Source organism: Belnapia mucosa, from assembly GCF_016775475.1.
Lineage (GTDB): Bacteria > Pseudomonadota > Alphaproteobacteria > Acetobacterales > Acetobacteraceae > Belnapia > Belnapia mucosa.
Genome location: NZ_JAEUXJ010000004.1, coordinates 1 through 54,673 on the forward strand (window position 1 = coordinate 1; position 54,673 = coordinate 54,673).

The 54,673-nt window shown below is 71.0% G+C and carries 54 protein-coding genes and 1 tRNA gene (1 of these 55 cut by a window edge); 26 read left to right on the plus strand and 29 right to left on the minus strand.

The features are described from left to right. Positions 1-73: 73 nt before the first annotated feature. The 6 genes from JMJ55_RS10825 to JMJ55_RS10850 all read right to left on the minus strand — a co-directional run bounded on the left by JMJ55_RS10825 (position 74) and on the right by JMJ55_RS10850 (position 6,926). Complete coding sequence (locus JMJ55_RS10825; protein ID WP_202825568.1) at positions 74-1,369, minus strand: erythromycin esterase family protein; 1,296 nt, start codon at positions 1,367-1,369, stop codon at positions 74-76. Between the two features lie 60 nt (positions 1,370-1,429). Then, complete coding sequence (locus JMJ55_RS10830; protein WP_202825569.1) at positions 1,430-2,350, minus strand: glycosyltransferase family 9 protein; 921 nt, start codon at positions 2,348-2,350, stop codon at positions 1,430-1,432. Beyond that, positions 2,347-3,462, minus strand: a complete 1,116-nt coding sequence (locus JMJ55_RS10835) for a glycosyltransferase family 4 protein (protein WP_202825570.1) — start codon at positions 3,460-3,462, stop codon at positions 2,347-2,349. Before JMJ55_RS10835 ends, JMJ55_RS10830 begins: the two co-directional genes overlap by 4 nt. Then, the gene (locus JMJ55_RS10840; protein ID WP_202825571.1) at positions 3,459-4,508 is read right to left on the minus strand and encodes an Ldh family oxidoreductase; all 1,050 of its coding nucleotides are present in this window, start codon (positions 4,506-4,508) and stop codon (positions 3,459-3,461) included. The genes JMJ55_RS10835 and JMJ55_RS10840 overlap by 4 nt, the downstream gene beginning before the upstream one ends. A gap of 224 nt (positions 4,509-4,732) precedes the next feature. Beyond that, entirely contained in the window at positions 4,733-6,196 is a 1,464-nt protein-coding gene (locus tag JMJ55_RS10845) for an amidase (protein ID WP_236033635.1), read from the minus strand. 82 nt (positions 6,197-6,278) lie between these two features. Then, positions 6,279-6,926 (minus strand): cation transporter, encoded by a 648-nt coding sequence (locus tag JMJ55_RS10850; RefSeq protein WP_202825573.1) that lies wholly within the window; start codon positions 6,924-6,926, stop codon positions 6,279-6,281. A 68-nt stretch (positions 6,927-6,994) separates the two neighbouring features. Between JMJ55_RS10850 and JMJ55_RS10855 the strand changes: the two genes are divergently transcribed. After that, on the plus strand, positions 6,995-7,399 hold the full coding sequence (locus JMJ55_RS10855) for a MerR family transcriptional regulator (protein WP_202825574.1): 405 nt from the start codon (positions 6,995-6,997) through the stop codon (positions 7,397-7,399). Between the two features lie 6 nt (positions 7,400-7,405). Here the strand turns inward: JMJ55_RS10855 and JMJ55_RS10860 are convergent, their stop codons facing one another. Together JMJ55_RS10860 and JMJ55_RS10865 are read right to left on the minus strand one after the other, a co-directional pair. Then, positions 7,406-8,671 (minus strand): hypothetical protein, encoded by a 1,266-nt coding sequence (locus JMJ55_RS10860; RefSeq protein ID WP_202825575.1) that lies wholly within the window; start codon positions 8,669-8,671, stop codon positions 7,406-7,408. Positions 8,672-8,739: 68 nt separating this feature from the next. Then, positions 8,740-9,453, minus strand: coding sequence for a DUF2243 domain-containing protein (locus JMJ55_RS10865; RefSeq protein ID WP_202825576.1), 714 nt, complete (start codon positions 9,451-9,453; stop codon positions 8,740-8,742). A gap of 129 nt (positions 9,454-9,582) precedes the next feature. Between JMJ55_RS10865 and JMJ55_RS10870 the strand changes: the two genes are divergently transcribed. Both JMJ55_RS10870 and JMJ55_RS10875 read left to right on the plus strand, forming a co-directional pair. Beyond that, positions 9,583-10,752, plus strand: a complete 1,170-nt coding sequence (locus JMJ55_RS10870; protein WP_456237074.1) for a fumarylacetoacetate hydrolase family protein — start codon at positions 9,583-9,585, stop codon at positions 10,750-10,752. Then, positions 10,749-11,510, plus strand: a complete 762-nt coding sequence (locus JMJ55_RS10875; protein WP_202825577.1) for an alpha/beta hydrolase — start codon at positions 10,749-10,751, stop codon at positions 11,508-11,510. The genes JMJ55_RS10870 and JMJ55_RS10875 overlap by 4 nt, the downstream gene beginning before the upstream one ends. Before the next feature lie 51 nt (positions 11,511-11,561). Here the strand turns inward: JMJ55_RS10875 and hmpA are convergent, their stop codons facing one another. Then, positions 11,562-12,776 (minus strand): NO-inducible flavohemoprotein, encoded by a 1,215-nt coding sequence (gene hmpA / locus JMJ55_RS10880; RefSeq protein WP_202825578.1) that lies wholly within the window; start codon positions 12,774-12,776, stop codon positions 11,562-11,564. A gap of 77 nt (positions 12,777-12,853) precedes the next feature. On the opposite strand from hmpA, the gene JMJ55_RS10885 reads away from it, so the two are divergent. Both JMJ55_RS10885 and JMJ55_RS10890 read left to right on the plus strand, forming a co-directional pair. Further along, entirely contained in the window at positions 12,854-13,348 is a 495-nt protein-coding gene (locus JMJ55_RS10885) for an RrF2 family transcriptional regulator (RefSeq protein WP_202825579.1), read from the plus strand. Next, a complete protein-coding gene (locus JMJ55_RS10890; RefSeq protein ID WP_202825580.1) occupies positions 13,345-14,529 on the plus strand; it encodes an HPP family protein in 1,185 nt (394 codons plus the stop codon). Before JMJ55_RS10885 ends, JMJ55_RS10890 begins: the two co-directional genes overlap by 4 nt. A gap of 96 nt (positions 14,530-14,625) precedes the next feature. On the opposite strand, the gene JMJ55_RS10895 is transcribed toward JMJ55_RS10890, so the two are convergent. Continuing rightward, positions 14,626-15,486, minus strand: coding sequence for an SDR family oxidoreductase (locus JMJ55_RS10895; RefSeq protein WP_202825581.1), 861 nt, complete (start codon positions 15,484-15,486; stop codon positions 14,626-14,628). Positions 15,487-15,532: 46 nt separating this feature from the next. Here JMJ55_RS10895 and JMJ55_RS10900 point away from each other — a divergent pair, with 46 nt between their 5' ends. Further along, the gene (locus JMJ55_RS10900; protein ID WP_328702610.1) at positions 15,533-16,363 is read left to right on the plus strand and encodes a tetratricopeptide repeat protein; all 831 of its coding nucleotides are present in this window, start codon (positions 15,533-15,535) and stop codon (positions 16,361-16,363) included. An 82-nt stretch (positions 16,364-16,445) separates the two neighbouring features. On the opposite strand, the gene fzlA is transcribed toward JMJ55_RS10900, so the two are convergent. Next, entirely contained in the window at positions 16,446-17,114 is a 669-nt protein-coding gene (fzlA, locus tag JMJ55_RS10905) for an FtsZ-binding protein FzlA (RefSeq protein WP_202825583.1), read from the minus strand. Positions 17,115-17,125: 11 nt separating this feature from the next. Between fzlA and JMJ55_RS10910 the strand changes: the two genes are divergently transcribed. Then, positions 17,126-17,899, plus strand: a complete 774-nt coding sequence (locus JMJ55_RS10910; RefSeq protein ID WP_202825584.1) for a hypothetical protein — start codon at positions 17,126-17,128, stop codon at positions 17,897-17,899. Between the two features lie 18 nt (positions 17,900-17,917). Here JMJ55_RS10910 and gltB read toward each other — a convergent pair whose 3' ends face one another. The 3 genes from gltB to JMJ55_RS10925 all read right to left on the minus strand — a co-directional run bounded on the left by gltB (position 17,918) and on the right by JMJ55_RS10925 (position 25,071). After that, a complete protein-coding gene (gltB, locus tag JMJ55_RS10915) occupies positions 17,918-22,450 on the minus strand; it encodes a glutamate synthase large subunit (RefSeq protein ID WP_202825585.1) in 4,533 nt (1,510 codons plus the stop codon). 5 nt (positions 22,451-22,455) lie between these two features. Then, positions 22,456-23,895 (minus strand): NAD(P)-dependent oxidoreductase, encoded by a 1,440-nt coding sequence (locus JMJ55_RS10920; RefSeq protein ID WP_202825586.1) that lies wholly within the window; start codon positions 23,893-23,895, stop codon positions 22,456-22,458. Positions 23,896-24,108: 213 nt separating this feature from the next. After that, entirely contained in the window at positions 24,109-25,071 is a 963-nt protein-coding gene (locus tag JMJ55_RS10925; RefSeq protein WP_202825587.1) for a complex I NDUFA9 subunit family protein, read from the minus strand. 150 nt (positions 25,072-25,221) lie between these two features. Between JMJ55_RS10925 and JMJ55_RS10930 the strand changes: the two genes are divergently transcribed. The 7 genes from JMJ55_RS10930 (at position 25,222) to hpf (ending at position 30,784) form a co-directional block, all read left to right on the plus strand. After that, positions 25,222-25,308: transfer RNA gene (locus tag JMJ55_RS10930), tRNA-Leu, on the plus strand. 137 nt (positions 25,309-25,445) lie between these two features. Then, entirely contained in the window at positions 25,446-26,018 is a 573-nt protein-coding gene (locus tag JMJ55_RS10935) for a ribonuclease D (RefSeq protein ID WP_202826057.1), read from the plus strand. A gap of 171 nt (positions 26,019-26,189) precedes the next feature. After that, entirely contained in the window at positions 26,190-26,834 is a 645-nt protein-coding gene (lptC, locus tag JMJ55_RS10940) for an LPS export ABC transporter periplasmic protein LptC (protein ID WP_236033636.1), read from the plus strand. Beyond that, complete coding sequence (locus tag JMJ55_RS10945) at positions 26,831-27,811, plus strand: LptA/OstA family protein (RefSeq protein WP_202825588.1); 981 nt, start codon at positions 26,831-26,833, stop codon at positions 27,809-27,811. The genes lptC and JMJ55_RS10945 overlap by 4 nt, the downstream gene beginning before the upstream one ends. Then, positions 27,808-28,584, plus strand: a complete 777-nt coding sequence (gene lptB / locus JMJ55_RS10950) for an LPS export ABC transporter ATP-binding protein (protein WP_202825589.1) — start codon at positions 27,808-27,810, stop codon at positions 28,582-28,584. Before JMJ55_RS10945 ends, lptB begins: the two co-directional genes overlap by 4 nt. 37 nt (positions 28,585-28,621) lie before the next feature. Further along, the gene (gene rpoN, locus JMJ55_RS10955) at positions 28,622-30,106 is read left to right on the plus strand and encodes an RNA polymerase factor sigma-54 (protein ID WP_202825590.1); all 1,485 of its coding nucleotides are present in this window, start codon (positions 28,622-28,624) and stop codon (positions 30,104-30,106) included. Positions 30,107-30,181: 75 nt separating this feature from the next. Continuing rightward, positions 30,182-30,784, plus strand: coding sequence for a ribosome hibernation-promoting factor, HPF/YfiA family (gene hpf / locus JMJ55_RS10960; protein ID WP_202825591.1), 603 nt, complete (start codon positions 30,182-30,184; stop codon positions 30,782-30,784). A 50-nt stretch (positions 30,785-30,834) separates the two neighbouring features. Here the strand turns inward: hpf and JMJ55_RS10965 are convergent, their stop codons facing one another. Both JMJ55_RS10965 and JMJ55_RS10970 read right to left on the minus strand, forming a co-directional pair. Continuing rightward, a complete protein-coding gene (locus JMJ55_RS10965) occupies positions 30,835-31,089 on the minus strand; it encodes a hypothetical protein (protein WP_202825592.1) in 255 nt (84 codons plus the stop codon). A 64-nt stretch (positions 31,090-31,153) separates the two neighbouring features. After that, a complete protein-coding gene (locus tag JMJ55_RS10970) occupies positions 31,154-31,627 on the minus strand; it encodes an Hsp20 family protein (protein ID WP_236033664.1) in 474 nt (157 codons plus the stop codon). A 202-nt stretch (positions 31,628-31,829) separates the two neighbouring features. Between JMJ55_RS10970 and def the strand changes: the two genes are divergently transcribed. Genes def through truA form a run of 3 tightly spaced genes read left to right on the plus strand, consistent with a single transcriptional unit; the run spans position 31,830 to position 34,020 of the window. Continuing rightward, positions 31,830-32,357 (plus strand): peptide deformylase, encoded by a 528-nt coding sequence (def, locus tag JMJ55_RS10975; RefSeq protein WP_202825594.1) that lies wholly within the window; start codon positions 31,830-31,832, stop codon positions 32,355-32,357. Continuing rightward, the gene (gene fmt, locus JMJ55_RS10980; protein ID WP_202825595.1) at positions 32,354-33,259 is read left to right on the plus strand and encodes a methionyl-tRNA formyltransferase; all 906 of its coding nucleotides are present in this window, start codon (positions 32,354-32,356) and stop codon (positions 33,257-33,259) included. The genes def and fmt overlap by 4 nt, the downstream gene beginning before the upstream one ends. Further along, positions 33,259-34,020, plus strand: a complete 762-nt coding sequence (gene truA / locus JMJ55_RS10985) for a tRNA pseudouridine(38-40) synthase TruA (protein WP_202825596.1) — start codon at positions 33,259-33,261, stop codon at positions 34,018-34,020. Before fmt ends, truA begins: the two co-directional genes overlap by 1 nt. Here the strand turns inward: truA and JMJ55_RS10990 are convergent. The 3 genes from JMJ55_RS10990 to dapD are packed head-to-tail and all read right to left on the minus strand — an operon-like array spanning position 33,993 to position 36,581. Next, a complete protein-coding gene (locus JMJ55_RS10990) occupies positions 33,993-34,613 on the minus strand; it encodes a hypothetical protein (protein ID WP_202825597.1) in 621 nt (206 codons plus the stop codon). The genes truA and JMJ55_RS10990 overlap by 28 nt on opposite strands. Continuing rightward, positions 34,601-35,734: a succinyl-diaminopimelate desuccinylase gene (dapE, locus tag JMJ55_RS10995; protein WP_202825598.1), complete on the minus strand. Its 1,134-nt coding sequence runs from the start codon at positions 35,732-35,734 to the stop codon at positions 34,601-34,603. The genes JMJ55_RS10990 and dapE overlap by 13 nt, the downstream gene beginning before the upstream one ends. Before the next feature lie 10 nt (positions 35,735-35,744). After that, positions 35,745-36,581, minus strand: a complete 837-nt coding sequence (gene dapD, locus JMJ55_RS11000; RefSeq protein ID WP_202825599.1) for a 2,3,4,5-tetrahydropyridine-2,6-dicarboxylate N-succinyltransferase — start codon at positions 36,579-36,581, stop codon at positions 35,745-35,747. Between the two features lie 116 nt (positions 36,582-36,697). On the opposite strand from dapD, the gene JMJ55_RS11005 reads away from it, so the two are divergent. Both JMJ55_RS11005 and JMJ55_RS11010 read left to right on the plus strand, forming a co-directional pair. After that, positions 36,698-38,071, plus strand: a complete 1,374-nt coding sequence (locus JMJ55_RS11005; RefSeq protein WP_202825600.1) for a sensor domain-containing diguanylate cyclase — start codon at positions 36,698-36,700, stop codon at positions 38,069-38,071. Beyond that, positions 38,071-39,243 (plus strand): DUF2336 domain-containing protein, encoded by a 1,173-nt coding sequence (locus tag JMJ55_RS11010; protein WP_202825601.1) that lies wholly within the window; start codon positions 38,071-38,073, stop codon positions 39,241-39,243. Before JMJ55_RS11005 ends, JMJ55_RS11010 begins: the two co-directional genes overlap by 1 nt. Here the strand turns inward: JMJ55_RS11010 and argB are convergent. The 6 genes from argB to rpmH are packed head-to-tail and all read right to left on the minus strand — an operon-like array spanning position 39,233 to position 43,405. Beyond that, positions 39,233-40,117: an acetylglutamate kinase gene (gene argB, locus JMJ55_RS11015; RefSeq protein WP_202825602.1), complete on the minus strand. Its 885-nt coding sequence runs from the start codon at positions 40,115-40,117 to the stop codon at positions 39,233-39,235. The two genes, JMJ55_RS11010 and argB, sit on opposite strands and share 11 nt — an antisense overlap. Positions 40,118-40,172: 55 nt before the next feature. Next, on the minus strand, positions 40,173-40,874 hold the full coding sequence (gene yihA / locus JMJ55_RS11020; protein ID WP_202825603.1) for a ribosome biogenesis GTP-binding protein YihA/YsxC: 702 nt from the start codon (positions 40,872-40,874) through the stop codon (positions 40,173-40,175). After that, on the minus strand, positions 40,874-42,658 hold the full coding sequence (yidC, locus tag JMJ55_RS11025) for a membrane protein insertase YidC (RefSeq protein WP_202825604.1): 1,785 nt from the start codon (positions 42,656-42,658) through the stop codon (positions 40,874-40,876). Before yidC ends, yihA begins: the two co-directional genes overlap by 1 nt. 9 nt (positions 42,659-42,667) lie before the next feature. Beyond that, entirely contained in the window at positions 42,668-42,907 is a 240-nt protein-coding gene (yidD, locus tag JMJ55_RS11030) for a membrane protein insertion efficiency factor YidD (protein WP_202825605.1), read from the minus strand. Next, positions 42,904-43,248, minus strand: a complete 345-nt coding sequence (rnpA, locus tag JMJ55_RS11035; protein WP_202825606.1) for a ribonuclease P protein component — start codon at positions 43,246-43,248, stop codon at positions 42,904-42,906. Before rnpA ends, yidD begins: the two co-directional genes overlap by 4 nt. Positions 43,249-43,270: 22 nt before the next feature. Next, the gene (gene rpmH / locus JMJ55_RS11040) at positions 43,271-43,405 is read right to left on the minus strand and encodes a 50S ribosomal protein L34 (protein WP_202825607.1); all 135 of its coding nucleotides are present in this window, start codon (positions 43,403-43,405) and stop codon (positions 43,271-43,273) included. Positions 43,406-43,600: 195 nt separating this feature from the next. On the opposite strand from rpmH, the gene JMJ55_RS11045 reads away from it, so the two are divergent. From JMJ55_RS11045 to JMJ55_RS11055, 3 genes are read left to right on the plus strand one after another with little or no spacing between them, the layout of a single operon-like run. Then, entirely contained in the window at positions 43,601-45,055 is a 1,455-nt protein-coding gene (locus tag JMJ55_RS11045) for a dihydrolipoyl dehydrogenase family protein (protein ID WP_202825608.1), read from the plus strand. A gap of 39 nt (positions 45,056-45,094) precedes the next feature. Continuing rightward, complete coding sequence (locus tag JMJ55_RS11050) at positions 45,095-45,889, plus strand: 3-hydroxybutyrate dehydrogenase (protein ID WP_202825609.1); 795 nt, start codon at positions 45,095-45,097, stop codon at positions 45,887-45,889. Next, positions 45,889-46,956: a patatin-like phospholipase family protein gene (locus JMJ55_RS11055; RefSeq protein ID WP_202825610.1), complete on the plus strand. Its 1,068-nt coding sequence runs from the start codon at positions 45,889-45,891 to the stop codon at positions 46,954-46,956. The genes JMJ55_RS11050 and JMJ55_RS11055 overlap by 1 nt, the downstream gene beginning before the upstream one ends. Here the strand turns inward: JMJ55_RS11055 and JMJ55_RS11060 are convergent. Together JMJ55_RS11060 and JMJ55_RS11065 are read right to left on the minus strand one after the other, a co-directional pair. Continuing rightward, positions 46,947-47,339 carry a DUF3293 domain-containing protein gene (locus tag JMJ55_RS11060; protein WP_202825611.1) on the minus strand — a complete coding sequence of 131 codons (393 nt, stop codon included), beginning with the start codon at positions 47,337-47,339 and terminating at the stop codon, positions 46,947-46,949. The two genes, JMJ55_RS11055 and JMJ55_RS11060, sit on opposite strands and share 10 nt — an antisense overlap. Beyond that, positions 47,336-48,532, minus strand: coding sequence for a class I SAM-dependent rRNA methyltransferase (locus tag JMJ55_RS11065; protein WP_202825612.1), 1,197 nt, complete (start codon positions 48,530-48,532; stop codon positions 47,336-47,338). Before JMJ55_RS11065 ends, JMJ55_RS11060 begins: the two co-directional genes overlap by 4 nt. A 65-nt stretch (positions 48,533-48,597) precedes the next feature. Between JMJ55_RS11065 and panC the strand changes: the two genes are divergently transcribed. Further along, positions 48,598-49,428, plus strand: coding sequence for a pantoate--beta-alanine ligase (gene panC / locus JMJ55_RS11070; protein WP_202825613.1), 831 nt, complete (start codon positions 48,598-48,600; stop codon positions 49,426-49,428). A 43-nt stretch (positions 49,429-49,471) separates the two neighbouring features. Here panC and JMJ55_RS11075 read toward each other — a convergent pair whose 3' ends face one another. Together JMJ55_RS11075 and JMJ55_RS11080 are read right to left on the minus strand one after the other, a co-directional pair. Further along, on the minus strand, positions 49,472-50,563 hold the full coding sequence (locus tag JMJ55_RS11075) for a DUF4336 domain-containing protein (protein WP_202825614.1): 1,092 nt from the start codon (positions 50,561-50,563) through the stop codon (positions 49,472-49,474). 4 nt (positions 50,564-50,567) lie between these two features. Beyond that, entirely contained in the window at positions 50,568-51,683 is a 1,116-nt protein-coding gene (locus tag JMJ55_RS11080) for a family 16 glycosylhydrolase (RefSeq protein WP_202825615.1), read from the minus strand. A gap of 185 nt (positions 51,684-51,868) precedes the next feature. On the opposite strand from JMJ55_RS11080, the gene JMJ55_RS11085 reads away from it, so the two are divergent. The 3 genes in view from JMJ55_RS11085 to JMJ55_RS11095 are tightly spaced (at most 28 nt apart) and all read left to right on the plus strand, a layout consistent with a single transcriptional unit that may run on beyond the window. Further along, complete coding sequence (locus JMJ55_RS11085; RefSeq protein WP_202825616.1) at positions 51,869-53,182, plus strand: NtaA/DmoA family FMN-dependent monooxygenase; 1,314 nt, start codon at positions 51,869-51,871, stop codon at positions 53,180-53,182. A gap of 28 nt (positions 53,183-53,210) precedes the next feature. Next, entirely contained in the window at positions 53,211-54,302 is a 1,092-nt protein-coding gene (locus JMJ55_RS11090; protein WP_202825617.1) for an ABC transporter substrate-binding protein, read from the plus strand. Beyond that, a protein-coding gene (locus JMJ55_RS11095; protein ID WP_202825618.1) for an ABC transporter ATP-binding protein crosses the window boundary here: on the plus strand, positions 54,302-54,673 show its 5' end (the start). The gene runs 708 nt beyond the window's last position; only the first 372 of its 1,080 coding nucleotides appear in the window; its start codon is at positions 54,302-54,304; the stop codon falls past the right edge of the window. The genes JMJ55_RS11090 and JMJ55_RS11095 overlap by 1 nt, the downstream gene beginning before the upstream one ends.

The window sequence follows — 54,673 nt, forward strand, 5'->3', positions numbered from 1 at the left end:
CCCAGCCAGCAGGGTGAATCAAATTTCGAGGCCGAGAGGAATCCCCAATGACTCCGATCGGTCAGATTTTGCTCTAGATACCGAAAGGGAAGGTATCCGGCTCGCCACCCGGCTGCGGGCCGGGCAGCGGGGTGACGGCGCCGGTCTGCTCGAACCAGACATAGGCGTCGAACTGCTCGGGCAGCACCGCCTCGAAGTAATGGCTCTCGAACTCCGTCTCGGGCCGGTAGATCACGCCGATGGCGCGTTCCAGCCGCGGCTCGGCCAGGGTCTTCCGACATTCCGCCTCGCGGAGGCGCGTCAGGCTGCGCCCCAGGCCGGCCTCGCGGAACAGGGCTTCGTGGCTGTCGCCGCGGGCGGGGCGCACGGCCTTGAACTCCATCGGGCCATCCCAGTCGCTCGCCGCCGCAACCTGGCCGCGATCGGTGCCGAAGCCGACCAGCACCGCATCCTCGCTGAAGGCCGCGCGGCAGAGCTCGCCGATATTGAACTGCCCGCGCCAGCCCATATCGGTCGCGGCGGCGTGGCCGATATGCGAGTTATGCGCCCAGACCACTGCCCGCGCGCCCGGCCGGTTCGCCAGCAGGGCCTGCAGCGTCTCGAACATGTGCCGGTCGCGGAGATTCCAGGACTCGGTCGAGCCGAGATACATCGCGCGGTAATACTGCTCGGCGGCGCGGACCACGCGCGCATTCTGCACCGCGTCGAAATCGCGGTCTGGATGCCCGGACAGCCGCGCCCCCAGCAGGCGGCCGAGCTGTTCGACGACCTTGTCCTCACAGGGATGTTTGCCGAACATGACGGCACGGCCGTAGCGCTGCGGTTCGGCCTGCCAGGGCGAGAGACAGCCATAACGCTCCCGTGCCGCCTTGGCCTCGGCCGGGTCGGTCTCCTCCAGGCTCTGCAGCACGGCAGCGATCGAGGCGCCGAGGCTGTAGATGTCGAGGCCGCGGAACTCCACCCGCTCGCGCTCCGGCAGGCTGGCATTGTGCGCCCGCAGCCAGGCGATGAAGGCCGCCATCTCGGCATTGCGCCACATCCAGCTCGGGAAGCGGGCGAAGGGCGGCTCGGGCAGCGGGGCGGCGGGCCGGCCGCGGATATGGGCGTCGATCTGCGCCGCATCTGGCCAGTCGGCCTCGACGGCGACGATGGAGAAGCCGTGCCGCTCGATCAGGTGGCGGGTGATGGCGGCGCGGGCCTGGTAGAACTCCGCCGTGCCATGCGTCGCCTCGCCGAGCAGCACCACCCGGGCGCCGCCGAAGTCGCCGAAGGGGTCGGCGAAGTTGCGCGCCTCGGGCGGGGGCAGCGGCTCGGACCAGCGACGCAGCGCCGCGACCAGATCCCGCTCCGCATCCGATCCGCCTGCCATGGCCTTCCCCGCCGCGCTCGCAGCGGAGCAACAGGGCGGCCACGGGCCGGTTCCTTCCACTCACGCAGCCACCAGCCCGGCCAGCACCGCCCGCACCTCCGCCACCTCCAGCGCGGCGAGATTTGGGTGGCGCAGCACCGCCACGGCGCGGCCGCGCGGGGCGCAGAGGGCGGGGTCGCTCTCCGGCCCGAACAGCGCCAGCGTCGGGCAGCCGGCGGCGGCGGCCAGATGGGTCGGGCCAGTATCATTGCCGATGGCGAAGGCGGCGCGCCGCGCCACGGCGGCGAGCGCCGCGAGGCTGGTGCGGCCGGTGAGGTCCGTCACCGTCCCCGGGCGGGCCGCGGCGATGGCGGCGGCGAGCGGCGCCTCGGCCGGGCCGCCGGCCACCGCGACCGGAAGATCGAGCCCGGCCGCCAGGGCGGCGAAGCACTCGACCGGCCAGCGCTTGCCGGGACGGTGTGGCGAGGCGCCGGGGACCAGCAGGGCGAAGCGCGCCGGCAGGCCGAGGCCGGAGACATCCTCATCCAGCCAGTCCAGCGCGGGGGCCGGGAAATCGGCGATGCCGGCCATCTCCAGCTGCTCGCGCTGGCGCTCCGCGGTGTGCATCAGGTCGCGGCCGGGATTGGCATGCGGGTGGCTGGCGCCGGGCGCGATGCCCGACCACTCCGCGCCGCGCCCGACCATCCAGCGGTAGCGGGAGGAGCGGGTGGAGGTCTGCAGGTCGTAGACCCGCTCGAAGCGCGCGGCCCGCAGGCGCCGGGCCAGGCGCCAGACCGCCGGCAGGTCGGTCCAGGCGGGGCGGCCATCCGCCCAGATCTGGTCGAACCAGGGGCTCCGGGCCAGCAGCCCGGCATAGGGCGGCGTAGTCAGCAGGGTGATCTCGGCCCCCGGATGATGGGCGCGGATGGCCGCGAAGGGGCCGAAGGCCTGCACCACATCGCCGAGCGCGGCGAGCTTGATGACGAGGATCCGGCCGCTCACGCCAGCTCCCCATAGACCGCCAAGGTCGCGGCCTGCATGGCGGCGGTGGTGTTGCCGCGCAGCACCGCGGCACGGGCGGCGGCGCCGATGGCGGCGCGGCGCTCAGCCGGCAGGGCGAGGGCCGCGGTGATGGCGGCGGCCAGCGCCGCCGGGTCGCCGGGCGGGACGCGCCAGCCGGTCACCCCCTCCTCCACCGTCTCGCGCGGGCCGCCGAGATCGGCGGCGATGACCGGGCGCTCCATCGCCTGGGCCTCGATCACGGTGCGGCCGAAGGCCTCGGGCTCGATCGAGCAATGCAGGACGAGGTCGGCCAGCAGGAGGGCGGCCGGCATATCCTCGACATGGCCGACCAGGCGCAGCCGCGGGCCGAGGCCGAGCCGCGCCGCCTCCGCCTCCAGCACCGGGCGGTAGCGGGGGCCGTCGCCGACCAGGACGCCGACCGGGCCGGGCGGCAGGCGGGCCAGCGCCTCGAGGAAGACCCCCTGCCCTTTCCAGCGGGTCAGCCGGGCGGGCAGCATCACCACGGGCGCCCCCGCCGGCAGACGCCATTCGGCGCGCAGCGCGGCAAGGCGTTCGGGTGGCACCAGGGCCGGGTCGAAGCGGCGGGGATCGACGCCGCGGGGGATGACGCGGATGCGGGCCGGGTCGGTGCCGTGGCGGGCCTGGATGTGGTCCGCGATGAAGCGGCTGATGGCGATGACCCGCTCCCCGCGCGCCATGACCGAGTTGTAGAGCCGCTTGCCCGGCAGGCCCTCGTTATAGGTGCCGTGATAGGTGGTGACGAAATGCGCCCCCGTCCGCCGCGCCGCCAGCAGCGCCGACCAGGCCGGGGCCCGTGAGCGGGCATGGAGGATGCCGACCCGCTCCCGCTCCACCAGCCGCGCCAGGGCGCCGGCGTTGCGCAGGATGCCGAGCGGCGACTTGGTCCGCAGCGGCAGGGTGACATGGGTGGCGCCCAGCCGCTCGAGCGGCCCGACCAGCGGCCCGCCCGCCGAGGCGACCAGGGCGCGGCCGCCGGCGGCGATGATGGCCTCGGCGATTTCCAGCGTGCCCCGCTCCACCCCGCCGGCGACGAGGCTCGGCAGGACCTGGAGGATGGGCGGCAGGCTCACGCGGCCAGCGGCGCCGGCATCGCCAGGCCGGCAGCAGCGGCGCGGGCGGCGAGCGCGGGCGGGATGGAGGAATGCAGCGCGACGCCCGCCGCCAGCGCCTCCGCCCGGCGCTGCCAGGCGCGCTCGCCGGGCAGGCGGGGGGCGGGGTTGCCGGGGATGGGCGGGTTGGTGCGGACGGCCTCGGCGATCCAGCCGGATTCGCGCAGGAACCCCTCCGTGCCGCCGAAGCGGGCGGGGTCGAGCACCAGCACCATCACATTGGCGCCCCAGCCGCCCGGCGCCTCCACCCGGCCGGCGCCGGCGAGGCCCGAGGTCAGCGCCTCCACCAGCAGGCCGAGGCCGAAGCCCTTATGGCCGGCGGCCATGCCGCCGAGAGGCAGCAGCGTGCCGTCCTGGAAGAAGGCCTCCGGGTCGGCGGTCGGCTGGCCCTCCGCGGTCAGCAGGGCGTCGAAAGGGAAGCGGGTGCCCTCGGCGCGGCGGCGGGCGGTCATGCCGTTGGTGGTGATGGACATGGAGATGTCGATCATCACCGGACCATCCGGACCCGGCCAGCCGGCGGCGAGCGGGTTCGGGGTGATGATCCGCCGGGTGCCGCCCCAGGGCGCGACCGAGGCGGTGGCCGGGTCCGAGGACCAGATCTGCGCCACCAGCCCGCGCTGCACGAGGCGCGGCAGATAGGCGGCGAGGCAGGCGATATGGTGGGCGCGGCGGATGGCGACCGCGGCGAGGCCGAATTGGGCGGCACGCTCCGCTGCCAGGTCGCCGGCGCGGCGGACCAGCCAGGGGCCGGGCAGCTTGCCGCCATCCCAGGTCTCGACCACCGGCGTGCCGGAAAGGACCTTGGGCTCCCCCCTGCCCTGCATGTCGCCGCTGGCGAGGCCGTCGAGATAGGGCGGCAGCAGGGCGAGGCCATGGGTGTCGTGACCCATCAGGTCGCCCTCGACCAGGACCTCCGCCACCACGACGGCCTTCTCGGTCTCCATGCCCCCGGCCTCGAAGAGCGCGGCGGCGAGGCGGGTGAGGTCGGCGGCGGCGTAACGGGTCATCGGGGGCCTCGGCGCGGCAGGGGGTGGTGTCTGTCGGGCCGGGCGGGGGGGTTCGTCAAGGCGGGGACGGCGCAAGGCCGATCCTGCAGCTTTCGGACAAAATGGTCCGAGGGGGTGCCGCGGCGGGGGTCGGGTGGGAGGGGGAGAGACCGGGGCATGGAGAGAAGGCTAACAGGATCAAGGAGATAGATCAAGGAATTTGATCCTATCCCCTTCTCGCCTCCTCAACCCGTGGCGACATGCACGCTCGGCCGCCGCCCGCCATTCCACTGCCCGCCGATCGCGCGTTCGACCTGCGCCGCCAGTTGCAGCAGCAGCCCGTCATCGGCCTGCTTCGCCTGGGCCTGGATGCCGAGCGGCAGCCCGTTCTCCTGCACCCCGAGCGGCATCGACAGCCCCGGGATGCCGCAGAGATTGGCCAGCGGCGTATAGGCGAAATTGCGCCAGAGATTGCCGAACCAATCGAGCACGTCCGGATTCTCGCTGATCGTCAGGTATTCGATGGTGCCGAGGCGCGGCGTCGGCAGGGCGGTGATCGGGGTCAGGATCACGTCCCACTCCTCGAAGAAGGCACCGAAGGCGCGGGAGGTGGTGTTGAACACCGCCTGCATCCGCGCCCGCTCCGAATAGGAGGTATGGAGCCCCGCCTCCCAGATGCGGATATTCATCGGCTCGACCAGATCCTCCGGCGGCCGGTCGAAGCCGCGGGCGGCGATAAGGTTGGCCACCGTCTGGGCGAAGTTGCTGATGTAGCAGGTGGTCTGGGCGGCGAAGGCGGCGCGGAAATCGACCGCGGGCAGCGCCCAGTCCACATGGTGGCCGAGGCTTTCCAGCAGGCGGCCGGCGCGCTCCAGCTCGGCCACGAAATGCGGCGTGGCGCGGTAGTCGCCCCATTCGTGGGAGAGGGCGATGCGCAAGGGCTTCGGGTCGCGCTGGATGAGCGTGGTGTAGGGTTCGGGCGCGGTCCAGTAGGGCATGAACTCGCCCGGGGCGCCGCCGCGGCAATGGTCGAGGAAGGCCGCGGTGTCGCGGACCGTCCGGCTCTGGCAGCCCTGGGTCGAGACCAGGCTGGTGATGTCCGAGGCATAGGGCGCGGTCGAGAAGACGCCGCGCGATGGCTTCAGGCCGAGATTGCCGCAGGCGCCGGCCGGGATGCGGATGGACCCGCCGCCATCCGTCGCGTGGCTCAGCGGCAGCACGCCCGCCGCCAGCATGGCGCCGCAGCCGGCCGAGGACCCGTTGGTGGTGTAGTCGGGGTTCCAGGGGTTGCGGGTGACATAGACCGCCGGGTTCTCGGCCGAGGAGCAGCAGCCGAATTCCGGCGTCGTCGTGCGGCCGATGATGTTGAGGCCGGCCTCGCGGATGCGAGTGGTGAGATAGGCGTCCGAGCTTGCGCGATTCCCGCGCATGAGGCGGGAGCCCATCTCCTGCAGCCGGCCGGCGATGGTGGGGCCGAGATCCTTCATCAGCCAGGGCACGCCGGCGAAGGGGCCGGCAAGGTCGGTGCCGCCCGTGGCGGGGTCGGCGACGGCATCCTCGAAGACCTCGACCACGGCCGAGAGGCTGGGGTTGAGGCGGGCGATGCCGGCAGCGGCCTGGGCGGCGAGTTCGGCGGCGGTCAGCTCGCCCTGCCGGACCAGGGCGGCGAGGCCCATGGCATCCTGCTTCGCCCAGTCGTCCCAGCTCATGCTCAGTGTCATCGGTGGTGCCTTACCCTCGTAGCCCAGCGGGACAAGGCTAAGGCAAAGCACGGGCCAGGGCGATGCGGGGTTACTCGGCCGCCACCAGCCCGGGCGCCGGCCGGCGGAGCTCGGCACGAGCCTGCCGGACGATCTGCCAGCCCCCTTGCAGGCCGAGGCCGCCCATGATCGCGGCCACGATCACATCGGGCCAACCGGTGCCCGTGCCGAACACCCCGGCCGCGGCCAGCATCACGGCCAGGTTGCCGATGGCATCGTTCCTCGAGCAGATCCAGACCGAGCGCATATTCGCGTCGCCTTCACGGAATCGGTAGAGCATCAGGGCGACGCCGCCATTGGCGATCAGCGCGGCCATCCCGACGATGCCCATCACCTCCGCCCGTGGCAGCGTCCCCGTGACGGCGTGCCAGGCCGTGCTGCCCAGCACCCAGGCCGCGAAGACGAGGAGCGTCCAGCCCTTCACGAGGGCCGCGCGCGACCGCCAGGTGAGGGCCAGGCCGGCGACGCCGAGGCTGATCGCGTAATTCGCCGCATCCCCGAAGAAGTCGAGCGCATCGGCCATGAGCGCGGCCGATCCCGCCGCGGCACCCGCCACGATCTCGGCGAGGAAGAAGCCGGCATTGACCGCGAGGGCGATCCAGAGTGCCCGGCGCCAGGCCGGGCTGTTCAGCGGCTGGCTGGATCGGCTGGAGCAGTGGTCATCGTGGCAGCAGGCCATGGCATTCCCCTCGATGGCTTGGGCATGGCGCCCCAGATGAGGCCTGTAGCGGCTACAGGGTCAAGGGCATGGATGGCGGCAGCCTCAGCATCGGCGAACTCGCCCGGGCAACGAGCACGAAGGTGGAGACCATCCGCTATTACGAGCGGAGCGGGATCCTGCCCTCCCCGCCCCGGACCTCCGGCGGCTACCGGGCCTATGGGCCGGGGCATCTCGCGCGGCTCAGCTTCGTCCGGCGCGGCCGCGACCTCGGCTTCTCGATCGAGCAGATCCGCGCCCTGCTCGATCTTGCGGACCAGCGGGACCGGCCCTGCGAGGCGGTGGACGCCATCGCGCGGGAGCACCTGGCCGAGGTGGAGCGGAAGCTCGCCGATCTCGGCGCGCTGCGGCGGGAGCTCGCCGCCCTGATCGGGCAGTGCCGCCATGGCACCGTCGCCGAGTGCCGGATCCTCGACGCCCTGGCCCCGGCCTAGGGCCTGTCAGCGCTGGGCGAAGCCGGTCGCCGGGGTGCTGCGCGCCGCGCGCAGGCGTTCGAGGCGGCTGTCGGTCGCGGCCAGTTCGCGGTCGATCGCCGCATAGAAGCGCTGCCCGAACTCCGCCATCTCCGCCGGCAGCGCCCGCCGCTCCTCGCGCAGCCGGTGCAGCCGGGCGGCATACCAGCGCAGATTCGGCTCCAGCGCATGCTCGCGCGGCGTCGCCAGGATGCGCTCCAGCCAGCCGCGATAGGGGCCGAGGGTCGGCTCGTCGTAGAAGACCAACTTGAGCTCGGTCTCATAGACCTCGTTCGGCGCCCAGGCCGGGGCCGAGAGGGCGATGGCTCCAGGGCGGACCGGCAGCGTCCCGAAATCGAGGACGGAGCGGCGGGCGGCGGCATCGCGGAAGGCGGCTTCCGGGTCCAGCAGGCCGGGGTCGTTGCCGCGGCGCATGAGGTTGACGAACTCGTTCTTCGGCACCGGGAAGTCGAGGATCGCCAGCGGCAGCGGCATGTTGGTCGGCCAGCGCTGCCAGAAGCCGGCGGCGGCGAGGGCGTTGTGCGCCAGGTGGATGCAGTTGTCCTGGAACAGCGACCAGCGGAAGTCCCGCTTGCCGCTGCGGTAGGGCGCGTTCTCGGCGTTCAGGAAGCCGATCATCGCCAGCATCTGCGGCCGCGTCACCGGCACCCGCGCGCAGTAGCGGCCGCGGCCGAGGCCGACGGCATAGTCGGTGGCGATGGAGATCTCGTATTTCGCCTCCTCCGGTGGGAGGCCGGGCGGGGCCTCGTCGAAGGCCTCCCGGTGGAAGGCGACGCCGTCATAGAGGCCGAGGCGGCGGGCCTCCGCCTGCACTTCCGCATAGCGGGCGCGGGTCAGGGTCTCGCCAGGGCGGAGATTGCCCTCGAAGAAGAAGTCGCGGCCGGGGATCGCCACCCATTTGGCGTTGCGGAAATGCGCATTCATCGACAGGCCGACGCCCCCCTCCGGCCCGGCGCCCGGCGCGTCGCAGGGGATGAGCGTGCCGTCCGGGCCGCGGCAGGCGCCGTTGAGGTAGAGCACGGCATGGCCGCCGATCTCGCCCCGGATCTCGGCGCCGAAGCCGGGGTGTTTCTTGATCTGCGACAGGGCGCAGAATTCCGCATACCAGGGGAAGGCGGCGGCATAGCCGGCCTCCGGATCGGCCATGCCGGGACGGCTGAAATCCACCACGCTGCAGCCGGCCAGTGCGAGCGCGGCCAGGGCGGCGAAAAGGCGCCGCAGCCATCCGGTCATCCGATCCATCACCCCCTGGTTGTGGTGAATGGAACGCTGGCAACTCGTTCGGGTTGCGGGCCGGATAGTTACAGCGGCGTCAGGCACAGGCCAGGCAGGGAGGGCAGCGGCGCCGGGCGGGCGCCCAGCGCCAGGGCCGCGCGGCGGAAACCGGCCGGGTCGGGGGTGGCGAAGACCCAGACCTCGCCCGCCGGATCGGCGCCGGCGAGGCGGGCGGATTCGGGGAGGTAGGGCAGCGCCTCGGGCCCCGGCAGGGCGAGGGCGATGAAGGCCGGGCCGCGCGCCGGCAGCGCCGCGCCGATCCCGGCCACCAGCGTCAGCAGAACCAGCCCACCGGGCGGCAGGCGCGGCCGGTGCCGGTACCAGACCGTGCCCAGCCCGATGGCGGCGAGGCCAAGGGCGAAGAAGGCGAGGTCATAGGGCAGCGGCGCCGGGACATTCTCGCGGATGCGGTGCAGGCCGAGCGCCCAGTGGTTCACCACCGCATCCAGCACATGCCAGGCGCCGAAGCCGATGGCGAAGGTGGCGGCGAACCGGCAGCCGGCGGGGCCGGACGGCAGCGGCCAGAGCAGGATGAGGCCGACGGCCAGGATCAGGTAATGCGCCGCGTGGAAGACCCCGTCCCAGGCCATGTGCCAGCGTTCCAGCGCCAGGGTCTGGCCGGGATACCAGCCGCTCAGCAGATGGTGCCATTGCAGGATCTGGTGCAGCAGGATGCCGTCGAGGAAGCCGCCCAAGGCGAAGCCGATCAGGCCGCCCGACCAGCCGATACGCCTCAACATGTCCCTGTCCTCACCCGCGCCTGTCAGGGCAATGCCGGGGCCCGGCCAGGGGTTCCGCCCCGTTGCGCGGGTGGGACTTCGCGCCGGCCCCCGTCCGGCTAGACTGGCGGCATCAGGGAGAGGACACGGATGATGCGCCTGGACAACACGGCCTTGCCGCAGGACTGGCCGAATGGGACCTATGCCGCCCGGATCATGACGCCGGAGGGCCCCGCCGCCATCGCCCTGCTGAACGGCGCCGCCTTCGACATGACCCCCGCCTTCGGCACGGTCAGCGCTTGGCTGAACGAGGCCGATCCGCTGGCGGCGATCCGCACCCGCGGCGTGCCGGTGCCGCTCGACCTGCCCGCCGTGCTGGCCAACAGCGCCCATGCGGGGCGGGATGCGGCGAAGCCCTGGCTGCTGGCGCCGGTGGACCTCCAGGCGGTGAAGGCCTGCGGCGTGACCTATGTCCGGTCCATGCTGGAGCGGGTGATCGAGGAGCGCTGCCGCGGCGATGCCAGCCAGGCCGAGGCGGTGCGGGCCGAGGTGCGGCAGATCATCGGCGACGACCTCGCCAATCTCCGGCCCGGCAGCCCGGAGGCGCGGGCGGTGAAGGCGGCGCTGATGGAGAAGGGCTGGTGGAGCCAGTATCTCGAGGTCGGGATCGGCCCGGATGCGGAGATCTTCACCAAGTGCCAGCCCCTCGCCTCGGTCGGCGTGGGCGCCAAGATCGGCGTGCATCCCGGCAGCGAGTGGAGCAACCCGGAGCCGGAGGTGGTGCTGGCGGTCAATGCGCGCGGCACCATCCTCGGCGCCATGCTCGGCAATGACGTGAACCTGCGCGATGTCGAGGGGCGCTCGGCGCTGCTGCTCGGTCGCGCGAAGGACAACAACGCGGCCTGCGCGCTCGGCCCGCTGCTGCGGCTGTTCGATGGCGGCTTCACGCTGGAGGATGTGCGGCGGACGGAGATCGCGCTGACCATCGAGGGCCGGGACGGCTTCCGGCTGGAGGAGAGGGGTGCGGTCGGCTCGATCAGCCGCGACCCGACCGAGGTGGTCGATCAGCTCATCGGCCCGCATCACCAATATCCGGATGGCGCGGTGCTGTTCCTCGGCACGCCCTTCTCGCCGAGCAAGGATCGCGGCGCGGCGGGCCAGGGCTTCACCCATCATCCGGGCGATGTGGTGCGGATCGCCTCGGCACGGCTGGGGGCGCTGGTGAATGAGGTGGACCGGACCGATGCCTGCCCGCCCTGGGTCTTCGGCACCGGGGCGCTGATGGCCAATCTCGCCCGGCGCGGACTGCCGCGGGCATGAGGGAGGAAAGCGGGCGGCTCGACCGCGGCGACGGGGTCGAGCTCGCCTGGCGGCGGATCGCCGGGCGCGGGCCGGGCCCAGGGGTGGGGATGGTCTTCCTCGGCGGCTTCCGCAGCGACATGACCGGGACCAAGGCGGAGGAGCTCGCCGCCTTCTGCGCCGCGACGGGGCGAGCCTTCCTCCGCTTCGACTATAGCGGCCATGGCGCCAGCGGCGGCGAATTCGAGGCCGGCAGCATCGGCCGCTGGGCGGCGGATGCGGAAGCCGTGATCGGGGCGCTGACCGAGGGGCCGCAGGTGCTGGTCGGCTCCTCCATGGGTGGCTGGATCAGCCTGCTGCTGGCGCGCCGCCAGCCGGAGCGCGTCGCCGCCCTGGTCGGCATCGCCGCTGCGCCGGACTTCACCCTTCGGATCGAGGCGGCGCTGGCGCCCGAGGCGCGGGAGAGCCTGGAGCGCGAGGGCGTCTGGCACCGGCCGAGCGCCTATGGCGACCCCTATCCCATCACAAGCGGCTTGCTGGAGGATGGGCGGCAGAATCTGGTGCTGGACGGGCCGCTGACGCTCGACCTGCCGGTGCGGCTGCTGCAGGGGCAGCAGGACCCGGACGTGCCCTGGGAGACGGCGCTCGACATCGCCGAGGCGATGACGGGGCAGGATGTGCAGGTGCTGCTGGTGAAGGATGGCGACCACCGGCTGTCGCGGCCGCAGGATCTGCGGCTGCTCCGGCGGGTGGTCGAGGATCTGCTGCCGGTAGAGTGACCGGCCGGGCGCGCTCCGCGGGCGAGGCTTGCCCGCGGAGCCGCCGCCTTCTCAGGCGGCCAGCAGCTCGTCCGCCGGGCCGAAGAACTCGTAATGGATCCGCCCCGCCGGGACACCAAGCCCGACCAGCCCGCCGGCGAAGACGCGCAGGAATTCGCGCGGCCCGCAGAGGTAATAGTCCGCCTCCCCGACCGGGGTATGGGCGCGCAACCAGTCGAGGGTGATCCGCCCGGCCTGGTCGTAATCCTGCCCCTGCCGGTCCTCCGGGCGCGGGCATTCGTAGAAGGTGGTCACGGCGATCCGACCGGCCGAGGCGGCGGCCAGGGCGCGGGCCTCGGCCCCCAGCGCATGGGTGGCGCCGGAGAGCGTGCCATGGATGAACTGCACCGGCGCCGAAGCGCGCATCGCCGCGATCTCCCGCAGCATGCTCATCAATGGGGTCTGGCCGACGCCGCCGCTGAGCAGCACGACCGGCCGCTCCGGCCGGCCTTCCAGGGCGAATTCGCCGGCGGGTGCCGCGACCTTCAGCCGGGCGCCGGGCTGCACCGCGTCATGCAGCCAGCTGGAGGCGACGCCCATCGGCTCCCGCTTCACCGTGATGCGGTAATGCGTGTCGCCCGGGGCGGAGGAGATGCTGTAGTTGCGCTTCAGCGGCGGGCGGCCGGGAATCTCCAGCCAGAAGGTCAGATACTGGCCGGGCCGGTGCCGCAGCACCGGGCCGCCATCCGACGGCACGAGGATGAAGGAGGTGACGATCTCGCTCTCCTCCGTCCTGGCCTGGACGGTGAAGTCGCGCCATCCCGTCCAGCCGCCGGGCGACCGGGCATGCTCCTCATAGATCTGCGTCTCGCGCCCGATCAGCAGATCGGCGAGGAACCAATAAGCCTCGCCCCAGGCGGCCAGGATCTCCGGCGTCGCCGCCTCGCCCAGCACATCGCCGATCGCACCCAGCAGGGCTTCCGCCACGAAGGGGTAGTGCTCGGCCAGGATGTTCAGGCCGACATGCTTCTGCGCGATCCGCTCCACCGCCGCGGTGAGCACGCCGAGATTGTCGATGTTCCGCGCATAGGCCAGCACCGCGACAGCCAGCGCCTTGGGCTGGGACCCGGTCTCCCCGTGATGGGACTGGTTGAAGAGGTCCCGGATCGCCTCGTTCTGGAACATCCGCTCATACATGCGGCGGGTGATGGCCAGGCCATGGGCTTCAAGGGCGGGGACCGTGGCCTTCACCAGGGCGATGGTCTGCGGGCTGAGCGAACGGGGCATGCTGTCCTCAGAAGGTGTATATTACGCACACCTTATGCGGCCCTGGGCAGAAGGTGTAAAGCTGCTATATCTTCTGAATGAGGCTCACGCTCTACACGGACTACGCGCTGCGGACGCTGATCTATCTCGGTCTGCGGTCCGACCGGCGCGTCTCCATCCGGGAGGTGGCCGCGGCGCACCGCATCTCCGAGAACCACCTGGTGAAGGTGGTGCACCAGCTCGGCCGCGGCGGCTTCGTCGAGACCACGCGCGGCAAGGGGGGCGGGCTGCGCCTGGCCCGCGCGCCGGAGACGATCCGCATCGGCGATGTCGTCCGCTTCACCGAGGAGGACATGGCCCTGGTCGCCTGCTTCGAGGGCGCGGAGGGCAGCGGCTGCGCCCTGGTCAATGCCTGCCGGCTGCAATCGCTGCTGGGGGAGGCGCTGGGCGCCTTCCTGGCTGTGCTCGACCGCCATACGCTGGCCGACCTTCTGGCCCGGCCGAATCGCGAGGTCATGGCGGAGCGGCTCGGGCTGGGACTGGCGGGAGCGGAGCCTCAGGAACTGGCAACAGGCGGAGCCGCCACTGCATGAGTTTGACTTGGTTGCGTGCCTTCCTGCCGGCCGCGATGAGCGCCAGCAGGACCGAAAGGCTGCTCGGCTGCTGCGGTGCCCTGCTCGGCCTGTTGTTCACGGGATTCCTCTGCACCTGGCTGGCAGGTCCAGTGGCGAGCCCGCCGATGCTGATCGCGCCGCTTGGCGCCTCCGCGGTGCTGCTCTTCGCCGTGCCGGGCAGCCCGCTGGCGCAGCCCTGGTCGATCATCGGCGGCAATACCGTCTCCGCGCTGGTCGGGGTGACCTGCGCGCAATGGATCGCGGACCCGCTGCTGGCGGCACCGCTGGCTGCGGCGCTGGCGATCGGCGCCATGTTCGCCCTGCGCTGCCTGCACCCGCCCGGCGGGGCGATCGCGCTGACCGCGGTGCTCGGCGGGCCGGCGGTGACGGCAGCGAAATACGGCTTCGTCCTCTCGCCGGTCGCGCTGGATTCGCTGGTGCTGGCGCTGGCCGCGATTGCCTTCAACAACGCGACCCGCCGCCCCTATCCGCATGCGCAGCAGGTGGTCCGTGGCAATCCGCACGGCACGGCCGACCGCAACCCGACCCAGCGCCTCGGCGTGCGGCCGGAGGATCTGGATGCCGTCCTGCGCGACTACCAGGCCGTCCTCGATGTCAGCCGCGACGATCTGGATGACCTCGTGCAGAAGGCGGAGATGCATGCCTATCGGCGGCGCTTCGGGGAGATCACCTGCGCCGGTGTCATGTCGCGCGACGTGGTCGCGGTGCAATTCGGCACGCCGCTGGCGGAGGCCTGGGCCTTGCTGCGCCGGCACGACATCCGGGCGCTGCCCGTGCTCGATCCGGCCCGGCGGGTGATCGGCATGGTCTCGGATGTGGACTTCATGAAGAACCCGGAGCTCGACCATTTCGAGGGGCTCGGGGCGCGCTTCCGGCAATCGATCCGCCGGCTGACGACGGTGCATGCGGAACGGCCGGAAGTGGTCGGGCAGATCATGCCGCGCACGATCCGCAGCGTGGCCGAGACCACCCATGTGGCGGAGCTGGTGCCGCTGATGGCGGATGCGGGCTTCCGCCACGTGCCGGTGGTGGACGGCCAGCGGCGGCTCTCCGGCATCATCTCCCAATCCGACCTGATCGCGGCCCTCTATCGGGGTGGCCTGAACGCGGAGGAGGTCGAGGAGCGGAAGGCCGCCTAGACCATGATCCGCGATCACCGGATCGCAGATCATGGTCTAGTCTTTGTTTGATCGCATGATTCACGCCTCCGGCCGTTTCGGCCTTCGGCGATCATGCTAGGCCCCTTCCGCCAGGATCGCCGCCAGCCCCTCGCGGTAGCTCGGATAGCGCCAGGCGATGCCGAGCGCCGCCTTGGTCCGGGCATTGGCCATGCGGCGGTTCTCTGCCCAGAAGCTGCGGCCCATCGGGGACATGGTCCGCGCCGCCTCCTCATAGGAGACGGCCGGCGGCGGCGGCAGGCCGAGCAGCCGCGCCGCTTCCTCCACCACCAGGGCGCTCTCGGCCGGTTCGTCATCCACGAGATGCAGAATCCGCACCCCTGGCGGCAGGTCCTGGCGCAGCGCGGCGCAGACCGCCAGCGCGATGTCGTCGCGGTGGATGCGGCTGAAGGCGTGGCCGGGCTTCACCGTGCGGCGGGCGGTGCCGGCGCGCAGCTCCTCGATGGCGCTGCGGCCGGGGCCGTAGATCCCACCGGCGCGGAAGATGTCGATGGCGCGCCGGTCGGCCAGTGCTTCCCATTGCCGCTCCGCCTCCAGCCGGCGGCGCGACCGGTCCTGCCCGGGGCTCGGGGCGTCGGTCTCCTCCACCCAGGCGCCGCCGCGGTCGCCATAGACGCCGGTGGTCGAGACATAGCCGATCCAGCGCAGCGCCGGCGCGGCGGCGATCGCCGCGGCATGGGCGGCGAGGACCGGATCGCCCCCCTCCCCCGGTGCGGCGGTGACCAGCAGATGGGTGGCGGCGGCGATGACGGGGCCGGCCTCGGCGAAGGGGATGCGGCGCGGCGGGTCGGCGCGGGCGGCGTCGCGCACCGTGCCGCTGACCGCGATGCCGGCCGCTTCGGCGTCTCGCGCCACCGCCTCCCCGCTATAGCCGAGGCCGGCGATCACCAGGGACAGGGGGGGCGCTGTATCCGTCATGCGGCTTATCTGGCGCCGCTGCGGCCCGGCGGCTAGATTGCCCGGCGTGAGGTCCGTCCGTCCCGTCCTGCTCGGCGTCTTCGCCGCGGTGCTGCTGGCCGCGGCGGGTGGGGTGGCATGGCTGGCGCTCGGCCGGACCGAGGCCGAGGCGGCGAGCGAGGCCCTGCCCGTCCCGCCCGATGTCCCCCGCCTCGCCAGCGGGCCCGAATACGAGCGCTGCCTGAGCCTGGTCCGCCAGGATCCGGACGAGGCGCGCAGCTTCGCCGAGGGCTGGGAGGCCGGCGGCGGCGGCGAGGGTGCGCGGCATTGCAGCGCGCTGGCCCTGATCGCGCTCGGCGAGCCGGAGCGGGGTGCGGAGCGGCTGGAGGGGCTGGCGCGCGTCAGCCGGGCGAGTGCCGCGACCCGCGCCTCGATCTTCGCCCAGGCGGGGCAGGCCTGGATGATGGCCAATGATGGCGGCCGCGCCTTCGGCGCCACGACCATGGCCCTGACCCTGGCGCCGGACGACCCGGAACTGCTGACCGACCGCGCCATCGCGCTCGGCACGCTCGGCCGCTATGCGGAGGCGCTGGACGACCTGAACCGGGTGGTGCGGCTGGACCCCGACCGGGCCGAGGCCTGGGTCTTCCGCGCCGCGGCCCATCGCCATCTCGACCGGGTGGATCAGGCGGCCGAGGATGTCGCCCGGGCCCTGACCTTGGCGCCGGACAGCGCCGAGGCGCTGCTGGAGCGGGGGATCATCCGCCAGCTCCGCGGCGATACCGCCGGGGCGCGGGCGGATTGGGAAAGGGCGATCACCCTGGCGCCCGACAGCGCCACCGCCGATCTCGCCCAGCAGAACCTGGCGCTGAACGAGGCCGGGCCGCAGCGGCGCTAGAGCATGATCGCCGAAGGCGTGAATCATGCGACCCAAGAAAAGCCCGGACCCTGATCCGCGATCACGGATCAGGGTCCGGGGCTTAGAAATCCAGGTCGGCGTAGTGCTCGGGCGGGGTCACGCCGCTGACCCGGTCGGTGAGCAGGCCGCGGAAGCAGGGTCGGGACTTCATCCGCGCATACCAGTCGCGCGCCGGCTCGCTGAGATCCCATTTCACATCGCCGATATAGTCGAGCGAGGAGAGATGCGCGGCGGCGGCGAAATCCGCGAGGCTGAGCTGGGCGCCGGCCAGCCAAGCCCGGCTCTCGGCCAGCCAGCCGAGATATTCCAGATGATGCTTCATGTTCTGGTAGCCGGCGCGCATCGCCGCCGCATCCGGGTTCCCACGCCCGAGCTGCCGCTTCATCTGCTTCTCGTAGAGCAGGTTGCGGGTGACCTCGTTGTGGAATTTGTCGTCGAACCAGGCGACCAGACGGCGGACCTCGGCTCGTTCGCCCAGCGTCCGGCCGAGCAGCGGGATGTCCGGATAGGCCTCATCGAGGTATTCGCAGATGGCGTAGCTGTCGGCGATGGCGAAGCCATTGTCCTCCAGCAGGACCGGCACGGTATGGGCGGGGTTCAGCGCCTCGAATTCCGGCCGCCGCTCCCAGACCCGTTCCAGGCGGAGATCGAAGGGGATGCGCTTCTCGGCCAGGGCCAGGCGGACCTTGCGGCAGAAGGGCGAGAGCGGAATGTGATATAAGATGCGCACGGAACAGCCTTATGGCACCCGCGCCGCAGCGGCGGAAGGCGCTGCGCGCGGGACGGATGCGGAAGCATGAGGCCGGGGCTCCCCGCCCCGGCCGGACGGGGGATGGGATGACCTTGAAGGTGTCGATCGCCGAGATGGCGGTGTTCCAGCGGCTGAACCAAGCCCGTTCGCGGGTCGGGCCGGCGGAGATCGTCTTCGCCCAGGACAGCGATATCGGGCCCGAGGATGTGGCGACCTTCAGGGAGGCGACGCAACGCTACGGCCTCCTCATCGTCATGCGCTGCCCGAAGCGCGGGGCCGTGGCCTTCCAGGGCGTGTTCCGGCCGAAGCGCTGGGCAGATGGGCATGACAGCGGGGGCAATACCGTGAAGTCGGGCGAAAGCGGCCTCGGCGTCCATCCGGAGCGGGGCAACCTCTTCGTCTCCGACTACGACATGATGAGCCTCTGGACCAGGGCCGAAGGCGGCGGCTACCGCAAGCTTTTCGCCTCGGCCCTGACGCCCGGCGCCGAGCGCGGCAGCTGGAAGCGCGAGGCGATGGATGCGGTGCGGCTGCTGAACACGGCGCTGCAGAGCAAGCTGCAGCACGGTGCCCAGGACGACTTCACCCCGCCGCCGGGCGGCAAGCACCCAGGCGTGAAGCCGGATACCCGCTTCGCCGCCTTCCGCGAGGGCGAAGCGACCTACCTGCCCGACATGGCCGCCGGCCGCGCCTATTACGGCCAGTGGGGATTGTACTGGCCGTATAATGACCAAGGCGAGTTCCTCGGGGCCGCGAAGCCCTGAGGTGGGGGGAGTGGCGGCCTATTCGGCCGCCACCGCCGGAGCTTCCTGCATCGGCACTGAGAGGTATTTCGCATATTCCTTCGGCACCGCGTGCCAGAAGCGCGTCCGCTCCGTCTCCCAATCGTTCAGCAGCCGGGCGGCGAGGCGGGAGCCGGTTTCCGCCACATGCCGGCCGATCAGCGCCTTGAGCTCCGCCTCCCAATGGGTGGAGGCGAGGCGCGACCAGAGCAGCGTGTCGGGATTGACCCGCCGCTCGAAGCTTTCCTCAGCGTCGTAGAGAAAGGCCATGCCGCCGGTGAAGCCGGCGCCGAAATTATCGCCGACCGGGCCGAGGATCACGACCGTGCCGCCGGTCATGTATTCGCAGCCATTGGCGCCGCAGCCTTCCACCACCGCCGTCGCGCCGCTGTTGCGGACCGCGAAACGCTCGCCCGCCTGGCCGCCGGCGAAGAGCTCGCCCGCCGTCGCGCCATAGAGGCAGGTATTGCCGATGATGGTGTTCTCGTTCCAGACAAGCGACGAGGACGGCGCCGGGCGCACCACGATGGAGGCGCCCGAGAGGCCCTTGCCGACATAGTCGTTGGCATCGCCCAGCACTTCCAGCTTCAGCCCACGCACCGCGAAGGCGCCGAGCGACTGGCCTGCGGTGCCGCGCAGCCGCACCGTCAGATGCCCCGGCTGCAGCCCGGACATGCCGAATTTCCGCACGATCTTGCTGCTGATCTTGGTGCCGATCGCGCGGTGGGTGTTCCGGATATTGTACTGGAGCTGCATCTTCTCGCCCCGCTCGAACAGCGAGGCGGCGTCGCGGATCATATCCGCATCCAGCGTCTCCGGCACCTCGTTCCGGCCTTCCAGCGTGCAGTAGCTGGGATGGCCGCCGGCATCGGCCTGGACCAGCAGCGGGTTCAGGTCGAGATCGTCGAGATCCTCCGAGCCGCGGCTGACCTGCTTCAGCAGATCGGTGCGGCCGATGACATCGGTCAGCTTGCGGAAGCCGAGGGAGGCGAGGATCTCCCGCACCTCCTCCGCCACGAAGGAGAAGAGGTTGATGACCTTCTCCGGGCTGCCGGCGAATTTCTGCCGCAGCGTCTCGTCCTGGGTGCAGACGCCGACCGGGCAGGTGTTGCTGTGGCACTGCCGGACCATGATGCAGCCCATGGCGACGAGGGAGGCGGTGCCGATGCCGTATTCCTCGGCGCCGAGCATCGCCGCGATGACCACGTCGCGCCCGGTCTTGATGCCGCCATCGGTGCGCAGCTTCACGCGGTGCCGCAGCCGGTTGAGCTGGAGCACCTGATGCGTCTCGCTGAGACCCATCTCCCAGGGCAGGCCGGCATATTTGATCGAGGAGACCGGCGAGGCGCCGGTGCCGCCCGAATGGCCGGAGACCAGGATCGCATCCGCCTTGGCCTTGGCGACGCCGGCCGCGATGGTGCCGATGCCGGAGCGGCTGACCAGCTTCACTGCGACCGTCGCATCCGGGTTGATCTGCTTCAGGTCGTAGATGAGCTGCGCCAGATCCTCGATCGAATAGATGTCGTGATGCGGCGGAGGCGAGATCAGGGTGACGCCCGGCGTCGCATGGCGCAGGCGGGCGATGATCCCGCTGACCTTGAAGCCGGGGAGCTGGCCGCCCTCGCCGGGCTTGGCGCCCTGCGCGACCTTGATCTCGATTTCCTTGCAATTGTTCAGGTATTCCGCCGTGACGCCGAAGCGGCCGGAGGCGATCTGCTTGATGGCGCTGTTGGCATTGTCGCCATTGCTGCGCGGCCGGGCGCGGGCCGGATCCTCGCCGCCCTCGCCGCTATCGGACTTGGCGCCGATGCGGTTCATGGCGATGGAGAGCGTCTCATGCGCCTCGGGGCTGAGGGCGCCGAGCGAGATGCCGGGGGCGACCAGGCGCTTCCGGATCTCGGTGATGCTCTCCACCTCCTCCAGCGCTATGGCGCTCCGGCCCTCGCTGCGGAAGTCGAGCAGGTCGCGCAGCGCCACGGGCGCCTGGCGGCGGACGGCTTCCGAGTAGCGCTTGAACTTGGTGTAGCTGTCGGTCTCGACCGCGTCCTGCAGCGTGTGGATCAGCCCGCCATCGAAGGCATGGCTCTCGCCGCGCAGCCGCCGCTTGTAGAGGCCGCCGACCGGCAGGGTGATGACATCCGCATCCCAGGCGCGGCGATGCATGGCCAGCACGCGCCGCGCGATGCCCTGGAGGCCGATGCCGGAGATGCGGCTCGGCACGCCGGGGAAGAATTCCGCGACGAGGGCGCGGGAGAGGCCGATGGCCTCGAAATTCATGCCCCCGCGATAGCTGCTGATGACGGAGATGCCCATCTTGGACATCACCTTCAGCAGCCCCTTATCCACCGCCTTCTTGTAATGCGCGACGCAGTCCTTGAGCGAGGTGTCGCCGAACAGGCCGCGACGCTGGCGGTCGGCGATGCTCTCCTGCGCCAGATAGGCATTCACCGTAGTGGCGCCGGCGCCGATCAGCACCGCGAAATAATGCACGTCCACGCATTCGGCGCAGCGGACATTGAGGCTGGTGAAGGTGCGCAGCGAATGCTTCACCAGATGCGTATGGACGCCGCCGACCGCGAGGATCATCGGGATCGGCGCGCGGTCCGGACCCTGCCGCTCATCGGTCAGGATCACATGGGCGCAGCCGCTGCGCACGCCCTCCTCCGCCTCACGCCGGATGCGGTCGAAGGCGCGGCGCAGGCCGGCCTCGCCATCCGCCACCGCGAAGGTGCAGTCCACCTCGCAGGCGGTCGCGCCCATATACTGGCGCATGGCGGCGAATTCGGCGTTGGACAGGACCGGGCTGTCCAGCATCAGCATGTCGCACTGGGTCGGGTCCTCATCGAGGATGTTCCCGAGATTCCCGAGCCGCGTCTTCAGCGTCATCACCCGCGTCTCACGCAGGCTGTCGATCGGCGGGTTGGTGACCTGGCTGAAGGTCTGGCGGAAATAATGGTGCAGGCCGCGATACTGGTTGGACAGCACCGCGATCGGCGTGTCGTCGCCCATCGAGCCGACGGCCTCGGCGCTGTCCTCGACCATCGGGTGGAGGATGCTCTCCAGCTCCTCCAGCGTATAGCCGACCGAGAGCTGGCGGCGGCGCAGCTCCTCGCCCTGGAACTGCACCGGCTCGCCGGCCTCGGCGCGGACGATGCCGTCGATGCGGGTGGTGCGCTCGGTCCATTTGCCGAAGGGGCGGCGGCCGGAGAGCTCGTCCTTCAGCTCGGCATCGCGGTAGAAGCGGCCCGCTTGGAGGTCGACGCCGATGCACTGGCCAGGACCGACGCGGCCCTTGGCGACGATCATGTCCTCGGAAACCTTCACCATCCCGGTCTCGGAGCCGACGATCAGCAGCCCGCCCGCGGTCTCCGTATAGCGCAGCGGGCGGAGGCCGTTGCGGTCGAGCCCGGCGATGACCCAGCGGCCATCCGTCGCGGCGATGGCGGCCGGCCCGTCCCAGGGCTCCATCACCGCGTTGCAGTAGAGGAAGAGGTCGCGATGCGCCTCCGGCATGGTGGCGTTGTTGCCGATGCTCTCCGGGATCAGCATCGACTTCGCCATCGGCGCGTCGCGGCCGCCGCGCACCAGCAGCTCGAAGACATTGTCGAGCGTCGCGGTGTCGGACCCGCCGGCCTGGACGACCGGCTTGACGTCCTCGAGATGCGCATCCAGCAGCGGATGGGAGAGCCGGGTCTCGTGGCTCTTCATCCAATTGATGTTGCCGTTCAGCGTGTTGATCTCGCCGTTATGGGCGAGCATGCGGAAGGGCTGCGCCAGGCGCCAGGTCGGGAAGGTGTTGGTCGAATAGCGCTGATGGTAGATGGCGAAGCGCGAGACGAAGCGCGGATCGGTCAGGTCCGGATAGAATTCGGTCAGATGCTCCGCGAGGAACATGCCCTTGTAGATGAGCGAGCGGCAGGAGAGCGAGCACAGATACAGTTCGGCGACCTGGGCGGCGATGGCCTGCTTCTCGATCCGCCGGCGGATGACATAGAGGTCGCGCTCATAGATCGCCTCCTCGCGCCCCTCCGGATCGTAGATCAGGATCTGCTCGATCTCGGGCCGCGTCGCATTGGCTTTCTCGCCGATGCAGGACACGCCGATCGGCACCTGCCGCCAGGAATAGATGGCGTAGCCGGCCGAGAGGATCTCGGTCTCGACGATCTGGCGGCAGCGTTCCTGCGCGCCGAGATCGGTCTTCGGCAGGAAGACCATGCCGACGGCGATGCGGCCCGGACGGAGCCGGTCGCCGCCGCGCTGCACGACTTCGGCGAAGAAATCCTGCGGGATCTCGATATGGATCCCCGCCCCGTCGCCGGTCTTGCCATCGGCATCGACGGCGCCGCGGTGCCAGACCGCCTTCAGCGCATCGATGCCCGCCTGCACGACCTGGCGCGAGGGCTTGCCGTTCAGCGCGGCGACCAGGCCGACGCCGCAGGCATCATGCTCGGTGGTGTCGAGATGCGCCGCATCGCGCAGGCGGGCGGCATCGGCCTGATAGGCACGGGCGAATTCGGAACCGGTTTCGGTCATCGCTCTCACTCCGCCGCGGTGGCGAGCGCACCCGCCTTCTGCGTGACATAGGCTTCGATCTGGTCGGCGACGTCGCGCCCGTCGCGGATGGCCCAGACGACGAGGGAAGCGCCGCGGACGATGTCGCCGGCGGCGAAGACGCCGGGCAGCGAGGTCATCATCGTGCGCTGATCCACCTTCAGCGTCCCCCAGCGCGTCACCGACAGCGCCGGCTCGTCGAACATCGCCGGCAGCTCCTCGGCATCGAAGCCGAGCGCCTTGATGGCGAGGTCGCAGGGGATGGTGAATTCGCTGCCCGCGATCGGCGCGACCTGCTGGCGGCCGGTCGCATCCGGCAGGCCGAGATGCATGCGGCTGGCGCCCACCGCCTGCACCATGCCGTCGCCGAGGAAGGCTTCCGGCGCGGCGAGCCAGGTGAACTCGACGCCCTCCTCCTCGGCATTCTTCACCTCGCGCATCGAACCCGGCATGTTGGCCTTGTCGCGCCGGTAGAGGCAGGTGACGGAGGCGGCGCCCTGGCGAATGGCGGTGCGGACGCAATCCATGGCGGTATCGCCGCCGCCGACCACAACGACGCGCTTGCCCCTGGCGTTCAGCGCGCCGGAGGCGAATTCGTCGACCGTGTCGCCCAGATTGTCGCGGTTGGAGGCGGTGAGATAGTCGAGCGCGGCGACGATGCCGCCCAGATCGCTGCCCGGCACCTCGATGTCGCGGGCCTTGTAGACGCCGGTGGCGATCAGCACGGCATCATGCCGGGCGCGCAGCTCGGCCATGGTGATGTCGTGGCCGATGGCGCAGTTCAGGTGGAAATGGATCCCGCCCGCCTCGAACTGCTTCCAGCGGCGCAGGACGACCTCCTTCTCCAGCTTGAAGTTGGGGATGCCGTAGATCATCAGCCCGCCGACGCGGTCGTAGCGGTCATAGACATGCACCTGCCAGCCGCGCGTCCGCAGCCGCTCGGCGGTGGCGAGGCCGGCGGGGCCGGCACCGATGATGCCGATGCTGTGCGGCTTCTCCTGGCGCGGGCTCGGCGGCTTCACCCAGCCATTCGCCCAGGCGGTGTCGTTGATGTATTTCTCGACGGCGCCGATGGTGACGGCCTCGAAGCCCTTCTCGATGACGCAGTTGCCCTCGCAGAGACGGTCCTGCGGACAGATGCGGCCGCAGATCTCGGGGAAGGTGTTGGTCGCCGAGTTGACCTCATGCGCCTCCTCCAGCCGGCCCTCGGCGGTGAGTTTCAGCCAGTCCGGGATGTTCTGGTTGAGCGGGCAATGGATCGAGCAGAAGGGCACGCCGCACTGGCTGCAGCGGCTGGCCTGGGCCGAGGCGGCAGTGGCTGCGAATTCCCGGTAGATCTCGCCGAAATCGCTGCGGCGGGCCGCGACGTCGCGCTTTTCCGGCTGCGCCTGGGCGAGGCGCACGAATTGCAGCATCCGTTCGGCCATGGTGGCGATCCCGTTCGACAAGGGGCGGGCATGGGCGCACGGCGCCGCAGCCGCCGCGGCTGACAACGGGCGTAGCAATAAGGACACAGGCGAGCCCGCGCGAGTCCTTTTTCGCCGTCAGGTCAGAATTACTGACCCAATTTCCAGGGGCATTAGCCGGATCGGTAAGCTTCCGGCAAGACCAGCCGGATCGCTATGTCCGATCCGGACCTTTTAGGTTGCGACCTGCGGCCGCCGCCCGCCACCCGGCCGGAAGCGGCTCAGATAGCCTGGCACCACCGCCTCCACCGCCTTCGGCCGGAGGCCGAGATCGGCGAAGCCCTTCGCCCCCTCCGCCACCACATTGTCGCGCTGGAGCATGAGGAGCTGGTCCTCGGTTAGCGGCGGGTTGGGCAGGAAACGCCCGATGGCGATCTGCAGCTTCACCAGACCCTGCGGCAAATCGACCAGCGGGCGGCGATTATGGCCGGTGCATTGCTGGACGAAGCGCAGCAGCTCCCGGAAGCTCATCGCCCGCGGGCCGCCGAGCTCATAGGTCTGGCCGATCGCATCCTCCCGCGTTGCGGCGGCGATCACCGCATCGGCCACATCGCCCACATAGACCGGCTGGAAGCGGGTGGCGCCGGCCACCACCGGCATCACCGGCAGCAGCCGCGACAGGTTGGCGAAGCGGTTGAAGAACTGGTCCTCCGGCCCGAAGACGATGGAGGGGCGGAGGATGGTGGCGCCCGGGAAGGCCGCCCGCACCGCCGCCTCGCCTTCCGCCTTGCTGCGGCCATAGCGGCTGGGACTGGCCGGATCGGCGCCGATGGCGGAGACATGCACCAGCCGCTCGACCCCGGCCGCGGCGGCGATCCGGGCCAGGCGGCCGGCGCCCTCGGCCTGGATTCGCTGGAAATCGCCATCCTTCCGTTCAGCGAGGATGCCGACCAGGTTCACCACCAGGTCGGCGCCGGCGACGGCGCGGGCGACCGCCCCCTCATCCTCGAGCCCGGCATAGAGCGGGACGATCTGCCCGACCATGCCCTGGGTCTGGAGGAAGCGGGCACGGGCCGGATCGCGCCCGGCGACCCGCACCACCCAGCCCTCGACCGCCAGCCGCTTCACCACATAGCGGCCGATGAAGCCGGCGCCGCCGAAGACGGTGGCGACGCGGCGAATGGTGGTCTGGCGCATGCGGGCGGATCTCCGAGGGTGGCGGCGGGCCGGACCATAGGGGGGCGGCCGGGCATCGCCAAGCGGGGCCTTCGAAGCCGCTTGACGGCGGGGCGCGGCCCCTCTATCAGCGCGCTCCCGGCGGCAATCACCGCCGGCTCCGCAGCCTGTGCCCAGGTGGTGGAATTGGTAGACGCGCTGGCTTCAGGTGCCAGTGACCGCAAGGTCGTGAAGGTTCGAGTCCTTTCCTGGGCACCATTCCCCGCTTCGGGGACCGCGATTTGGGCACGACCCTCTTCTCTCCCAAGCCGGCCGGCCGTGGCCCCGCCGCGAGGAGCCCTGCCGTGATCCGCCTGCACCGCCACGACCTGCCCGATGGCCTCGATTTCGGCGGGATGGTCGCCATCGATACCGAAACGATGGGGCTGAACCCGCATCGCGACCGGCTCTGCCTGGTCCAGCTCTCGGCCGGCGACGGCAACGCGGAGCTGGTGCAGATCATCCCCGAATCGCTCGGCGGACGCGGGGCGGATTGCCCGAACCTCAAGCGGCTGCTGGAAAATCCGGGCGTCACCAAGCTGTTCCACTTCGCCCGCTTCGACTGCGCGGCGCTGCACCAGCATCTTGGCGTGACAGTCACGCCGGTGGTCTGCACCAAGGTCGCCGCCAAGCTGGTGCGGACCTTCACCGACCGGCACGGGCTGAAGGATCTCTGCAAGGAGCTGCTCGGGGTCGAGATCTCGAAGCAGCAGCAGAGCTCGGACTGGGGCGCGCCGGAGCTGACCTCCGAGCAGCTCGCCTATGCTGCCTCCGACGTGCTGCATCTGCATCGGCTCTGGGCGAAGCTCGAAGGTCTGCTGCGGCGGGAAGGCCGGCTGGAACTGGCCGAAGCCTGCTTCCGCTTCCTGCCGGCGCGCGGGGCGCTCGACCTGCTTGGCTATGCGGAACCCGATATCCTGTCGCACTGAATCGCCGTCGGCGGCTTGTCAAGGCCGCTGACGTTCCTTGGCATGATTCTTGTCCGAGCCGGCTGCTGCTCGTTGACCCCCAGCCGCCGCAGCCCCATAGAGGGTATCGTGCAGCCCGGACCCTCCCCTTCCCCGCCCGCCCGGCCCGCCCCGTCCCATGCGGCGGCGGCAATGCCGGGGCGCGAGATGCTGCCCCCCTCGCGCGAACGCCGCGGCTTCAGCGCCGGGCAGATGGCGCGCCGCCGCTTCGCGGTGCGCTGGTCGAAGCGGCTGCTGCCGCTGCTCGCCCTCGGCCTGCTGAGCCTGGTGGTCTTCTGGCCGGAAATCGAGGGCAACGAGGACCGATCCCGCGTCAGCTTCCGCCGCACCGTCCAGCCGCGCGCCGAGGGGCTGCGGGTGGTCCAGCCGCGCTACCAGGGAATCGACGAGCTGAACCGGCCCTTCACCGTCACCGCCGATATCGGCACCCAGCCGGGCGCGGCCGAGATTCTCGACCTGGAAGCACCGCGGGGCGACATCGTCCTCTCGGATGGGGCCTGGGTCTATATCCAGTCCCGCACCGGCCGCTTCGACAAGCCGGCCAACCATCTCGACCTGGCGGGGGCGGTGACGATCTACCATGACAGCGGGGTGATGATGCTGACCGATGCCGCCGCGGTGGAGCTGGAAGCAGGGACCGCCAGCGGCGACGCACCGGTCGCCGCCCAGGGCAGCTTCGGCACCATCACCGCCGAGGGCTTCCGCCTGATGGACCGCGGCGGCGTCATCATCTTCACCGGCCAGGCGCATGCGGTGCTGGAAGGTGGCCAGCCATGAAATGGGCCCTGATGCTGGCCGCGCTGCTGCCGCTGGCCGCCGCCGCGCAGGGAATCGATCTCAGCCAGGGCGGGCCGGTCGATATCACCGCAAGCGACGGCATCGAATGGCGCCAGGCGGAGCAGGTGGTGATCGCCCGGCGCGACGCCCGCGCGATCCGCGGCAATGTCACCGTCACGGCCGACCGGCTGCTGGCGCGCTACCGGCCCCAAGGCGGGACGGCACCAGGTGGCACGGCTGCGGCGCCGGGTGGGACGGTGCGGCCGGCGGCCGCCAACCCGGACCAGGCGCTCGGTGGCGGCGGCAGCAACGAGATCTGGCGGCTGGAGGCGGAAGGCAATGTCCGCATCGCCACCGAGACCGACACCGCCCGCGGCGACCGCGCCATCTATGACATCGACCAGGCGGTGATGGTGCTGACCGGACGCAATCTCAGCCTGACCACCGCGCAGCAGGTCATCACCGCCAAGGACAGCCTGGAATACTGGTCGCAGCGCAAGATGGCGGTGGCGCGCGGCGATGCTGTGGTAGTGGACAATGCCGAGGGGCGGCGGATCACCGCCGATACCCTCGTCTCCTACATGCTCGACGGGCCGGGCACGGCGCCGGGCGCCCAGCCGGCCGCCGCGCCGGCGCCGCCCAGGCCGGGCGAGCGGCCGGTGCCGGGCGCGGGCAAGCTGGACCGGGTGGAGGCCTTCGGCCATGTCGAGATCCGCACCCAGACCGATGTCGTGCGCGGCGATCGCGGCGTCTACAGCGCCGCCACCGGCATGGCGCGGCTGCTCGGCAATGTGCGGATCACCCGCACCGACAACCAGATCAATGGGCAGGAAGCCATCGTGAACCTCCGTACCGGGGTCGCCCGCCTGGTCTCCGCGCCCGGGGCGCGGGTGCAGGGGCTGGTCATCCCGAACCAGAATCCCGAGGCAGCGGGCAATGCCGGCCAGCAGCCGGCGCCGGAGCGGCGCGGCCGATGAACCAGACCACCCTCCCCCAGCAGCAGCCGGCGCTGCGCGCCATCTCCGGCGAAGGCGGCCTCGTCGCCACCGGCCTCGGCAAGCGCTACCGCAAGCGTCCGGTGGTGCGGAATGTCTCCATCAACCTCCGCCGCGGCGAGGCGGTGGGGCTGCTCGGCCCGAACGGCGCCGGCAAGACCACGACCTTCTACATGATCACCGGCCTGGTGCAGCCGGATGAGGGCCGCGTGGTCATGGACGGCCATGACGTGACGACCCTGCCGATGTATCGCCGCGCCCGTCTCGGCCTCGGCTACCTGCCGCAGGAGGCCTCGATCTTCCGCGGCCTCTCGGTCGAGGACAATATCCGCGCCGCGCTCGAGGTGGTGGAGCCGGTGCGCGACCGGCGGGAGCAGATGCTGGACGCGCTGCTGGCGGAATTCGGCATCTCGCATCTCCGCCGCGCCCCGGCGCTCGCGCTCTCGGGCGGCGAGCGGCGGCGCTGCGAGATCGCCCGCGCACTGGCGACGCATCCCTCCTACATCCTGCTCGACGAACCGCTGGCCGGCATCGACCCGATCGCGGTCGGCGAGATCCGCGACCTGGTGAAGCACCTCAAGAATCGCGGCATCGGCGTGCTGATCACCGACCACAATGTGCGCGAGACGCTGGAGATCATCGACCGCGCCTATATCCTCCATGATGGCCAGGTGCTGATGGAGGGGCTGCCGCACGACATCGTCGCGCATGAGGGCGTGCGGCGCGTCTATCTTGGCGAGAGATTCAGTTTGTGAGCAGCGCCGCCTGCTCCATGCACCGGGCGGGATAGCCATGAGCCTGGCGCCGCGCCTGGACCTGCGGCAGTCGCAATCGCTGGTGATGACGCCGCAGCTGCGGCAGGCCATCAAGCTGTTGCAATCCTCCAACCTCGAAGTCGCGGCCTTCGTCGAGGAGGAACTGGAGCGCAACCCGCTGCTGGAACGGGACGAGCGCGCCCTGCCCGGACCGGATGACGGGCATCGCGTCGATCCCCTGCCCGCGGTGCCGGAAGCGACGGACAGCCATGCCGCCGCCGTCTCCGACAGCCTGCCGGGCGAGGCGGCCGGGCCGCTCGATGCCGAATGGGACAATGTCTATGACGCCGGCGGGGGCTACGAATCCCCCTATGGCCGCGGCGGCCGCGCCGATTTCGCCGAGGATCTGTCGGGCGTCGAGGACATCGCCGCCGCCGGGCGGAGCCTGCGCGAGCATCTGGGCGAGCAGGTGCGGCTCGCCTTCCCCGATGCGCGGGACCGGCTGATCGCGGCGCAGATGCTGGCCCTGGTCGATGCGGCGGGTCGGCTGACGGTCGAGGATGCGCGGATCGCCGCGGCGCTCGGCTGCGAGGAGGCGGCGGTGGCCGCGGTGCGGCGGCGGATGCAGCGCTTCGACCCGGTCGGGATGTTCTGCCGCAACCTCGCCGAATGCCTGGCGGTCCAGCTCGCCGAGAAGAACCGGTTGGATCCGGCGATGCAGGCGCTGCTCGACCATCTCGACCTCGTCGCCCGGCGCGACCGGGCCGGGCTGATCGCCGCCTGCCGCGTCGATTCCGACGACATCAGCGACATGATCGCCGAGATCAAGCGGCTGGACCCGAAGCCGGGGGCGAGCTTCGACCAGGTCCCGGCCCCGGCCCTGGTGCCGGATGTGCTGATGCGCCGTGCCCCGGATGGCGGCTGGCTGCTGGAGCTGAATCCGGAGACGCTGCCGCGGGTGCTGGTCAATCGCGGCTTCCATGCCCGCTGCCAGGTCGGCACCCGCAACCGCGACGACCGCGCCTTCCTCGCCGAGAAATTGCAGAGCGCCAACTGGCTGCTGAAGAGCCTGGAGCAGCGCGCCAATACCATCCTGAAGGTCGCCGGCGAGATCGTCCGCCGCCAGGATGGCTTCTTCCGCCATGGCGTCGGGCATCTCCGCCCGCTGATCCTGCGCGACGTGGCGGAGGAGGTGCAGATGCACGAGAGCACCGTCTCCCGCGTCACGGCGAACAAGTATATCGCCACCCCGCGCGGCACCTTCGAGCTGAAATACTTCTTCACCACCGCCATCGCCGGCACCATGGGCGGCGAGAGCCACAGCGCCGAGGCCGTGCGGCACCGCATCAAGGCGATGATCGAGGCCGAGGATCCGGAGGCGGTGCTGTCGGACGATGCGATCGTGGAGCGGCTTCGCCAGGAAGGCGTGGACATCGCCCGGCGGACCGTGGCCAAATACCGTGAGGCGCTGCGTATTCCATCATCGGTGCAGCGCAAGCGGGAGAAGGCCGTCCCGGCCTGATCCCGCCGCGGGGCGCATCCCGCGCCCCTCGGCGCGCCGGGCGGCCCTTCCGGTCCACGGAAGGAGCAGGTCCACATGCACATCACCGTCGCGGGCAAGCAGGTCGAAACGGGCGAGGCGCTGAAGTCCCATGTGCGCGAGGGGCTCGGCACCATCGCCCGCAAGTATTTCGACCATGCGCTGGAGGCGAACGTGACCTTCCGCCGCGACGCCAAGGGCCGGATGGGCGCGTTCTTCGCCTGCGACATCAATCTCAAGGCCGGGCGCAACCTGTTCATGCGCGGCGAGGGCGAGGGCACCGACGCCCATCGCGCCTTCGACATGGCGGCAGAGCATGTGGCGAAGCGCCTGCGCCGCTACCGCCGGCGGGTGAACGAGCATGCCCGCAGCATGGCGGAAGAACGGCCGGCCGAGCCGGCGACGCAATATGTCCTCCAGGCCGAGCCGGAGGAGGAAGCGGAGACGGAAGCCGAGGCCGCGCCGACCGGGGAGCACAGCCCCATCATCGCCGAGCAGCCGACCGACATCGCCCGGCTGAGCGTGAGCGAGGCGGTGATGCGGCTCGACCTCACTCAGGCGCCGGTGCTGATGTTCCGCAACAGCGGCTCCGGCGCGCTGGCCGTGGTCTATCGCCGGCCGGATGGCTGCGTCGGCTGGATCGACACCCAGCCGGGTTAGGCCCCCATGGGGCAGGTGCCGCCCCAGCCGGGGCGGCCCTTCCCTCAGGCCTAATGCACCAGGACGGCGGCCAGCTCGTGCTCCTCGAGCGCGGCGACGGCCAATTCGGTATTCGGCGCGGCGCCGATCGGGGTGCCGTCGGCGGCATGGATCGAAACGGCGGGAACGCCATTCACCACCACCGGCCGGATATAGGCGATCTCCTGCACGCCGAAACGTGCCCAGTCCTGCACCGAAAGCTGGCGGAGAGCGACAGCGGCCTGGGCCGAAGCGCCCGATCCGTTGGAGGATTCATTGTTCTTCATCACGGTCTCTCCTGTTGGCATGGCCCCTCACGGCGGCCGATGCGCCGGCGCCCGTGCCGGAGGCTCAGCCCCGGCTGGCGCGCCCCTCGACAACGGGCACTGACGCCCCGTTGACCGTCCTGTTGCCCCCAACGCCCCGGGGGGCTCCCCCGTTCGCCGGACCATTCGCCGGCCCTGCGCCCTGGCCTTGCCCACCATTGATCTGGATGGTGCGCACCCGGACCTCGGGCTGCGGCCGCTGCAGATCGACATGCAGCAGGCCGTTGTCGAGCCAGGCGCCCTCCACCTCGATCCCCTCGGCCAGGACGAAGGCCCGCTGGAATTGCCGCGCGGCGATCCCGCGATGCAGGAAGATGCGGCCTTCCGAATCGTCCCTCTGCCGCCCGCGGATGACAAGCTGGTTGTCCTCCTGCGTGATCTGGAGGTCCTCCATCGCGAAGCCGGCGACGGCCAGGGTGATCCGCAGCCGGTTCTCGGCGGTCTGCTCGATATTGTAGGGGGGATAGCCGTCGGCATTCTTGGCCACCCGGTCGAGCATCTGTTCGAGATGGTCGAAACCGAGGAAAAGCGGCGAGCCGAAAACCGATGGACGCGACAAAGGCGAAGCCTCCTCATCCGGAGCGAAGCGGGCGGCCGGACCCGAAGCATCCAGCCGCCGCATTGATCTTGTCCGTGGAACAGCCGGTTGCAAGAGGGGGCGGTTGCAAGGGGGTGGGTGCGGGGCTACATCGCCCCCTCCCATGTCCAGCGCCGTCGAAACCCTGCCGATCCTGCTCGTCCCCGACCCGAAGCTGCGCGCCAAGGCGCGCCCGGTCGGCGGGGGCGATGCCGATGCCGTCCGCGCCCTCGCCCCCCGCATGCTGGACGCGATGTACAAGGCGCCCGGCATCGGCTTGGCCGCGCCCCAGGTGGGGGAGCTGCTGCGCCTGATCGTGGTGGACCTCCAGCCCGAGGACAAGCCGGCGCCGCTGGTGCTGGTGAATCCGGAGATCCTCGCCGCCAGCACCGAACTGGCGACGCGGGAGGAAGGCTGCCTCTCCCTCCCCGGCCAATATGCCGAGGTGACGCGGCCGGCGCGGGTGAAGCTGCGCTATCTCGATCTTGAAGGCGCCAAGCGGGAGATCGAGGCGGAGGGGCTGCTGGCCACCTGCCTCCAGCACGAGGTGGACCATCTCAACGGCGTGCTCTTCGTCGATCACCTCTCCGCGCTGAAGCGCAACATGCTGCTGCGCAAGCTGGCGAAGGACCTCAAGGGGCGCCGGGATTGAGGCTCGCCTTCATGGGCAGCCCGGATTTCGCCGTGCCGGCGCTCCGGGCGCTGCATGGGGCGGGGCATGCGATCGTGGCCGTCTATTGCCAGCCGCCGCGGCCGGCCGGGCGCGGGCAGCGGGAACAGCCCTGCCCCGTCCATCGGGCGGCGCTGGAGCTCGGCCTGCCGGTGCGGACGCCGACCAGGCTGCGGAAGGACACGGCGGAGCACGAGGCCTTCGCCGCGCTCGGCCTGGATGCGGCGGTGGTCGCGGCCTATGGGCTGATCCTGCCCCGGCCGATGCTCGACGCGCCACGGCGCGGCTGCCTCAACATCCATGCCTCGCTGCTGCCGCGCTGGCGCGGGGCGGCGCCGATCCAGGCGGCGATCCTGGCCGGCGATGCCGAAAGCGGCGTCACCATCATGCAGATGGAGGAAGGGCTGGATACCGGCCCGATGCTGCTGAAGGGCGTGGTGCCGATCGGGCCGCGGATGACGACGCCCGAGCTGCACGACGCCCTCGCCCCGCTCGGCGCCCGGCTGGTGCTGGAAGCGCTGGAGCGCGACCCGCCGGCCGAGCCCCAGCCGACGGACGACGCCAGCTATGCGCCGAAGCTGAGCAAGGCGGATGCGCCGCTCGACTGGACCCTGCCGGCGGCGGTGCTGGACCGGCGCGTCCGGGCGCTCAACCCCTGGCCGGGGACCATCTTCACCCAGGCCGGCGAGGCGATCCGGGTCCTGGCGGCCGAGCCGGCCGAGGGCGCCGGCGCGCCGGGAACGGTACTGGATGAGGCGGCGCTGGTCGCCTGCGGCGAGGGCGCGCTGCGGCTGACCCGGCTGCAACGGCCGGGACGCGGGCCGCTCCCGGCGCGCGACTTCCTGCGCGGCTTCCCGCTGCCGCCCGGCACGGTGCTGGGGTAGTGCCCCTCTACGCGCTGACGCTGGAATATGACGGCGCGCCCTTCGTCGGCTGGCAGCGCCAGGGCAGCGGCCTGTCCGTCCAGCAGGTGCTGGAGGAGGCGGCGGCGGTCCTGAATGACGGGACGGTGCCGACCTCCATCGCCGCCGGGCGGACCGATGCCGGCGTCCATGCCGAGGGGCAGGTGGCGCAAGTCGCGATCGACCGCGACCTGACGCCGGAGCGGCTGCGGGAGGCGCTGAATTTCCATACCAAGCCGCATCCGCTGGCGGTGGTGCGGGCGGCACGGGCGCCGGAGGGCTGGAATGCCCGCTTCTCGGCGATGCAGCGGGGCTATCGCTACCGCATCCTCAACCGCCGCGCCCGGCCGGCGCTGGAGGCGGGGCGGGTCTGGCATGTGCCGGTGCCGCTGGATGCCGCGGCGATGCATGCGGCGGCGCAGGGGCTGCTCGGGCGGCACGACTTCTCCGCCTATCGCGCCGCGGCCTGCCAGGCGAAGACGCCGGTGCGGACGCTGGAACGGCTGGACGTGATGCGCCATGGGGATGAGGTGGTGATCCTGGCCGAGGCGCGGAGCTTCCTGCACCATCAGATCCGCAACCTGGCGGGGACGCTGCTGGAGGTCGGGCTCGGCAAGCGCGGGGTGGAGTGGCCGCGGCGGGTGCTGGAAGGCCGGGACCGCGCCCAGGCGGGGCAGACGGCGCCGCCGGAGGGGCTGACCTTCCTCTTCGTCCGCTACCCGGAGGCGATCGACTGGAGCTGAGTGAGCCGCCCGACCAGCCCGCCGATGACCATGCCGAGCATCAGGTCCAGCACCACGAAGCCCGCCGCCGCACCGCCGGTGATGTTGAGGGCGGTCCGCGTGATGAACCATTCGAGCCAGAGCGCATAGCCGATCCCGGCCAGCCCCAGCCCATGCGCCAGCAGCGGCGGCAGGCCGAGCCCCGCCGGCACGGTCAGCGCCAGCAGCACCAAGTATTGCACCGCATTGCCCCAGTTCCAGGCGGCGATGAAGCGCGGCCATTCGGCACGGCGCCCGCTCGCCTCGGCGAGCGGAAGGGAGGCGAGGGCGAAGCCGGCCCAGGCGCAGACATAGCCGATCAGCTCCGCGACCAGCCCCAGCAGTGGGCCGGTGGCCGGGGCATCCCCGCTCGACCAGGCGAGCAGGCGCAGCGCCAGGAAGCCGGGCAGGCAGACCACCGCCGACCAGAAGCTGCGCGCCGCGCCGTCCGGCGTCGCCTCCATCAGCAGCAGCCCATCGGCCCGGCCGCGGGCCAGCAGCAGGGCGCCGCGCAGCCCGGACTGGATCACCAGCCGCAGCGGCAGGGGGGGCGGCGATCCGCTCAGCCGAGGCACTCCTCGAGCACCGCGCGGTAGAGGGCGGCGAGGTCGCGCAGCTCCGCGACGGGGACGGATTCATCCGCCTTGTGCATGGTGGCGCCGACGCCGCCGAGCTCCGCCACCGGGCAGTAGCGGGCGAGGAACCGGGCATCGGAGGTGCCGCCGCCGGTATCGAGCGCGGGCGTCGCCCCGGCCTGCCGCTCGACCGCGCGCTTCAGCGCATCCACGAAGGAGCCGGGCGAGGTGAGGAAACTCTCGCCGGAGCAGTCGATGCGCATCTCGTAGCGGGACTCCTCGGCGCGGAGGGCGGCGTGGAGATGCTCGGTGAGGCTGGCGCTGGTGTGCAGGTCGTTGAAGCGGATGTTGAGCATCGCCCGGGCCTCGCCGGGGATGACGTTGTTCGCCGCATTGCCCACGTCGAAGCCGGTGACCTGCAGGGTGGTCGGCTCGAAGAATTCGCTCCCCTGATCGATCGGCGCTGCGGTCAGGCGATGCAGCACGCGGACCAGGCGGTGGATCGGGTTGTCGGCGCGCTGCGGATAGGCGCTGTGGCCCTGGGTGCCGAACAGCGTGATATAGGCGGTCATGCTGCCGCGGCGGCCGACCTTCACGATATCGCCGAGCCGGGCGCGCGAGGTCGGCTCCCCGACCAGGGCCATGTCGGGGATTTCGCCCCGTTCCTGCATCCATTCCAGCACGCGGACGGTGCCATCCTTGGCCGGCCCCTCCTCATCCCCGGTGATGAGCAGGCTGATGCTGCCGGGCGGGTTCGGATTGGCGGCGAGGTAGTCGGTGAGGCCGGCAAGGAAGGCCGCGATGCCGCCCTTCATGTCGCAGGCACCGCGGCCGAACAGCACGCCGTCGCGGACGGTCGCGGCGAAGGGATCGTCGGTCCAGCCCTGCCCGCCGGGCGGCACCACATCGGTATGCCCAGCATAGCAGAAATGCGGGCCTTCCGTGCCGCGGCGGGCGAAGAGATTCTCCGTCTCGCCGAAGCGCATGCGATGGCAGGTGAAGCCGAGCGGACGCAACGCCGCCTCCAGCACGCCGAGCGCGCCGGCATCGGCGGGCGTCACGCTCGGGCAGCGGATCAGCGCCTGGGCCAGCGGCAGCGGGTCGGTCGGAGCGTTGCGCATGGGCCTAGGGTCAGTCGCGCAGCAGCTCGTTGATGCTGGTCTTGGCCCGCGTCTGCGCATCGACGCGCTTCACGATGACGGCGCAGTAGAGCGAGGGGCCGGGCGAGCCATCCGGCAACGGCTTGCCGGGCAGGCTGCCGGGCACCACGACGGAATAGGCGGGGACGCGGCCGATATGCACCTCGCCCGTCGCGCGGTCGATGATCTTGGTGGAGGCGCCGAGGAAGACGCCCATGGAGAGCACCGCGCCGCGCTCGACGATGACACCCTCGGCGACCTCGGAGCGGGCGCCGATGAAGCAGTCATCCTCAATGATGACGGGATTGGCCTGCAGCGGCTCCAGCACGCCGCCGATACCGACGCCGCCCGAGAGGTGGCAGTTCTTGCCGATCTGCGCGCAGGACCCGACGGTCGCCCAGGTATCGACCATGGTGTTGCGGTCCACATAGGCGCCGACATTGACGAAGCTCGGCATCAGCACCACGCCCGGCGCGATATAGGCCGATTTGCGCACCACGGCGCCGGGGACGGCGCGGAAGCCGGCATCCTTGAAGCGGTTCTGTCCCCAATCGGCGAATTTCAGCGGCACCTTGTCATAGGCGCCCGCCGCGGTGTCCATCGGCGCCGAATCGGCCAGGCGGAAGGAGAGCAGCACCGCCTGCTTCAGCCACTGGTTCACCCGCCAGCCACCTTGCCCATCCGCCTCGGCGACGCGGGCGGTGCCGTTGTCCAGCGCCTCCAGCGCCGCCGTCACGACATCCCGGTCCTCGCCGCGCGTGGCGGAGGAGACGGTGTCGCGGCGCTCCCAGAGCGATTCGATCGGGGCCTGGAGGGCGGAAAGGCTCATCGTCTGGGTCCCCTGTGGGCGATATCGGGCGGCGGACCATGCCGATGCCGGCGCGCCGCTGTCAACGCGGTGCGGCCTTAACCGGTCTTTCAGGCGGGGTCCGGCATGATTCAGGCATGGACGCAGCCGATGACATTGCGAGGCCCGTCCCGCCTGCCCCGCTGGGGCTCCGCGGGGCGCTGCTCGAATCCCGCCAGCGCTGGCGGGACTTCGCCGGCCTTGCCGCCGACCTCGCCTTCGAGACCGATGCGCGCGGATGCTTCACCTTCCTCGCCCCGGAACAGGTGCTGGGGCAGCCGGCTGCGGCGCTGCTGGGGGAGCCGGCACGCGAGCTGCTGCTGCATCCCGAACCCAACCCCTTCCTGGCCCAGGCGCCGGCACGGGACCTGCGGGCCTGGCTGCGGCAGGCCGATGGGGAGCCCGCCTGCTTCAGCTTCGCCGTGGTGCCGCTGGCCGATGCGATGGGGCGCATCGTCGGGCTGCGCGGCACCGGCCGCGACGTGACCGCCGAGACGCGCGAGGCCGAGGCCCAGGCGGCGGCGCTGCGTCGGGCCCGGGCGCTGGAGACGCTGGTGCGCCGGGTGCGGCGGCAGGTGCTGGCGCCGCGGATGCTGGCGGCGACGCTCGAATCGCTTGGCCCGGCGGTGGGCTGCATCGGCGCCGCGCTGCTGGAATTCAGCCCCGCCGGCCAGCCGCAGGTGATCCAGCGCCATGGCGAGGAGCCGGGGCCGCTGCTGCCCCTCATCGCCTCCCTGATGACCGAAGGCGCGCCCGCCTATGCCGAGGGCCCGGACGGGGAGAGGCTGGCGCTGCTGCCGCATCCGCAACGGCTAGTCCCACGACATGCGCTGCTGGCCTGGCGCGGCGCCGGGGGACGGCCCTTCGATGCCGATGACCGGCACCTGCTGGGCGCGGCGGCCGATCTCGTCTTCGTCGCCCTCGGCAACCAGGTCCTGCAGCGGGAGCTGGAATTGCAGGCGCGGACCGATCCGCTGACCGGACTGCTGAACCGCCGCGCCTTCCTCGAGGATCTCGCCCGCCGGCTGGACCGGTTGCAGGGCACCACGCCCGGCAAGCGGGTGGGCGCGCTGCTCTTCGTGGACCTCGATAATTTCAAATCGCTGAACGACCGGATGGGCCATGAGGCCGGCGACCAGGCGCTGGTCGCGGTGGGACGGCTGCTGCGGGACATTGTCCGCCCCACCGACCTCGTCGCCCGGCTGGGCGGGGATGAATTCGCCATCTGGCTGGATGGCGCCGATGCCGACGCGGCCGGGATGCGCGCCGGGGCGATCTGCCGCACCGGGGTGATGCTGCTGCCCGGCCTGGTGCCGCAATGCGGCCTGCCGCTGACCTTCAGCATCGGCGCCACGATGCGGCGGGAGGACGGGTCGGATACGCCCGACAGCCTCCTCGCCCGGGCCGATGCCGGGATGTATGCCGCCAAGCGCGCCGGCCGGAATGGCTGGCGCTTCGCACCGGAGGGCTGATGGAATACAGCCCCGCCTATGAGGAGGCGAAGCGCCTGGCCCGCGACGGCTCGGAACCGGAACGCGCGGCGCTGGCGGCGCTGACCGATACCCGGCCGGAGCTGCTCTACTTCCTGGCCGGGGACGATGCGGCCTCGGTCCGCAAGGCCGTGGCCGGCAATGCCGCGGCCCCGGCCCAGGCGGATGGGCTGCTGGCCGGCGATGCCGATCCGGCGGTGCGGGCCAGGCTCGGCCGCAAGCTGGCACCAAGGGCCGCCGCCCTCGCCGCGGCGCAGGACCGGCTGGGCCGGATCGGCTGGGAGGCGCTCTGCCGGCTGGCGGAGGATGCGGCGATCCGCGTCCGCGCCGTGCTGGCCGAGGAGCTGAAGGCGATGCCGGATGCGCCGCATGGGCTGATCCTCCAGCTCGCCCGCGATGCGGCGATGGAGGTGGCGGAGCCGGTGATTCACCTCTCGCCCCTGCTCTCCGAAGCCGATCTCCTGGCCCTGGCCGAGGCGCCGCCGGTGCCGGAGACCCTCTCGGCCATCGCCCGCCGCCCGGCGCTGAGCGAGGCGATCTCCGATGCGCTGGTCGCCAGCGCGAATGAGGCGGCGATCGGCGCGCTGCTCGGCAACGAGTCTGCCGCCATCCGCGAGAGCACGCTGGATGGGCTGATCCTCCAGGCGGCGACGCGGCTGCCCTGGCAGGAAAGGCTGGTGCGCCGCCCTGCCCTCTCGCCCCGGGCACAGCGTGCATTGGCCCTCTGCGTCGCCGGCCATCTGCTGGAGCCGCTCGCGGCGCGGTCCGATCTTGCCCCTGGCCTCGCCCGGCGCCTGCAGGCGCGGCTGGAGGCGCGGCTGGCCGAGACGCCGGAAGGACCAAGCGAGGCGCGGCTTTTCGAAGCGGCGGGGCTGGAGGGCGACCTGCCGCGGATGGCGCGGCTGCTGGCCACCCAGGCCACGGTGCCGCTGCGGATGGTGGAACAGGCGGCGCGGCTGCGCAGCGCCAAGGCGCTGGTCAGCCTGTGCTGGCAGGCGGGCTTCGACATGCGCTGCGCCCTGCTGGCGCAGACCGTGCTCGGCCAGGTGCCGCCCGGCGCGGCGCTGCTGCCCGCCGAGGATGGCGACTGGCCGCTCTCCTCGACCGAGATGCTCTGGCAGATCGAGCTGCTGGCCGACCCGCTTACGGCTTGATCAGCGTGCCGGCACCGGTATCGGTGAAGAGCTCCCGCAGCACCGCATGCGGCACCCGGCCATCGAGGATGACGGCGCCCTTCACCCCGCGCTCGATCGCATAGATGCAGGTCTCGACCTTCGGGATCATGCCGCCCGAGATCCAGCCGGCGGCGATGCCGGCCTCCACCTCGGCCACTGTCATCTCCGGGATCAGCACCCCATCAGGGCCGAGCACGCCGCGCACATCGGTCAGCATCAGCAGGCGTTCGGCGCCGAGCGCGCCGGCGATCGCACCGGCGACGGTATCGGCATTGATGTTGTAGGTCTGGCCATCCTCGCCGACGCCGACCGGCGCGACCACGGGGACGATATCGGCGCCGATCAGCAGGCGCAGCACGCGGGTATCCACCTCCGCCGGTTCGCCGACGAAGCCGAGATCGAGCTGCTGTTCCTGCCCGGTCGCGGGATCGCGGAGGCTGCGGAGCAGCTTGCGCGCGGTGACCAGCCCGCCATCCTTGCCGGAGATCCCAACCGCCAGCGCACCGGCGCGGGTGATGGCCTGGGCGACCTGCTTGTTCACCGGGCCGGCCAGGACCATCTCGACCACGTCGAGCATTTCCGCATCGGTGACGCGAAGGCCCTGGACGAAGCTCGGCTGCAGGCCGAGCCGCTTCAGCATGGCGTTGATCTGCGGCCCGCCGCCATGCACCACCACCGGATTGACGCCGACCTGTTCCAGCAGCGCGATGTCGCGGCCGAAGCGGAGTGCGGTCTCCTCCTCGCCCATGGCATGGCCGCCATATTTCACGACGATGATCTGGTCGTCGTAGCGCTTCAGAAAGGGCAGCGCGCCGGCCAGGGTCTTCATCGGGTCGAAGGCGTCGTCGGTCATGGCCGGGATTCTCGCGGTCTGGCGAGCGCGGCTGTAGGGGTGGCCATGCCGCCGGTCAAGCCGGGCGGGCGAGCGAGGCCATCTCGGCGCGCAATTCGGGAATGCCTTCCCCCGTGCGGCTGCTCGTCACCAGCACCAGCGGATGGCCGGCGGTCTGGGCGCGGGCCAGGGCCTCGGCCTCGGCGATGCGCTGCTTCAGCCACCAGGGCTTGGCGTCGTCGGCCTTGGTGATGACGATCTGGAAGGCGACCGCCGCCTCGTTCAGCAGTTCCATCGCCATGCGGTCGGCCGGCTTGGTCTCGATCCGCGCATCGAGCAGGAGCAGGACGCGGCGCAGCGTCGGGCGGCCGCGCAGGAAGTCGAACATCAGCCCCTGCCAATCGGCCTTCACCGATTTCGAGGCCTGGGCATAGCCATAGCCCGGCATGTCCACCAGGGTCAGCCGGTCGCCGAGATTGAAGAAATTGAGCTGCTTGGTCCGCCCCGGCGTGTGCGAGACGCGGGCCAGCGCATTCTGCCCGGTCAGCGCATTGACCAGCGAGGACTTGCCCACATTCGAGCGGCCGCAGAAGGCGATCTCCGGCCCCTCGGCGGGGGGAAGTTTGTCGATCTGCTGGGCGGCGAAGAAGAATTCGCAGGGCTGGGCGAAGAGCAGCCGCCCGGCCTCGATCAGCGCCGCCCGTTCCGCCTCGGTCCGGGCCTCGGAGAGGCCCCCCGCCAGGACGGCGGGATGGACCGGGAGGTGCCGTTCCGCCATCAGCCCTTCTTCGCCGCGGCCGGCACGGCGAGCGCCGGCTTGCCATCCCGCTGCTTCTCGAGGCTCATGATCCAGCGCTGCTGCAGGATCGAGAGCAGGTTGTTCCAGGACCAGTAGATCACCAGGCCCGCCGGGAAGCTGGCCAGCATGAAGGTGAAGATCACCGGCATCCACTGGAAGATCTTGGCCTGGATCGGGTCCGGCGGCTGCGGGTTCAGCTTCTGCTGGAAGTACATGGTGGCGCCCATGATCAGCGCCCAGGCCGGCATGTGCAGGTAGTGCGAGAGCTGCATCGGGTCGTAGGGGATCAGCCCGAACAGGTTGAACAGGTTGGTCGGGTCGGGCGCCGAGAGGTCGTGGATCCAGCCGAAGAAGGGCGCGTGCCGCATCTCGATGGTGACGAACAGCACCTTGTAGAGCGCGAAGAAGACCGGGATCTGGATCAGGATGGGCAGGCAGCCCGAGGCCGGGTTGATCTTCTCGGTCCGGTACAGCGCCATCATCTCGGCCTGGGCCTTGGCCGGGTCCTCCTTATGCCGCTCCCGGATCTCCTGCATCTTCGGGCCGAGCGTCTTCATCCGGCTCATCGACTTGTAGGCCTTGTTGGCCAGCGGGAAGAAGGCCGCCTTCAGCGCCAGGGTGAAGACCAGGATGGCGACGCCGAAATTGCCGAAGATGTGGAACAGGAAGTCGATGGCGAAGAAGAAGGGCTTGGTCAGGAAGTAGAACCAGCCGAAATCCACCGCCTTGTCGAAATCCGGGATGCCGAGCCGGTCGCGATAGGCATCCAGCAGCCGCACCTCCTTCGCGCCGACGAAGAGCCGGGTGCCGGTGGCGGTCGCAGCACCTGGCGCCACGCTCTGCGCCGCGGTCGGGGCGAAATCCACCTGCCAGCGATCCTCGGGCCCGCGGGGCGTCGCCTCGGTGGTGTGGCGGTAGGCGGCTCGGGTTCGCTGGGCCGGATCGGCGGGCGAGAGCGCGGTCAGCCAGTATTTGTCGGTGAAGCCGGCCCAGCCGGCGCCGGTCTCCTGCTCCAGCGCCACGCCGCTGCGCTTCACCGCCTCGGACTTGGCGTTGCTGTAGGTCTCCTCCCGCAGGCGGCCGTCGAGCACGCCGACGAAGCCTTCATGCAGGATGTAGAAGCCCTGGGTCGGCGGCGTGCTCTCGCGCCGGATGCGGGACCAGGGCAGCACCTGCACCGGCTCGCCGCCGGTGTTGCGGACGCGCTGCTCGGCCGAGAGCATGTAATTCTCGTCGAGCGAGAGGGCGATCTCGAAGACCTGGCCGGCGCCGTTGTCCCAGCGCAGCGTCACCGGCGAGCCGGGCGAGAGGGCGCTGCCCTCCGCGGTCCAGTCGGTGTCGTTAGCCGGCACGCGGGTGCGGCCATCGGCCGCGGTCCAGCCCCATTGCGCGTAATAGGGCGCCGAGCCCTCCCGCGGGGCGAGCAGGCGGACCAGCGGCGAGTTGCGGTCCACCGTCTCGCGATAGCCCTTGAGCACCAGGTCATCGAGCCGCGCGCCGCGCAGCGAGAGCGTGCCCTGCAGGCGCGGGCCCTCGACCGGCAGGCGGGCGGCGGGGCTGGTCGGCGTGCCGGCGGCCGGCGAGGCATCGGTCGGGGCGCCGAGCGGCCCGGCGGGGCCCGGGGTCGGTGCTGGCTGCTGCGCCTCGGCCGCCTGCTGCTGCTGGGCGCGCTGCGCCTCCCGCGCCGGGCGGTTGTAGAGGTCGAACATCAGCAGGATGCCGATCGAGATGGCGATCGCCGCGAAGAGGCGCTTCTGGTCCATGGACGGGGATCAGCCTTTCGGCAGGGTCTGGGAGGGCACCGGGTCGTAGCCGCCAGGATGCCAGGGGTTGCAGCGCAGGATGCGGCGGCCAGACAGCCAGGCGCCGCGCAGCGCGCCATGAGTGCCGAGCGCCTCCAGCGCATACTCGCTGCAGGAGGGATGGAAGCGGCAATTGCAGCCGAGCACCGGCCGCAGCGTCCATTGATAGGCGAGGACGGCGCCGCGCAACGCGGCCGTGCCGGGGCTCATTCCCCGACCACGCCGGCTTGCCGCAGCGCGCCGCGGAAATCTGCCAGCAGCTTGGCCCAGGGGCGGCGGCCGGTCTCGTCGCGGGCGATGAGGACCAGGTCCCAGCCCGCGGGCGGCGCCTCGGCCAGGGTCAGCCGCGCCGCCTCCCGCAGCCGGCGCTTGGCGCGGTTGCGGCTGACGGCATTGCCGATCTTCTTGGTCGCGGTGAAGCCGAGGCGGAGCGGTCCTTCCGGCTGCGGCATGGCCTGGAGCACCAGGGATGGCCGCGCGGCCTTGCGGCCCCGCCCGGCGACCCGGAGGAATTCGCGGCGCTTTTTCAGCCGGGGAAGCTGGCCCGGCATGGCAAATCCCCCGGATTCGGCCCTAGGCGCTGAGCTTGCCGCGGCCCTTGGCGCGGCGGTTGGCCAGCACCTTGCGGCCACCGACCGTTGCCATGCGGGCGCGGAAGCCATGCCGGCGCTTCCGGACGAGCTTGGAGGGCTGGTAGGTACGCTTCACGGTCACTCTCCGTCAGGGGGTTCGCCCGTCTCACGACGCGGACGGCCGGCGACCCTGCACTGAGGTCCCGGCGAAGGCGGGCACGTATAGGGAGGGGATGGGGGCGGCGTCAATCGCGGGTCGGTGCTCTGGCGCTGCGGCGCCGGCTGGCGTAACCCCCGCGCCCACATATTCCTCCAATGCACGGGGTCGCGCATGCCGGATTTCGACGTGGTGGTCATCGGCGCCGGGGCGGCCGGGCTCTCGGTCGCCTCCATCTCGGCCGGGCTCGGGCTGAAGGTCGCGCTGGTCGAGCGGGGGCGGATGGGCGGCGACTGCCTGAATTACGGCTGCGTGCCCTCGAAGGCGCTGCTGGCCGCGGCGCATGCCGCCGCCGCGGCGCGGGAGGCCGGGCGCTTCGGCATCCGCCTGCCGGCGCCGGAGATCGATTGGGCCGGGGTGCGCGCGCATGTGCAGGGCTCCATCGCCCGCATCGCGCCGAATGACAGCGCCGCCCGCTTCCGCGGCATGGGCGTCGAGGTGATCGAGGCCGCGGCGCATTTCGTGGCCCCCGATGCGATCGAGGTCGCCGGCCGGACCCTGACCTTCCGTCGCGCCGTCATCGCCGCCGGCAGCAGTGCGATCGTGCCGGACCTCCCCGGCCTCGATGGCGTGCCCTGGCTGACCAATGAAACGCTGTTCGACCTGGAGGAGCCGCCGGGGCACCTCATCATCCTGGGCGGCGGGCCGATCGGGCTCGAGATGGCGCAGGCCCATGCCCGGCTCGGCTGCCTCGTCACCGTGATCGAGGCAGGGCCGCGCATCGCCGCGAAGGAAGACCCGGAATTGGTCGAGGGGCTCCGGGCGGCGCTGGTCCGCGACGGGGTCGAGTTCCGCGAGGGGGCGAAGGTCGCCCGGGTCGAGCAGCTGGAGCCCGACAGCCTGGCCGCCCAGGCCGGCGTGGTCGCGGTGCTGGAGGATGGCAGCCGGATCGCGGGCACGCATCTGCTGCTGGCGGTCGGGCGGGCGCCGCGCCTGGCCGGGCTCGACCTGGTGGCGGGCGGGATCGAGGCGGGGCCGCGCGGCATCGTGACCGGGCCCGATCTCCGCTCGGTCTCCAACCGCCGGGTCTGGGCGGTGGGCGACATCGCCGACCCCAAGGGCCTCGGGCCGCGCGCCTTCACCCATCTGGCGGGCCAGCATGCCGGCATCCTGGTGCGGTCCATGTTCTTCCGCCTGCCCTTCACCCGGCTCAGCTATGCCGCCCTGCCCCGCGTCACCTATGGCGATCCGGAGCTGGCGCAGGTCGGCCTGACCGAGGCCGAGGCGCGAGCGGCGGGGCATGAGGGGCTGTCCATCCTGCGCTGGCCGGTCGCCGAGAACGACCGGGCGGTGACGGAGGGCCGGCCTGAGGGGCTGGTCAAGCTCGTGGTCGGCAAGCGCGGGCGGCTGCTCGGGGCCGGGGTGCTGGCGCCGCATGCGGGCGAGATGGCCGGGGTCTTCGGGCTGATGATCGACCGTCGCCTGCCGCTCTCGGCTCTGGCCGGGCTGGTCCTCCCCTACCCCACCCTGGCCGAGACGGCGAAGCGGGCCGCCGGGGATTATTACGCCCCGAAGCTGCTCTCGCCCTTCACGAAGCGGCTCGTCGACTTGCTGAAACATCTGCCTTAGGCGTTCATGCGGCCGCTGGGGCAACAGGAGCAGTTTTCCATGGATCAGGTTCTCGCGGGGCGCACGGCGCTGGTCACTGGCAGCACCAGCGGCATCGGGCTTGGGATTGCGAAGATCTATGCCGAGGCCGGCGCCAAGGTGATGCTGAACGGCTTCGGCAAGCCGGAGGAGATCGCCAAGGCCCGGGCCGAGATCGGCGCGCTCCAGGGCGGCGGGGACGCGCCCTATTCGGCCGCCGACCTCTCGAAGCCCGAGGCGGTGCGGCAGATGATCCGCGAGGCGGAGGGCACGCTGGGCAAGCTCGACATCCTGGTCAACAATGCCGGCATCCAGTTCGTCGCCCCGGTCGATGAATTCCCGGATGACAAATTCGACGCGATCATCGCGATCAACTTCGCTTCCAATTTCCACGCCATCAAGGCGGCGCTGCCGGGGATGAAGCAGCGCGGCTGGGGGCGGATCGTCAACATCGCCTCGGCGCATGGCCTCGTCGCCTCGCCGCACAAGGTCGCCTATGTCTCGGCCAAGCATGCGGTGGTCGGCATGACCAAGACCGTGGCGCTGGAAGTGGCCAAGCTGCCGATCACCTGCAACGCCATCTGCCCCGGCTTCGTGCGCACCCCGCTGGCCGAGGCCCAGGTCGGGCCGCTGGCCAAGGAGCACGGCGTCTCGGAGCAGCAGGCGCTCGAGGACTTCCTGCTCGACAAGCAGCCCTCCAAGCGCTGGATCGAGGTGGATGAGGTGGCGCAGATGGCGCTCTACCTGGTCGGGCCCGGCAGCGGCGGGGTGAATGGCGCCGCGCTGTCCATCGATGGCGGCTGGCTGGCGGCCTGATGGACGAAGCGCCCACGGGAGTACCGGCGCCGGCGGTGGCGAAGCCGCCGGCGCCCAAGCGGATCAACCTCGCGCTCCAGGGCGGCGGCACCCATGGCGCCTTCACCTGGGGCGTGCTGGAGCGGCTGCTGGAAGACGAGAGGCTGACGATCGACGGCGTCTCCGGCGCCTCGGCCGGGGCGATCAATGCCGCGGTGCTGGTCCAGGGCCTGGCGGATGGCGGGCGGGAGGGGGCGATCCGCGCCCTCGACCGCATGTGGCGCGACGTGGCGGCGCGGCTCGCCGTCAGCCCGCTGCGCAACACGCCCTTCGAGAAGGCGCTCTGGGGCTTCGACCTGACCTATTCGGTTGCCTACCAGACCTTCGAGACGCTGACCCGCGTCTTCTCGCCCTACCAGTTCAACCCCTTCCCGATGGAGTTCAACCCGCTGCGGCAGGTGCTGGACGACAACCTGGATTGGCGGCGGCTGCGGCGCGACCCGAAGGCGGTGCGGCTCTTCATCTCGGCGACCAATGTCCGCACCGGCAAGCCACGGGTCTTCAACCGCGCCGAGATCAGCACCGATGTGGTGCTGGCCTCGGCCTGCCTGCCCAATGTCTTCCGCGCGGTCGAGATCGATGGCGAGGCCTTCTGGGATGGCGGCTATGTCGGCAATCCGGCGCTCTGGCCGCTGTACTATGAGCGTGGCGCACCCGATATCGTGCTGGTGCAGATCAACGCCATCATGCGCGCCGAGCTGCCGACCAGCGCCACCGACATCATGAACCGGCTGAACGAGATCAACTTCAACGCCTCCCTGATGGCGGAGATGCGGGCGATCGATTTCGTGCAGCGGCTGCTGGATGCCGGGCGGCTGGAGCAGCCGCGCTATCGCCGCATCTTCCTCCATGTCATCGAGGACGAGGAGCGGATGCGGGAGTTCAAGCTCTCGACCAAGCTGAACGGCGACTGGGAATTCCTGCAGATCCTCCGCCGCTATGGGCGGGAGGCGGCGGACCGGTTCCTCGCCCAGCATTTCGACACGCTCGGCAAGGAGAGCACGCTGGATATCCAGCGCTACCTGTAGGGCCGCAGCATCACCAGCCGCGCCCGCTGCCCGCGCCGCATCGCGACGATCGCCACCTGGCGGAAGCGTCGGGCCAGCTTGGCGATGCGGCGCGGATCGGCGCCGATCAGCAGGTGGCGTTCCTGCCAGCCCTTGGCGCCGCCGGCCCCTTCCTCCTGCGGCAGGCGATGCGCCGCCTCCCGCAGCCGGGCCAGCATGCGGTCGTTCCAGCCGCGCGGCATCTTGTGGCTATAGGGGTTCCAGGCGGTGACGAAGGCCCCCTCCCGCGTGCCGAGCCGCGCGAGCAGCGCATCCACCGCAGCGCTGCGCTGGCCGATGCGGGTGGCGGCGCCCGCGGCCTCATAGGTGCTGCGGCGATAGGCGGCGGTGAGGGCCGCGGTCATGCAAGCTGGAAGAGCATGGCCTTCAGGTAGGCGCTTTCCGGCAGCAGCGGATGCACCGGATGGTCCGGCCCCGCCCCGCCCTGGAACAGCAGCCGCCCTTCCCGCCGGGTGCGGCCGATACCCCAGATGACGGCATCGGCGAATTCGCCCGGCGCCACGTGATGGCTGCAGCTGGCGATGAAGAGGAAGCCGCTTGGCGCCACCAGCGCGGCCGCCAGCCGGGCCAGCTTGCCATAGGCCCGCAGCGCCGCGGGCTGGTCCTTGCGGGTCTTGGCGAAGGCGGGCGGGTCGGCCACGACCATATCGAAGCGGGTGCCGGACTGGCCCATCCGCTCCAGCGCCTCCAGCGCCTCGCCCCGCTCGGCGGTGACCCGCGCGGCGAGGCCGTTCTCCGCCGCGCTCGCCATGGCGAGGTCGAGGGCATGGGCGCTGCGGTCGAGCAGCGTCACCTGCGCGGCGCCGGCCGCGGCGGCGCTCAGGCCGAAGCCGCCGGTATGGCAGAAGGCATCCAGCATCGTCCCGCCGGCGGCGAGGCGGGCGACCCGCACCCGGTGCTCCCGCTGGTCGAAGAACCAGCCGGTCTTCTGCCCGCCCAGCAGGTCGACCGCGAAGCGGAGCCCGCCTTCCTCGGCATGGACCGGTCCGGGCTCGCCATGCAGCAGGCGGGTTTCCTGCGGCAGGCCTTCCAGGGCGCGCACGCCGGCATCGTTGCGGGCAATGATGAGGCGGGGCGAGAGCAGGGATTGCAGCGCCTCGACCAGGGCCGGGGTCAGCGCCTCCATCCCGGCGGTATTGGCCTGCAGAGCCAGCGCATCGCCATAGCGGTCGATGACGAGGCCGGGCAGGCCATCCGCCTCGGCATGGACCAGGCGATAGTGGGGCGCGTTGAACAGCCGCTCCCGCAGCGCCAGGGCGGCGGCGAGGCGGGTGCGGAGCCAGGCGGAGTCAATCACCGCCTCCGGGTCGCGGTCCAGCCGGCGCGCGGCGATCAGGCTATGCGGGTTGAACAGCCAGGTGCCGTGGCGCTGGCCGTCATCGCCCTCCAGCCGGACGGGGGCGCCGGGCGGCAGCGCCTTGGCCGCCGGGGTCATGGCGATTTCGTTGGAGAAGGCCCAGGGGTGGCCGGACCTCACCCGGCGGTCGCGGCCGGGCAGCAGGCGGATCAGGGGATGCGGCATGAGGCGGCGGACCATGCCGCCGCGGCGCGCGGGAGTCCATGCGGGTTGCGGCCGCCGTCGCTTCGGGGCCAGATGCCGGCATGCGTATCGCCCGAGACCTGCCGGACCTTCGAGAGGCCCTCGCCGGCCGTGGCCCCGTTGCCCTGGTGCCGACGATGGGGGCGCTGCATGCCGGGCATCTCTCGCTGCTGGCGGCGGCCCGGCAGGAGGTCGGGGAGGCCGGCATCCTCGTCGCCTCGATCTTCGTCAACCCGCTGCAATTCGGCCCGGGCGAGGATTTCGCCCGCTACCCGCGGCAGGAGGAGGCGGACCTCGCCATGCTGCGCGAGGCCGGCTGCGACCTCGCCTGGCTGCCGAGCGTCGAGGCGATGTACCCGCCCGGCCGGGCGACCACCATCCTGGTCGAGGGACCGTCCGAGGGCTGGGAGGGCGCTGCCCGGCCCGGCCATTTCCGCGGCGTCGCCACGGTCTGCGCCAAGCTCTTCCTGCAGACGGGCGCCCAGGTCGCCGCCTTCGGCGAGAAGGATTGGCAGCAGCTCCAGGTCATCCGCCGCATGGTGCGGGACCTGGACCTGCCGGTCCGCATCCTCCCCTGCTCGACCCTGCGCGAGGCGGATGGCCTGGCCATGTCCTCCCGCAACCGCTACCTCGACCCGGAGGCGCGGGCCCGGGCCGCGGCGCTGCCGGGTGCGATGCTGGCGGCGATCGAGGCGATGGCCCGCGGCACCTCCCCCGCCGCAGCGCTGGCGACGGCGCGGGCCGGGCTGACGGCCGCTGGCTTCGCCCTCGACTACCTAGCCCTGGTGGAGCCCGAGAGCCTGCGCGAGGTCGGCGCCCCGCCCGGCCGGCTGATCGCCGCGGCGCGGCTCGGCGGGGTGCGGCTTCTCGACAACATGCCCGCCTGGGCATAGCCGAGCGCGGTCAGGCCGAACAGGATCCACCAGCCAGCCTGCGTCAGAGCAGCCAGCGCAGCGAATGCCGCAGCGCCGCCGCGCCGTCGCGGGCGAACCACTGGCCATGGGCGAAGATCACCCGCTCCGGCAGGAGCGCCAGGAGTTGCTCCGCGGCCCGCACCGCATCCCGCCGGCGGAGGCGGATGACGGCGCGGAGATAGGGTGGCGGCATGCCATCCGGCGCGGTGCTGCCGAAGAGCCGGGCCAGTGGCCGCAGCAGGGCCGGCAGCCGCGCTGCCTCCAGATTCAGCACCAGATCGGTGAGGATGAGGGTGCGGGTCGCCGCATGGAACAGGGCGACTTCATGGAAGCCGAGCCCGCCCGGAACCGTCACCAGGCCGATGGCGCCGCCCCAGGCCGCAGGCGGGGTCGTGCCCAGGTCATGGTCGAGGCGAAGGCCGCTGCGCTGCACCTGGCCGCGCTGGCGGAGGCCGGGGGCGGCCCAGGTCGTGGCCTCCGGGAAGGCGCGCTGCCAGTCCCGCAGGAAGGTCCAGTGGGCGATGTTCGGCGCCACGAAGTGCCGGATGGGGCCGAGCGCCGCCAGTGCCTCGGCCAGAGCGGGGCTGTAGCGGGTCGGCGAATGCAGCAGCAGCGCGCCATCGGGCAGGCGCAGCACGGTCATCCGCACCGGCAATTCCGTGCCGAGCGGGCCGGGCAGCAGGCTGTCCACGATGAAGACATCCTCCGCCACCCGCTTCGGCAGGTCGAGCGGCGGATAGCCGGGCGGCGCCTCGCTGGCGAGCAGCAGCGGGCCGGCGGCGGGGCGGTCGTCGCTGAGCGCGACCACGGCAAGTTCCGTCAGGCCGAGGCCGATCAGCAGGGCACGCGCCTCGGAGGGCTGGCGGCGCATCAGCAGCCCGGCACCGAGCAGCGCCGCGCCGCCGATCGCATCCAGCCCGAGATGCTGGCGCATGGTGAGGCGGGGCCGCAGCCCCGCCTCGTAATCGGTGAGGACCGAATAGCCGGTGTGATAGGCGCCGGCGGTGGCGAGGATGCCTCGCACCGGCGGCGGCAGGCTGCGCGACGTGGCGAGGCCGCCCAGCATGGCGGCGACGCCGTAATCGATCAGCCCGTGCAGCCGGGTCGGGATCATCGCCTCAGATGAACCATTGGCCGGTCGCGTCGTAATTCGCCTGGGCCTGGGCTGCGAGGGCGTTCCAGTCCACCGGCGCATCCGGGGTGGTGACCGGGGTCGGGTCGGAGGTCACCGGGGTGGTGCCCCCCGTCGGCGGGGTCGGGGTGGTGGTCGTGCCCGGGGTCCAGTTCATCGCCACGATCGAATCGTAGTCGAGCCACTGGCCGGTGGCGTCGTGATAGGCGCTCACCGTGGCGCCGATCGTGCCCCAGTCCGGCGCCGCGCTTGGGGTCGTCGGCGTGGTCGGGGTCGTCGGAGTGGTCGGCGTCGTCGGGGTCGTGGGCGTGCCCGGGGTCCAGTTCATCGCCACGATCGAATCGTAATCGACCCATTGGCCGGTGGCGTCGTGATACTGGTTCACCAGCGCAGCCATGGCGCCCCAGTCGGGAGCCGCCGGCGTGGTGGGTGTGGTCGGGGTCGTCGGCGTGGTCGGGGTCGTCGGATCCGGCTGGTTGTTCACCGGCGTCGGAGTGATGACCGGCGGAATGGTGCCGGGCGGCACGTAGCTCAGGTCGCGGACGATGAGCGAGGTGTTCTCGTTGTTGTTGAGGAAGGCGAAGACCACGTTCTGGCCGCCATGGTCGTAATCGGCCGGCACGTTGTCGTTGACGATCGCCTCCAACTCGCCATCCACGTAGAAGGTGATCTGGTTCGGCTCCCACACCGCCTGATAGGTGTGGAACATGTTGCCCTGGACGCCCTCGAGAAAGCGGACGTGCTGGTTGTTCGTGCCGTTATCGTTCCAATGAACGGTGGCGTATTGCCGCCCGGTGCCGTCCGGCGCGATCTCGGCGAGATTGATCTCGGGGCCGGGATAGTTATTGTCGCCGGGCCAGAGGATGATGGCCGAACCAGGCATATTGCCCGACAGCATCGCCGTGACCGTGTAGGTGCCATAGCCATGGCCGATGCTCGGATCGGCGCCCGGCTCCTTCATGCCGGCCGTGCTGTACTGGTTCCCGTAGAACCTGACCTCCCCAAAGGTCGAGTAGTCAACGCCCCAGCTTTCGGTCAGGGGCCCGACGCTGTTCTCGAAGCTCTCGAACAGGGGCTGGTAGGTGTTGGGTGCAGTTGGCATGGATTCATCCTGATGCGGAGACAAGCCGAAAGACGGCGCCGGCCGATCCCGGCGTCGCTTCGTATACCCAACACATTAAACAGTCGTCGGTGCTACCCCACCGATGTGCACAATCGCGTTTCGACCACCGCAGTTCCTGGCATGTGGATTGCTAGCCACTCCGCCCAAAGCGGCGGAGCAGTCCGATGGCCAAGCCCTTCCACCTTGCCTGGTTCCTCCAGGGCTCGAGCGTCCAGGCCTGGGGCGAGCCCTGGACCGGCCATATCGGCACGGACTGGATGCAGCCGACCCTCTTCCTCGACATGGCGCGCAGCCTGGAACGGGCCTGTTTCGATTACATTCTGCTGGAGGATAGTTCCTACGTCGGAGAGAGCTTCAACGGCTCGACCGAGGTCTATCTGAAGCACGGGCTCTCGGTGCCGCGGCAGGACCCTTCGGTGGTCGCGGCGCTGATGACGCAGGTGACATCGCGCATCGGCATCGTCCCGACCTTCGGCACCTTCGCCTATCCGCCCTATCTGCTGGCCCGGCTGGTGGCGACGCTCGACCAGGTCTCGGCCGGCCGCATCGGTTGGAATGCGGTGACGGGCAGTTCCGATGTGGCCGCCATGAATTTCGGCATGAGCGGCATGCCGGAGCATGACCTGCGCTACGACATGGCGGATGAATATCTCGATGTGGCGAAGCGGCTCTGGGCCTCCTGGGAGCCGGGGGCGATCGTCGCGGATCGCCAGGGCGGCACGCTGGTCGATCACACCAAGGTCCATGGTGTCCATTTCGAGGGCAGGTTCTTCAAGACCCGCGGGCCGCTGAACAGCGGGCCGGCGCCGCAGGGCCAGCCGGTGATCGCCCAGGCCGGCGGCAGCCCGCGCGGCCGGCGCTTCGCCGCGGCCCATGCCGACACCATCGTCGTCAATGCCAAGGGCATCGAGGCGATGCGTGCCTATCGCGACGACATCCGCCGGATGATGGCCGCCTGCGGCCGCAATCCCGACCACTGCAAGGTGCTCTATCTGGTCAATCCGATCATCGGCGAGACGATGGAGGAGGCGCTGGAGCGCAAGGCGCGGCGCAAGGCCCGTGCGGATGAGACGTTGATCCAGCGCCTCGCGCATTTCGGCAAGGTGACCAATATCGATTTCGGGAAATTCGATCTCGACAAGCCGCTGCCGGACGACGTCACCACCAACGGCCACCAGCAGAATCTCGACCAGTTCCGCAAGAAGGCCGCCGGCCGCAGCATCCGGGAGACGATGGCCGAGTACAACGCGACCGACCTCTCGGTCGAGCTCTGCGGCACGCCGGATTCGGTCGCCGCGCGCATGGGCGAGGTGATGGAGGAGGTGGGCGGCGACGGCTTCCTCTTCTCCATGCCCAATGTCCAGCGGCGCACGCTGGCCGAGATCGAGGACGGGCTGGTGCCCGCCCTGCAGGATCGCGGCCTGGTGCGGCGCGCCTACGCGCATGCGCAGTTCCGCGACAACCTCCTCGAATACTGACCCACCCCAGCCGAGGCGAGACGGACGCATGAACCGGACATCCCTTTCCCGCCGTGCTATGCTTGGCCTGCTCGCGGCCCCTGCCCTGCTGCCGGGCCGCGGCGAGGCGCAGACCCTGCCCGAGGTCACCTCCATCCCCGATGCTTTGAAGGGCAGCGGCGAGCTCCGCATCGCCACCTTCGGCGGCACCATGCAGGAGGTGCAGAAGCGGGCCTATTTCGAGCCCTTCGAGAAGCTGTCGGGCATCAAGGTGCGCGACTTCGCCGGTTCCGACTTCACCAAGATCAAGGCGATGGTCGAGACCGGCAATGTGGAGTGGGACCTGGCCCAGGTCAGCCGCGGTTCGGTGATGAACCTGCAGCGGCGGGGCGAGTATTTCGAGCGGATCGACTACGACATCATCGATGCCGGCATCCCCTCGGTCTACCGCTTCGAATACGGGCTGGAGATGCTGGTCTGGGCCCAGGTGATGGCCTATCGCACCGATGCCTTCCGAGGCGCGGTGCCGAAGGGCTGGGCGGAGTTCTGGGACACCAAGAAATTTCCCGGCGACCGGTCCCTGCTCGGTGCCGGCAGCGGCAACAACCCGGAGCTGGAATTCGCCCTGATGGCCGCCGGCGTGCCGCCGGAGCAAGTCTATCCGATGGATCTCGACAAGACCTTCGCCAGCTACAGCAAGATCAAGCGCGAGGTGGTGAAGTGGTGGGAGACCGGCGCGGTGCCGACCCAACTGCTGACCGACCGCGAAGTGGTCATGACCAGCGTCTGGAACGGCCGCATGGCGGCGCTGCAGGCGGCGGGCGTGCCGGCCGCCATCAGCTGGAACCAGGGGCTGCTGAAGCGCGATTGCTGGGCCATACCGAAGGGGGCGCGCAACCGGGCGGCGGCGATGAAATTCATCGCCTACTCCACCATGGCCATCCCGCAGGCGCGGGTCGCCATGCTGATCCCCTATGGCTCGGTCAATGATGGCTCCAACGAATACATCCCCGAGTCCCGGCAGGAGGTGCTGCCGAGCTCGCCGGCCATCAAGTCCCAGCTGCTGACCTACAACTACGACTGGTGGGTCGAGAATCGCGATGCGGTGGTGGCGCGCTTCAACCGCTGGCTGCTCACCTGATGGAAGGCGCCTCGGTCACGCTGAGCGGCCTCGAGAAGCGATACGAGAATTTCGGCGCGGTGCGCGGCGTCTCGATCGATATCCGCTCGGGCGAGTTCCTGACCCTGCTGGGGCCGAGCGGCTCCGGCAAGACCACCACGTTGATGATGATCGCGGGCTTCGAGACGCCGAGTGCGGGCGACATCGCGATCGATGGCCGCTCCGTCGTCGCGCTGCCGCCGCATCGGCGGAACATCGGCATGGTGTTTCAGAACTACGCGCTCTTCCCGCACCTCACGGTCGCCGAGAATATCGGCTTCCCGCTGAAGCAGCGCGGCGTCCCGAAGCCCGAGCGCGCGCGGCTGGTGGAGGAGGCGCTGGAGCTGGTCCGC

Coding starts and splice junctions, on each gene's coding strand:
- JMJ55_RS10825 (WP_202825568.1), bottom strand. CDS start 1,369: ATGGCAGGCGGATCGGATGCGGAGCGGGATCTGGTCGCGGCGCTGCGT.
- JMJ55_RS10840 (WP_202825571.1), bottom strand. CDS start 4,508: ATGACCCGTTACGCCGCCGCCGACCTCACCCGCCTCGCCGCCGCGCTC.
- JMJ55_RS10845 (WP_236033635.1), bottom strand. CDS start 6,196: ATGAGCTGGGACGACTGGGCGAAGCAGGATGCCATGGGCCTCGCCGCC.
- JMJ55_RS10850 (WP_202825573.1), bottom strand. CDS start 6,926: ATGGCCTGCTGCCACGATGACCACTGCTCCAGCCGATCCAGCCAGCCG.
- JMJ55_RS10855 (WP_202825574.1), top strand. CDS start 6,995: ATGGATGGCGGCAGCCTCAGCATCGGCGAACTCGCCCGGGCAACGAGC.
- JMJ55_RS10860 (WP_202825575.1), bottom strand. CDS start 8,671: ATGACCGGATGGCTGCGGCGCCTTTTCGCCGCCCTGGCCGCGCTCGCA.
- JMJ55_RS10865 (WP_202825576.1), bottom strand. CDS start 9,453: ATGTTGAGGCGTATCGGCTGGTCGGGCGGCCTGATCGGCTTCGCCTTG.
- JMJ55_RS10870 (WP_456237074.1), top strand. CDS start 9,583: ATGATGCGCCTGGACAACACGGCCTTGCCGCAGGACTGGCCGAATGGG.
- JMJ55_RS10875 (WP_202825577.1), top strand. CDS start 10,749: ATGAGGGAGGAAAGCGGGCGGCTCGACCGCGGCGACGGGGTCGAGCTC.
- hmpA (WP_202825578.1), bottom strand. CDS start 12,776: ATGCCCCGTTCGCTCAGCCCGCAGACCATCGCCCTGGTGAAGGCCACG.
- JMJ55_RS10885 (WP_202825579.1), top strand. CDS start 12,854: ATGAGGCTCACGCTCTACACGGACTACGCGCTGCGGACGCTGATCTAT.
- JMJ55_RS10890 (WP_202825580.1), top strand. CDS start 13,345: ATGAGTTTGACTTGGTTGCGTGCCTTCCTGCCGGCCGCGATGAGCGCC.
- JMJ55_RS10895 (WP_202825581.1), bottom strand. CDS start 15,486: ATGACGGATACAGCGCCCCCCCTGTCCCTGGTGATCGCCGGCCTCGGC.
- JMJ55_RS10910 (WP_202825584.1), top strand. CDS start 17,126: ATGGCACCCGCGCCGCAGCGGCGGAAGGCGCTGCGCGCGGGACGGATG.
- gltB (WP_202825585.1), bottom strand. CDS start 22,450: ATGACCGAAACCGGTTCCGAATTCGCCCGTGCCTATCAGGCCGATGCC.
- JMJ55_RS10920 (WP_202825586.1), bottom strand. CDS start 23,895: ATGGCCGAACGGATGCTGCAATTCGTGCGCCTCGCCCAGGCGCAGCCG.
- JMJ55_RS10925 (WP_202825587.1), bottom strand. CDS start 25,071: ATGCGCCAGACCACCATTCGCCGCGTCGCCACCGTCTTCGGCGGCGCC.
- JMJ55_RS10935 (WP_202826057.1), top strand. CDS start 25,446: ATGGTCGCCATCGATACCGAAACGATGGGGCTGAACCCGCATCGCGAC.
- lptC (WP_236033636.1), top strand. CDS start 26,190: ATGCCGGGGCGCGAGATGCTGCCCCCCTCGCGCGAACGCCGCGGCTTC.
- JMJ55_RS10945 (WP_202825588.1), top strand. CDS start 26,831: ATGAAATGGGCCCTGATGCTGGCCGCGCTGCTGCCGCTGGCCGCCGCC.
- lptB (WP_202825589.1), top strand. CDS start 27,808: ATGAACCAGACCACCCTCCCCCAGCAGCAGCCGGCGCTGCGCGCCATC.
- rpoN (WP_202825590.1), top strand. CDS start 28,622: ATGAGCCTGGCGCCGCGCCTGGACCTGCGGCAGTCGCAATCGCTGGTG.
- hpf (WP_202825591.1), top strand. CDS start 30,182: ATGCACATCACCGTCGCGGGCAAGCAGGTCGAAACGGGCGAGGCGCTG.
- JMJ55_RS10965 (WP_202825592.1), bottom strand. CDS start 31,089: ATGAAGAACAATGAATCCTCCAACGGATCGGGCGCTTCGGCCCAGGCC.
- JMJ55_RS10970 (WP_236033664.1), bottom strand. CDS start 31,627: ATGCTCGACCGGGTGGCCAAGAATGCCGACGGCTATCCCCCCTACAAT.
- def (WP_202825594.1), top strand. CDS start 31,830: ATGTCCAGCGCCGTCGAAACCCTGCCGATCCTGCTCGTCCCCGACCCG.
- dapE (WP_202825598.1), bottom strand. CDS start 35,734: ATGCGCAACGCTCCGACCGACCCGCTGCCGCTGGCCCAGGCGCTGATC.
- dapD (WP_202825599.1), bottom strand. CDS start 36,581: ATGAGCCTTTCCGCCCTCCAGGCCCCGATCGAATCGCTCTGGGAGCGC.
- JMJ55_RS11005 (WP_202825600.1), top strand. CDS start 36,698: ATGGACGCAGCCGATGACATTGCGAGGCCCGTCCCGCCTGCCCCGCTG.
- JMJ55_RS11010 (WP_202825601.1), top strand. CDS start 38,071: ATGGAATACAGCCCCGCCTATGAGGAGGCGAAGCGCCTGGCCCGCGAC.
- argB (WP_202825602.1), bottom strand. CDS start 40,117: ATGACCGACGACGCCTTCGACCCGATGAAGACCCTGGCCGGCGCGCTG.
- yihA (WP_202825603.1), bottom strand. CDS start 40,874: ATGGCGGAACGGCACCTCCCGGTCCATCCCGCCGTCCTGGCGGGGGGC.
- yidC (WP_202825604.1), bottom strand. CDS start 42,658: ATGGACCAGAAGCGCCTCTTCGCGGCGATCGCCATCTCGATCGGCATC.
- yidD (WP_202825605.1), bottom strand. CDS start 42,907: ATGAGCCCCGGCACGGCCGCGTTGCGCGGCGCCGTCCTCGCCTATCAA.
- rnpA (WP_202825606.1), bottom strand. CDS start 43,248: ATGCCGGGCCAGCTTCCCCGGCTGAAAAAGCGCCGCGAATTCCTCCGG.
- JMJ55_RS11045 (WP_202825608.1), top strand. CDS start 43,601: ATGCCGGATTTCGACGTGGTGGTCATCGGCGCCGGGGCGGCCGGGCTC.
- JMJ55_RS11050 (WP_202825609.1), top strand. CDS start 45,095: ATGGATCAGGTTCTCGCGGGGCGCACGGCGCTGGTCACTGGCAGCACC.
- JMJ55_RS11055 (WP_202825610.1), top strand. CDS start 45,889: ATGGACGAAGCGCCCACGGGAGTACCGGCGCCGGCGGTGGCGAAGCCG.
- JMJ55_RS11060 (WP_202825611.1), bottom strand. CDS start 47,339: ATGACCGCGGCCCTCACCGCCGCCTATCGCCGCAGCACCTATGAGGCC.
- JMJ55_RS11065 (WP_202825612.1), bottom strand. CDS start 48,532: ATGGTCCGCCGCCTCATGCCGCATCCCCTGATCCGCCTGCTGCCCGGC.
- panC (WP_202825613.1), top strand. CDS start 48,598: ATGCGTATCGCCCGAGACCTGCCGGACCTTCGAGAGGCCCTCGCCGGC.
- JMJ55_RS11075 (WP_202825614.1), bottom strand. CDS start 50,563: ATGATCCCGACCCGGCTGCACGGGCTGATCGATTACGGCGTCGCCGCC.
- JMJ55_RS11080 (WP_202825615.1), bottom strand. CDS start 51,683: ATGCCAACTGCACCCAACACCTACCAGCCCCTGTTCGAGAGCTTCGAG.
- JMJ55_RS11085 (WP_202825616.1), top strand. CDS start 51,869: ATGGCCAAGCCCTTCCACCTTGCCTGGTTCCTCCAGGGCTCGAGCGTC.
- JMJ55_RS11090 (WP_202825617.1), top strand. CDS start 53,211: ATGAACCGGACATCCCTTTCCCGCCGTGCTATGCTTGGCCTGCTCGCG.